The 50,201-nt window shown below is 36.3% G+C and carries 51 protein-coding genes, 2 tRNA genes and 3 rRNA genes; 55 read left to right on the top strand and 1 reads right to left on the bottom strand.

Features of this window, described 5'->3' with window-relative positions:
* From M014_RS0118785 to rsmI, 11 genes are all read left to right on the top strand, one after another.
* Nucleotides 1-133, top strand: a 23S ribosomal RNA gene (locus M014_RS0118785); the annotation flags it as partial.
* 51 nt (nt 134-184) lie between these two features.
* Nucleotides 185-300, top strand: a 5S ribosomal RNA gene (rrf, locus tag M014_RS0118790).
* Nucleotides 301-549: 249 nt separating this feature from the next.
* On the top strand, nt 550-729 hold the full coding sequence (locus tag M014_RS0118795) for a sigma factor G inhibitor Gin (RefSeq protein ID WP_026593095.1): 180 nt from the start codon (nt 550-552) through the stop codon (nt 727-729).
* Nucleotides 730-811: 82 nt separating this feature from the next.
* Nucleotides 812-2,233 (top strand): aminotransferase class I/II-fold pyridoxal phosphate-dependent enzyme, encoded by a 1,422-nt coding sequence (locus M014_RS0118800; protein ID WP_026593096.1) that lies wholly within the window; start codon nt 812-814, stop codon nt 2,231-2,233.
* Between the two features lies 1 nt (nt 2,234).
* Nucleotides 2,235-2,861 (top strand): dTMP kinase, encoded by a 627-nt coding sequence (gene tmk / locus M014_RS0118805; RefSeq protein WP_026593097.1) that lies wholly within the window; start codon nt 2,235-2,237, stop codon nt 2,859-2,861.
* Nucleotides 2,862-2,896: 35 nt separating this feature from the next.
* Nucleotides 2,897-3,880 carry a DNA polymerase III subunit delta' gene (holB, locus tag M014_RS0118810; protein ID WP_026593098.1) on the top strand — a complete coding sequence of 328 codons (984 nt, stop codon included), beginning with the start codon at nt 2,897-2,899 and terminating at the stop codon, nt 3,878-3,880.
* Nucleotides 3,881-3,885: 5 nt separating this feature from the next.
* Nucleotides 3,886-4,713 carry a PSP1 domain-containing protein gene (locus M014_RS0118815; RefSeq protein WP_003194202.1) on the top strand — a complete coding sequence of 276 codons (828 nt, stop codon included), beginning with the start codon at nt 3,886-3,888 and terminating at the stop codon, nt 4,711-4,713.
* A gap of 14 nt (nt 4,714-4,727) precedes the next feature.
* Nucleotides 4,728-5,078: a DNA replication initiation control protein YabA gene (yabA, locus tag M014_RS0118820; protein WP_000412052.1), complete on the top strand. Its 351-nt coding sequence runs from the start codon at nt 4,728-4,730 to the stop codon at nt 5,076-5,078.
* A gap of 130 nt (nt 5,079-5,208) precedes the next feature.
* Nucleotides 5,209-5,949, top strand: a complete 741-nt coding sequence (locus M014_RS0118825; RefSeq protein WP_026593099.1) for a tRNA1(Val) (adenine(37)-N6)-methyltransferase — start codon at nt 5,209-5,211, stop codon at nt 5,947-5,949.
* Nucleotides 5,936-6,226: a GIY-YIG nuclease family protein gene (locus M014_RS0118830; protein ID WP_026593100.1), complete on the top strand. Its 291-nt coding sequence runs from the start codon at nt 5,936-5,938 to the stop codon at nt 6,224-6,226. The genes M014_RS0118825 and M014_RS0118830 overlap by 14 nt, the downstream gene beginning before the upstream one ends.
* Nucleotides 6,195-7,070: a 16S rRNA (cytidine(1402)-2'-O)-methyltransferase gene (gene rsmI / locus M014_RS0118835; RefSeq protein WP_026593101.1), complete on the top strand. Its 876-nt coding sequence runs from the start codon at nt 6,195-6,197 to the stop codon at nt 7,068-7,070. The genes M014_RS0118830 and rsmI overlap by 32 nt, the downstream gene beginning before the upstream one ends.
* A gap of 20 nt (nt 7,071-7,090) precedes the next feature.
* On the opposite strand, the gene M014_RS0118840 is transcribed toward rsmI, so the two are convergent.
* On the bottom strand, nt 7,091-7,375 hold the full coding sequence (locus M014_RS0118840) for an AbrB/MazE/SpoVT family DNA-binding domain-containing protein (protein ID WP_026593102.1): 285 nt from the start codon (nt 7,373-7,375) through the stop codon (nt 7,091-7,093).
* Nucleotides 7,376-7,711: 336 nt separating this feature from the next.
* Here M014_RS0118840 and metG point away from each other — a divergent pair, with 336 nt between their 5' ends.
* The 44 genes from metG to M014_RS0119060 all read left to right on the top strand — a co-directional run.
* Nucleotides 7,712-9,721, top strand: coding sequence for a methionine--tRNA ligase (gene metG / locus M014_RS0118845; RefSeq protein WP_269321447.1), 2,010 nt, complete (start codon nt 7,712-7,714; stop codon nt 9,719-9,721).
* A gap of 179 nt (nt 9,722-9,900) precedes the next feature.
* Nucleotides 9,901-10,668 (top strand): TatD family hydrolase, encoded by a 768-nt coding sequence (locus tag M014_RS0118850; protein WP_026593104.1) that lies wholly within the window; start codon nt 9,901-9,903, stop codon nt 10,666-10,668.
* A 148-nt stretch (nt 10,669-10,816) separates the two neighbouring features.
* Entirely contained in the window at nt 10,817-12,046 is a 1,230-nt protein-coding gene (locus M014_RS0118855; RefSeq protein ID WP_051588603.1) for a G5 and 3D domain-containing protein, read from the top strand.
* A 123-nt stretch (nt 12,047-12,169) separates the two neighbouring features.
* Nucleotides 12,170-12,727: a ribonuclease M5 gene (gene rnmV / locus M014_RS0118860; protein ID WP_026593106.1), complete on the top strand. Its 558-nt coding sequence runs from the start codon at nt 12,170-12,172 to the stop codon at nt 12,725-12,727.
* The gene (gene rsmA, locus M014_RS0118865; RefSeq protein WP_026593107.1) at nt 12,724-13,599 is read left to right on the top strand and encodes a 16S rRNA (adenine(1518)-N(6)/adenine(1519)-N(6))-dimethyltransferase RsmA; all 876 of its coding nucleotides are present in this window, start codon (nt 12,724-12,726) and stop codon (nt 13,597-13,599) included. The genes rnmV and rsmA overlap by 4 nt, the downstream gene beginning before the upstream one ends.
* 111 nt (nt 13,600-13,710) lie before the next feature.
* Entirely contained in the window at nt 13,711-14,574 is an 864-nt protein-coding gene (yabG, locus tag M014_RS0118870) for a sporulation peptidase YabG (RefSeq protein WP_026593108.1), read from the top strand.
* Between the two features lie 265 nt (nt 14,575-14,839).
* Nucleotides 14,840-15,103, top strand: a complete 264-nt coding sequence (veg, locus tag M014_RS0118875; protein ID WP_026593109.1) for a biofilm formation stimulator Veg — start codon at nt 14,840-14,842, stop codon at nt 15,101-15,103.
* A gap of 92 nt (nt 15,104-15,195) precedes the next feature.
* Nucleotides 15,196-15,375, top strand: coding sequence for an acid-soluble spore protein SspF (gene sspF / locus M014_RS0118880; RefSeq protein WP_016116903.1), 180 nt, complete (start codon nt 15,196-15,198; stop codon nt 15,373-15,375).
* A 196-nt stretch (nt 15,376-15,571) separates the two neighbouring features.
* Nucleotides 15,572-16,441, top strand: a complete 870-nt coding sequence (gene ispE / locus M014_RS0118885) for a 4-(cytidine 5'-diphospho)-2-C-methyl-D-erythritol kinase (RefSeq protein ID WP_139265610.1) — start codon at nt 15,572-15,574, stop codon at nt 16,439-16,441.
* Nucleotides 16,442-16,495: 54 nt separating this feature from the next.
* On the top strand, nt 16,496-17,344 hold the full coding sequence (gene purR / locus M014_RS0118890; RefSeq protein ID WP_026593111.1) for a pur operon repressor: 849 nt from the start codon (nt 16,496-16,498) through the stop codon (nt 17,342-17,344).
* Nucleotides 17,345-17,548: 204 nt separating this feature from the next.
* On the top strand, nt 17,549-17,923 hold the full coding sequence (locus M014_RS0118895) for a RidA family protein (protein WP_026593112.1): 375 nt from the start codon (nt 17,549-17,551) through the stop codon (nt 17,921-17,923).
* A 152-nt stretch (nt 17,924-18,075) separates the two neighbouring features.
* On the top strand, nt 18,076-18,369 hold the full coding sequence (gene spoVG, locus M014_RS0118900) for a septation regulator SpoVG (RefSeq protein ID WP_000454042.1): 294 nt from the start codon (nt 18,076-18,078) through the stop codon (nt 18,367-18,369).
* Between the two features lie 313 nt (nt 18,370-18,682).
* Entirely contained in the window at nt 18,683-20,062 is a 1,380-nt protein-coding gene (gene glmU / locus M014_RS0118905; protein WP_026593113.1) for a bifunctional UDP-N-acetylglucosamine diphosphorylase/glucosamine-1-phosphate N-acetyltransferase GlmU, read from the top strand.
* A gap of 18 nt (nt 20,063-20,080) precedes the next feature.
* Nucleotides 20,081-21,034 carry a ribose-phosphate diphosphokinase gene (locus M014_RS0118910; RefSeq protein ID WP_000107420.1) on the top strand — a complete coding sequence of 318 codons (954 nt, stop codon included), beginning with the start codon at nt 20,081-20,083 and terminating at the stop codon, nt 21,032-21,034.
* A gap of 72 nt (nt 21,035-21,106) precedes the next feature.
* Nucleotides 21,107-21,667: an aminoacyl-tRNA hydrolase gene (gene pth, locus M014_RS0118915; protein WP_026593114.1), complete on the top strand. Its 561-nt coding sequence runs from the start codon at nt 21,107-21,109 to the stop codon at nt 21,665-21,667.
* Between the two features lie 70 nt (nt 21,668-21,737).
* Nucleotides 21,738-21,962, top strand: coding sequence for an anti-sigma-F factor Fin family protein (locus M014_RS0118920; RefSeq protein WP_026593115.1), 225 nt, complete (start codon nt 21,738-21,740; stop codon nt 21,960-21,962).
* Nucleotides 21,963-22,069: 107 nt separating this feature from the next.
* Nucleotides 22,070-25,600 carry a transcription-repair coupling factor gene (gene mfd / locus M014_RS0118925; RefSeq protein WP_026593116.1) on the top strand — a complete coding sequence of 1,177 codons (3,531 nt, stop codon included), beginning with the start codon at nt 22,070-22,072 and terminating at the stop codon, nt 25,598-25,600.
* A 135-nt stretch (nt 25,601-25,735) separates the two neighbouring features.
* Nucleotides 25,736-26,272 (top strand): stage V sporulation protein T, encoded by a 537-nt coding sequence (gene spoVT / locus M014_RS0118930; protein ID WP_026593117.1) that lies wholly within the window; start codon nt 25,736-25,738, stop codon nt 26,270-26,272.
* 175 nt (nt 26,273-26,447) lie between these two features.
* Nucleotides 26,448-28,049: a putative polysaccharide biosynthesis protein gene (locus M014_RS0118935; protein ID WP_026593118.1), complete on the top strand. Its 1,602-nt coding sequence runs from the start codon at nt 26,448-26,450 to the stop codon at nt 28,047-28,049.
* 12 nt (nt 28,050-28,061) lie between these two features.
* A complete protein-coding gene (mazG, locus tag M014_RS0118940; RefSeq protein ID WP_026593119.1) occupies nt 28,062-29,525 on the top strand; it encodes a nucleoside triphosphate pyrophosphohydrolase in 1,464 nt (487 codons plus the stop codon).
* A 13-nt stretch (nt 29,526-29,538) separates the two neighbouring features.
* The gene (locus M014_RS0118945; RefSeq protein ID WP_026593120.1) at nt 29,539-29,814 is read left to right on the top strand and encodes an RNA-binding S4 domain-containing protein; all 276 of its coding nucleotides are present in this window, start codon (nt 29,539-29,541) and stop codon (nt 29,812-29,814) included.
* A 59-nt stretch (nt 29,815-29,873) separates the two neighbouring features.
* Nucleotides 29,874-30,182: a sporulation protein YabP gene (gene yabP, locus M014_RS0118950; protein WP_026593121.1), complete on the top strand. Its 309-nt coding sequence runs from the start codon at nt 29,874-29,876 to the stop codon at nt 30,180-30,182.
* Nucleotides 30,179-30,832: a spore cortex biosynthesis protein YabQ gene (gene yabQ / locus M014_RS0118955; RefSeq protein WP_026593122.1), complete on the top strand. Its 654-nt coding sequence runs from the start codon at nt 30,179-30,181 to the stop codon at nt 30,830-30,832. The genes yabP and yabQ overlap by 4 nt, the downstream gene beginning before the upstream one ends.
* Nucleotides 30,829-31,188, top strand: a complete 360-nt coding sequence (gene divIC / locus M014_RS0118960; RefSeq protein WP_026593123.1) for a cell division protein DivIC — start codon at nt 30,829-30,831, stop codon at nt 31,186-31,188. Before yabQ ends, divIC begins: the two co-directional genes overlap by 4 nt.
* 87 nt (nt 31,189-31,275) lie before the next feature.
* The gene (locus tag M014_RS0118965; RefSeq protein WP_026593124.1) at nt 31,276-31,761 is read left to right on the top strand and encodes a S1 domain-containing RNA-binding protein; all 486 of its coding nucleotides are present in this window, start codon (nt 31,276-31,278) and stop codon (nt 31,759-31,761) included.
* 170 nt (nt 31,762-31,931) lie between these two features.
* Nucleotides 31,932-32,005: transfer RNA gene (locus M014_RS0118970), tRNA-Met, on the top strand.
* Between the two features lie 13 nt (nt 32,006-32,018).
* Nucleotides 32,019-32,090, top strand: a tRNA-Glu gene (locus tag M014_RS0118975).
* Between the two features lie 262 nt (nt 32,091-32,352).
* Nucleotides 32,353-34,824, top strand: coding sequence for a stage II sporulation protein E (gene spoIIE, locus M014_RS0118980; RefSeq protein WP_026593125.1), 2,472 nt, complete (start codon nt 32,353-32,355; stop codon nt 34,822-34,824).
* 222 nt (nt 34,825-35,046) lie between these two features.
* The gene (tilS, locus tag M014_RS0118985) at nt 35,047-36,477 is read left to right on the top strand and encodes a tRNA lysidine(34) synthetase TilS (RefSeq protein WP_026593126.1); all 1,431 of its coding nucleotides are present in this window, start codon (nt 35,047-35,049) and stop codon (nt 36,475-36,477) included.
* The gene (hpt, locus tag M014_RS0118990) at nt 36,474-37,016 is read left to right on the top strand and encodes a hypoxanthine phosphoribosyltransferase (protein ID WP_026593127.1); all 543 of its coding nucleotides are present in this window, start codon (nt 36,474-36,476) and stop codon (nt 37,014-37,016) included. Before tilS ends, hpt begins: the two co-directional genes overlap by 4 nt.
* Nucleotides 37,017-37,101: 85 nt before the next feature.
* A complete protein-coding gene (gene ftsH, locus M014_RS0118995; protein ID WP_026593128.1) occupies nt 37,102-39,003 on the top strand; it encodes an ATP-dependent zinc metalloprotease FtsH in 1,902 nt (633 codons plus the stop codon).
* A 226-nt stretch (nt 39,004-39,229) separates the two neighbouring features.
* Nucleotides 39,230-40,018: a type III pantothenate kinase gene (locus tag M014_RS0119000; protein WP_026593129.1), complete on the top strand. Its 789-nt coding sequence runs from the start codon at nt 39,230-39,232 to the stop codon at nt 40,016-40,018.
* Between the two features lie 6 nt (nt 40,019-40,024).
* Entirely contained in the window at nt 40,025-40,900 is an 876-nt protein-coding gene (gene hslO / locus M014_RS0119005; protein ID WP_026593130.1) for a redox-regulated molecular chaperone HslO, read from the top strand.
* A 115-nt stretch (nt 40,901-41,015) separates the two neighbouring features.
* A complete protein-coding gene (cysK, locus tag M014_RS0119010; RefSeq protein ID WP_026593131.1) occupies nt 41,016-41,939 on the top strand; it encodes a cysteine synthase A in 924 nt (307 codons plus the stop codon).
* Nucleotides 41,940-42,159: 220 nt separating this feature from the next.
* A complete protein-coding gene (gene trpE, locus M014_RS0119015; RefSeq protein ID WP_026593132.1) occupies nt 42,160-43,557 on the top strand; it encodes an anthranilate synthase component I in 1,398 nt (465 codons plus the stop codon).
* A gap of 5 nt (nt 43,558-43,562) precedes the next feature.
* Nucleotides 43,563-44,150 (top strand): aminodeoxychorismate/anthranilate synthase component II, encoded by a 588-nt coding sequence (pabA, locus tag M014_RS0119020; RefSeq protein ID WP_026593133.1) that lies wholly within the window; start codon nt 43,563-43,565, stop codon nt 44,148-44,150.
* The gene (gene pabC / locus M014_RS0119025; RefSeq protein ID WP_026593134.1) at nt 44,144-45,016 is read left to right on the top strand and encodes an aminodeoxychorismate lyase; all 873 of its coding nucleotides are present in this window, start codon (nt 44,144-44,146) and stop codon (nt 45,014-45,016) included. Before pabA ends, pabC begins: the two co-directional genes overlap by 7 nt.
* Complete coding sequence (gene folP, locus M014_RS0119030; protein WP_081811090.1) at nt 44,991-45,851, top strand: dihydropteroate synthase; 861 nt, start codon at nt 44,991-44,993, stop codon at nt 45,849-45,851. The genes pabC and folP overlap by 26 nt, the downstream gene beginning before the upstream one ends.
* Nucleotides 45,852-46,214, top strand: a complete 363-nt coding sequence (gene folB, locus M014_RS0119035) for a dihydroneopterin aldolase (RefSeq protein ID WP_026593136.1) — start codon at nt 45,852-45,854, stop codon at nt 46,212-46,214.
* Complete coding sequence (gene folK / locus M014_RS0119040; protein ID WP_026593137.1) at nt 46,211-46,726, top strand: 2-amino-4-hydroxy-6-hydroxymethyldihydropteridine diphosphokinase; 516 nt, start codon at nt 46,211-46,213, stop codon at nt 46,724-46,726. Before folB ends, folK begins: the two co-directional genes overlap by 4 nt.
* Nucleotides 46,678-46,881 carry a helix-turn-helix domain-containing protein gene (locus M014_RS0119045; RefSeq protein WP_026593138.1) on the top strand — a complete coding sequence of 68 codons (204 nt, stop codon included), beginning with the start codon at nt 46,678-46,680 and terminating at the stop codon, nt 46,879-46,881. Before folK ends, M014_RS0119045 begins: the two co-directional genes overlap by 49 nt.
* 23 nt (nt 46,882-46,904) lie before the next feature.
* Nucleotides 46,905-47,903 carry a tRNA dihydrouridine synthase DusB gene (gene dusB / locus M014_RS0119050; protein ID WP_026593139.1) on the top strand — a complete coding sequence of 333 codons (999 nt, stop codon included), beginning with the start codon at nt 46,905-46,907 and terminating at the stop codon, nt 47,901-47,903.
* A gap of 161 nt (nt 47,904-48,064) precedes the next feature.
* Nucleotides 48,065-49,564, top strand: coding sequence for a lysine--tRNA ligase (gene lysS / locus M014_RS0119055; protein ID WP_026593140.1), 1,500 nt, complete (start codon nt 48,065-48,067; stop codon nt 49,562-49,564).
* Between the two features lie 386 nt (nt 49,565-49,950).
* A 16S ribosomal RNA gene (locus M014_RS0119060) occupies nt 49,951-50,201 on the top strand; the annotation flags it as partial.

The raw sequence follows: 50,201 nt of genomic DNA on the forward strand, positions 1-50,201 counted from the left end.
CCCCCCTCAAGATGAGATTTCCCATAGCGTAAGCTAGTAAGATCCCTGAAAGATGATCAGGTTGATAGGTTCGAGGTGGAAGCATGGTGACATGTGGAGCTGACGAATACTAATAGATCGAGGACTTAACCATATAATATGAATGCAAATGTTATCTAGTTTTGAAGGAATATGCCTTCAATAGTTTGGTGATGATGGCAGAGAGGTCACACCCGTTCCCATACCGAACACGGAAGTTAAGCTCTCTAGCGCCGATGGTAGTTGGGACCTTGTCCCTGTGAGAGTAGGACGTCGCCAAGCAATTAAAGCACGAGTCAATTGACTCGTGCTTTTTTTGTACTTTAAAGTGAGATGATAATAAAAAGATTATATTATGTAAGTGACAAACACACTGCCCAAATTAGATTCATATCATATGTATATAACTAAACGATGTATATTTTTCGAAAAAGTGTCAAGGAATAGGGATAAGCATATTTAAATTCAAAATGGAGAGGGGGAAATATCCTACATCATTTTCATTTAGAAGAAAGTGATAAGGAGAAACATATGGAGACAAAAAATGAGGTTTGCATTATATGTGAAAATAGGAAAAATGATGGTATACATGTACACATGAATTTTATATGTGATGATTGTGAACGGGACATGGTGGAAACTGAAACGAATAATCCTAAATATATATACTATTTACAACAACTGCGAAAAATTCAAATATCATATTCATAAATAGGCACTATGCCTATTATTTTTTTTTGTCCAGATATCTCTGTATAATAGGTAGTGAATGAAAAGTAAGGAAGAGATGAACATGAATCAAAATCAAATACCGTTATATGAAGCATTAATTCATTTTAAAGATAAAAAACCTTTATCTTTACATGTTCCAGGACATAAAAATGGTTTGAATTTTCCGGAACAGGCACAAACAGGTTTTAATGAAGTATTGTCTATTGACGTAACAGAATTAACAGGATTAGATGATTTGCATAGTCCATTTGAATGTATAAATGAAGCACAGCAGTTATTGGCTGATGTATATAATGTAAAAAAGAGTCATTTTTTAGTTAATGGTTCTACAGTTGGAAATTTAACAATGATTTTATCATGTTGTGAGGAGAATGATATTGTTCTTGTGCAAAGAAATTGCCACAAGTCTATTATCAACGGCTTAAAGTTAGCTGGAGTGAATCCGGTATTTTTAGAGCCTTGGATTGATGAATTATATGGTGTACCAGTTGGAGTTCAGCATGAGGTTATTAAGAGGGCTGTTAAACAATATCCAGAAGCAAAGGCATTGATTTTAACACATCCTAATTATTATGGTATGGGAGTTGATTTAAAGGAAAGTATTATGTGTGCACACGCACATAAAATTCCTGTTTTAGTAGATGAGGCACATGGAGCCCATTTTTGTATAGGAGAGCCATTTCCGAAGTCGGCATTAGAATATGGTGCTGATATAGTGGTACACTCAGCGCATAAAACATTACCCGCTATGACGATGGGTTCTTATTTACATATCAATAGTGATTTAGTTCATGAAGAAAAAATTTCCTCTTATTTAAGTATGTTACAATCTAGCAGTCCGTCTTATCCGATTATGGCTTCACTAGATGTAGCTCGCTTTGCATTAGCAAATATGAAAGAGAAAGGTTGTCATAAAATTGTGGAGTTTGCGAGGCGATTTAGAAAGGAATTGCAGAGCATTCCACAAATTGCTGTTTTACAGTATCCTTTGCAGGATGAACTGAAGGTTACAGTTCAAACGCGCTGTGAGTTATCTGGATATGAATTACAATCTATATTTGAAAAAATAGGTATATATGCAGAAATGGCTGATCCATATAATGTTTTATTTATTTTACCATTGCAAGTGAATGAGCAGTATATCAAAGCGATAGAAGTAATACGATTAGCATTAGGTAACTATACGGTAACAGACAAGATACCATCTATTCGGTATACTTATAAGGGAGCCTTTTCGTCTTTACCATTTACTTATAAGCAACTAGGTAAATATAAGAAAAAAGTTGTACCTTTACAAGAAGCTACTGGGATGATTGCAGCAGATATGGTTATTCCATATCCACCAGGCATTCCATTACTTATGTATGGAGAAAAAATTACTACAGCACACATAGAACAAATTTCTTATTTAGAAGAAACCGGTGCTCGTTTTCAAGGAAATGTACAATATATGAATGTGTATGATATAGAAAGTAGGTTTTAGGATGAAGGGATTATTTGTAACAATTGAAGGGCCAGAAGGTTCGGGTAAATCAACATTAATTACAAAGTTATTGCCGTACTTTGAAAAGAAAGAACAAAAAGTAATGGCAACAAGGGAACCTGGTGGTATTGCGATTTCAGAAGAGATTCGAGCAATCTTACACAAACAAGAGTATACGATGATGGAAGCACGTACAGAGGCATTATTATATGCTGCAGCACGTAGACAGCATTTAGTAGAAAAAGTTATACCAGCTTTGGAGAGAAATTATCTTGTATTATGTGATCGTTTTATTGACAGTTCACTTGCTTATCAAGGTTATGCAAGAGGACTAGGTATTGATAAAGTATTTGAAATTAATCGGTTTGCAACAGAAGACTGTATGCCTAGCTTGACGATTTATTTAGACATTGAGCCTGAAGTGGGATTAGCACGCATTGAAAAAGATGATAATCGTGAAGTAAATCGTTTAGATATGGAAAGCATCACTTTCCATAAGCGCGTACGTGAAGGCTATTTACAGGTTATAGATCGTTTCTCAGATCGTATAGTTGTTGTGAATGCAGATCAACCAATGGAAAAGATTGTGGAAGAAGTTGTTCAGCTTATAGAAGATAAGTTGTTATAATAGAAGGAAAGTATAAAACAAGTGAGGTATGCATTATGACAAGGACGTGGGAGCAGCTTTCTGCTATACAGCCCATTGGTGTAAAAATGTTGATGAATAGTATTGCAAAAGAGCGTATATCCCACGCTTATTTGTTAGAAGGTGCAAAAGGAACCGGAAAATATGAAACGGCAATTCAAATGGCAAAAAGTTTTCTTTGTATACAAAGAGATGGTATAGAGCCGTGTCATACATGTACGAATTGCCGCCGGATTGATTCAGGTAACCATCCTAATTTACATGTCGTAAAACCAGATGGATTATCTATTAAAAAACAACAAATTCATGATTTACAGGAAGAGTTTTCAAAAACAGGTTTAGAGGCAAATAAAAAGGTGTATATTATTGAGCACGCAGATCGAATGACAGCAAATGCCGCTAATACCTTATTGAAATTTTTAGAAGAACCAAGTAGCGATACAACGGCTATTTTACTTACTGAACAAAGCCACCAAATTTTAAATACTATTTTATCGCGCTGCCAAGTTGTTACATTTAGGCCTCTTTCTACGGAATCTTTAATTGAGAGATTACAGGAGGAGGGAATTGCAATTTCTTTATCTAATCTTGCCTCGCAACTTACGAATAGTTTTGAGGAAGCATTATTACTTTGCAATGATGAATGGTTTGCACAAGCACGAGCTTTAGTGATAAAATTATGTGAAGCGCTCGAAAAAGATACAGCCTCTCTTTTTTTTGTACAAGAAAAGTGGGGGAAACACTTTGGAGAGAAGGAACAATTACAACAAGGTTTAGATATGTTACTCCTTATTTATAAGGATTTATTATATGTTCAACTAGGAGAGGAAGATCGTTTGGTCTTTCAAGATCAAAAGGAGATGTTTCATTCTTTCTCCTACGCTCAAAAGCGCATTGTATCAGCTCTTTTTAATATATTAGAAGCAAAAAATAGAATCAACGCTAATGTAAATGCGCAGCTTGTGTTCGAACAGTTAGTGTTGCGGTTGCAGGAGGGATGACCGTTTTGTATGATGTAGTAGGTGTTCGTTTTAAGAAGGCCGGAAAAGTGTATTACTTTGACCCGAATCAATTCGATATCTCGGAAAATGAATTTGTGATCGTGGAAACTGTACGGGGTATTGAATATGGGAAAGTAGTTATTACAAAGAAACAAGTCGATGAAAACGATGTTGTACTACCACTAAAGAAAGTTATTCGCATTGCAAATGAAAATGATCGGACAATTGTTGAAGAGAACAAACATGCGGCAAAAGAAGCATATCAAGTTTGTCAACAAAAGGTAGGGGAACATAAGCTTGATATGAAACTTGTAGACGTAGAGTATACGTTTGATCGCAATAAGATCATTTTTTATTTTACAGCAGATGGTCGTATTGACTTTCGTGAGCTTGTGAAAGACTTAGCTGCAATTTTCCGGACAAGAATTGAGCTAAGACAAATTGGTGTTCGCGATGAAGCAAAAATGCTTGGTGGTATTGGTCCATGTGGTCGTATGCTTTGTTGTTCTACATTTTTAGGTGATTTTGAACCTGTATCCATTAAAATGGCAAAGGATCAAAATTTATCATTAAATCCTGCGAAAATTTCTGGCTTATGTGGCCGATTAATGTGTTGCTTAAAATATGAGAATGACGAGTATGAAGCGGCAAAAGAGCAACTTCCTGATTTAGATCAACGTATACAAACACCGCATGGTCTTGGACGCGTCATCGGATTAAATATTTTAGAAAGATTAATTCAAGTGGAACTAGTAGACAAGGAACGGATAGTAGAATATACGTTAGATGAATTAATTAATGAAGGGGTCGTTTCGAGTCAAACCACAGATTGATGAGGTGGGTGCTTGTGGAGAAAAAGGATATTTTTGCAGCGGTTTCCAGTATGGAAGAGCAAATTGGACATTTATATAAACAGTTGGGAGAATTAAAGCAACATCTTGCAGAGTTACTTGAAGAAAACCAACATATTAAAATGGAAAATGAAAATTTGCGACGTCGTTTTGAAGAAGTGCAGAATAAGGAAAAACAAAAAACTCAAAAACGAAAAGAAATGAAACCAAAAACGGATATTGGTGAAGGCTATGATAATTTAGCACGCCTATATCAAGAAGGTTTCCATATTTGTAATTTACATTATGGGAGTGTACGTAAAGAAGGAGATTGTTTATTCTGTCTGTCATTTTTAAATAAAAAATGAAATTACCTTTCCAATATATTGGAAAGGTAATTTTTTATACATGAGAGTAAAGATAAGATGAAAGGGGTCTTACTTTTACATGAATAGGGGATCAAATAGGGTAGGTTAAGTATAAGAAAGGAAATTGTATATGCACTTATATGAAGATGAACGTTTAGATTATTTACTAGCAGAAGAAATGAAAATTATTCAAAGTCCATCTGTGTTTAATTTTTCTTTAGACGCAGTGTTACTTGCAAATTTTGCGTGGGTTCCGATTCAAAAGGGAAATTTGATTGATTTATGTACAGGAAATGCTGTTATTCCGCTTTTATTAAGTACAAGAACGAAAGGAAATATTACAGGAGTAGAAATTCAAGAACGCTTGTATAATATGGGAATAAGGAGCATCCAGTATAACAAGCTAGAAGAAAGAATTCAGTTAATTCATGGAGACTTAAAGGATATGCCAGAGCGGCTGGGGCGCCATCAATACGATGTGGTAACATGTAATCCGCCATATTTTCAAACGCCAAAGGCATCTGAGAAAAATATTAACGAGCATTTAGCAATAGCTCGTCATGAAATTATGTGTACATTAGAGGATGTCGTATATGCTAGTAGTCAGCTTGTAAAGCAAGGTGGTAAGGTAGCGTTTGTTCATCGCCCAGGTCGATTACTTGATATTGTAACACTAATGAGGAAGTATAAGATTGAACCGAAACGTATGCAGTTTGTATATCCAAAGGCGGGAAAAGAAGCAAATACGCTATTGATAGAAGGAATTAAAGATGGAAATGCAGATTTAAAAATTTTACCGCCTCTTTTTGTGTATGAGAAAAATAATGAGTATACAAAGGAGCTTCGTTCGATTTTATATGGAGAAGAATAAACATTATTTTTATGTAGTGGAATGTGCAGATAGAAGTTATTACGCAGGATATACAAATAATTTAGAGAAACGGATTCAAACTCATAATAGTGGGAAAGGAGCCCGTTATACTCGTGCTAGGCTTCCTGTCACTTTAAAATATGTAGAGGTTCATGAAGAGAAAAGGACAGCTATGCAAGCTGAATATCATTTTAAACAGTTAATGCGAAAAGAAAAAGAAGCATATATGCAAAAAGGAGAACGCTATGTGGCAGCAAAAAAGCTTTCAAGCAAATGAAAAGGGAGTTTTATATTTAGTTCCAACACCTATTGGGAATTTAGAAGATATGACGTTTCGCTCAATTCGGATATTGAAAGAGGCTGATATCATTGCTGCTGAAGATACGCGGCAGACGAAAAAGCTTTGTAACTATTTTGAAATTGAAACACCAGTTATGAGTTACCATGAGCATAATAAGGAAGTAAGCGGACAGAAAATTTTAGATAAGCTAGAAGATGGAAAAACAGTAGCTCTTGTAAGTGATGCAGGTATGCCATGTATTTCTGATCCAGGTTACGACATTGTTGTGGCAGCTGTAGAGGAGCAATATCATGTTATTCCACTTCCTGGGGCAAACGCTGCCCTTACAGCTTTAATTGCATCAGGATTAGAAACGAGACATTTCTACTTTTATGGATTTTTACAAAGAAATAAAAAAGAACGTAAAGCGGAATTAGAAAAACTTCGCTATGTTCCAACTACAATGATGTTTTATGAAGCGCCACATCGGTTAGATGATACGCTAATTTCTATGAAAGAAGTACTTGGAAATAGAGAGATTGTATTGTGCCGAGAGTTAACAAAGAAATTTGAAGAATTTATTCGTGGATCGGTAGAAGAAGCGATTGAGTGGACAAAACAAAATGAAGTTCGTGGTGAATTTTGTATATTAGTATCTGGGTCAAAAGAGGAAGCTGCTGTAGAGGAACAATGGTGGGAAGCTATATCAGTATACGATCATATCGAGCATTACATAAACGATCAAGGAATGCCTTCAAAGGATGCAATTAAAAAAGTTGCGAAAGATCGAGATTTGTCGAAACGAGACGTATATCAAATCTATCATGTCGATAAAAAATAAGCTTCTCATAATTGAGAAGCTTATTTTGCTGCTTGAATATATTGTTGAAGTTCGTTTAAAACTTGTTCAGCGCCTTCTTTGCTTAAAATAATTTTACCTTCAGCTAAAGAAAGGTTACCATCAGATACTTCACCAGTTACTTGGCAAGTCATGTTTGGTTTGTATTTTTTTAGGATGATTTTTTCGTCATCAACGTAAATCTCAAGAGCATCCTTTTCTGCAATACCTAATGTACGACGTAATTCAATCGGAATTACAACACGGCCTAATTCATCAACTTTACGAACGATACCAGTAGATTTCATATTCGTTATCCTCCTCATATTTTGTAAGTTCGCGAGTCTATATTTTAATTCGTCATTTTTCGACAAAATACCCTATGAACATATGATACCAATCATTTACATTTCCGTCAATTCTTAAATTCTATATTTTATGAAAGAATTATAGATTTTTATACTTCTTATATATAATAGAAAATGAAAGAATTACACAAGTATTTTACTGTATTTTTAAATTTTATCAATATTACAGATAAATAACTGTATATTTTTTGGGGATATGAGTAATAGATGATAAAGATAATCGAGCATTAATTCGTTTTTATGCGTCAGTTTTTGATATACTGTTTATAAATACATATGAGGTCATTTGGGAGGTTCAAAACAATGACAGAGGAAAATAAAACCTTTTATATTACTACTCCAATTTATTATCCAAGCGGAAAGCTTCATATTGGACATGCTTATACAACGGTAGCAGGAGATGCAATGGCACGCTACAAGCGCATGCAAGGATATGATGTTCATTATTTAACAGGTACTGATGAGCATGGACAAAAGATTCAAAAGAAAGCAGAAGAACTACAAGTAACACCACAAGCATATGTTGATAACATTGTAGAAGGAATTAAAGAGCTGTGGGGGAAAATGGACATTTCTTATGATGACTTTATTCGTACAACCGAAGATCGTCATAAAGAAGTTGTCGAAAAGATTTTTAAACAACTTGTTGATCAAGGTGATATTTATCTTGATGAATATGAAGGATGGTACTCTGTACAGGATGAAACATTCTACACAGAGCATCAACTTGTGGATCCGATTATGGAAGGCGACAAAGTAGTTGGCGGAAAAAGCCCAGATAGCGGTCATGCTGTAGAACTTGTTCGCGAAGAATCTTACTTCTTTAGAATGGGTAAATATGTAAATCGACTGTTACAATTCTATGAAGAAAACCCACAATTCATCCAACCTGAATCACGCAAAAATGAAATGATTAATAATTTCATTAAACCAGGATTAGAAGATTTAGCAGTTTCTCGTACTTCCTTTGATTGGGGAATTCGTGTACCAGGTAACCCAAAACACGTTATTTACGTATGGGTAGATGCATTATCTAACTATATTACAGCACTAGGATATGGAACAGATAATGAAGAGAAGTATAAAAAGTATTGGCCAGCGGATGTTCATTTAGTAGGAAAAGAAATTGTTCGTTTCCATACAATTTATTGGCCAATTATTTTAATGGCGCTAGATTTACCACTACCGAAAAAGGTATTTGCTCATGGTTGGATTTTAATGAAAGACGGAAAAATGAGTAAATCAAAAGGGAATGTAGTTGATCCTGTTACATTAATTGATCGCTATGGACTAGATGCGTTACGTTATTATTTACTTCGTGAAGTTCCATTTGGATCAGACGGTGTATTTACACCAGAAGGTTTTGTTGAACGAATTAATTTCGATCTTGCAAACGACTTAGGAAACTTATTAAATCGTACAGTAGCGATGATTGATAAGTATTTTAACGGAGAAATTCCTGCTTTTAAAGAAAATGTAACTGAGTTTGATGAAACGTTAGTAACATTTGCACAGGATACATTACAAAAAGTAGAAGAAGCAATGGAAAACATGGAGTTTTCAGTAGCATTAAGCTCTATTTGGCAATTGGTTAGCCGTACGAATAAATATATTGACGAAACACAACCTTGGGTATTAGCGAAAGATGAGAATGATCGTGATAAACTTGCTTCCGCAATGGCACACCTTGCAGAAATGCTCCGCCAAACGGGTATTATGCTTATGCCATTCTTGACAGCAACGCCAAGCAAAATCTTTACACAACTTGGTATTACAGATGAAGCATATCAATCTTGGAATAGTCTTTCTACGATTGGTTGTATTCCAGCTGGTACGAAAGTAGTCAAAGGACAGCCAATTTTCCCACGCTTAGAGGTAGAAGTAGAGGTTGAATATATTAAAGAACAAATGAAAGGTTCTGCTCCTAAAGTGGAAGAGAAAAAGGAAGAGGAACCAAAGGCGGAGGAAATCACAATTGATGATTTCTTTAAAGTTGAATTACGTGTGGCGGAAGTAATAGAAGCAGAGCCTGTAAAAAAAGCAGACAAACTGTTAAAGATTCAACTTGATTTAGGTACAGAAAAGCGACAAGTCGTTTCTGGAATTGCTAAATTTTACACACCAGAAGAATTAAAAGGGAAAAAAGTTATTTGTGTAACGAATTTAAAACCAGTGAAATTACGTGGCGAATTATCACAAGGTATGATTTTAGCAGGCGAAGAAAACGGTGTATTATCATTAGCAACAATTGATCAAAATTTACCAAATGGTACAAAAATCAAGTAATCTTGACAATGTAAGAGGTGTTTCACGTGTAACATTCGTGGAGCATCTTTTTTCTTGTTAGAAATCTTTCTGAAATTCCCTTTTTTGTATTAAAATTGTAATATTGTTGTCATTACGTTGTTAGGAAAGTAATTTTCCCCTATGATAGAATTTATTTCAAATAAAAGGAGTTATTTGTCATGTTGTTTGATACACATTCACATTTAAATGCAGAGCAATTTGAAGAAGATTTACAGGAAGTCATTGCAAGAATGAAAGAAACCGGAGTTACATATACAGTTGTTGTCGGGTTTGATGAAATAACAATAAAGAAGGCCATTGAACTTGCAGAAACATATGATTTTATTTATGCAGCAGTTGGCTGGCATCCTGTTGATGCAATTGATATGACGGAAGATCATTTAGTTTGGTTAGAGGAATTAGCTGCTCATCCGAAAGTGGTTGCTCTTGGTGAAATGGGATTAGATTACCATTGGGACAAGTCTCCAAAAGAAATACAGAAAGAAGTATTCCGTAAACAAATTCAGTTAGCTAAGAAAGTAAAATTACCGATCATTATACATAATCGTGACGCGACACAGGATATTATAGATATTTTAGAAGAAGAAAATGCAACTGAGGTAGGAGGTATTATGCATTGTTTTGGCGGTAGTGTAGAAGTAGCGAAGCAATGTATTGATATGAACTTCTTAATCTCATTAGGAGGACCAGTAACATTCAAAAATGCAAGGAAGCCAAAAGAAGTTGCTATGGAAATCCCAATGGAAAAATTATTGATAGAAACAGATTGTCCATACTTAACGCCACATCCATTTCGCGGTAAACGAAATGAACCAAGTTATGTCAAACTTGTAGCTGAAGAAATCGCAAACTTAAAAGGAATTTCATATGAAGAGGTTGCACAAATAACAACAGAGAATGCAAAAGCCTTATTTGGTGTTAAATAAGAGAAAAGAATGGGACTTCCCATTCTTTTCCTTTATACCTTCTCCTATCGTTATCTTCCAATGAAAAGAGCTACTAGAAATAGTGGGAGAGAAGTACAAGCTAGGTAGTGAAATTTAAATCTGGTTGAGGAAAAGGGGGCATCTTCTTGTGAGTCTTGATAAGAAAGGGATGTTAAGAGGACTAAGAATAAGTAAAAATGTTGCAATAAAGGTTATAAGTGCATTGGTTATTTCTGGGTCAATTGGAACAGCTACTTATGCAGCTACAATTGACAAGATTGTTGTAGAAGTAGATGGAAAGAAGAAAGAAGTATATACGTATGCAAGTACTGTAAAGGATTTACTATCTGATGAAGAAATTAGTGTTACGAAGGAAGATAAAGTATATCCTGCATCTTCTAATAAGATTACTGATGGAATGAAAGTTGTGATAGAAAAGGCAAAACCATTTAGTATAGTTATAGATGAAAAAGAGCAAAAAGTATATTCGACTGCTAAAACGGTAGGAGAATTATTAAAAGAGAAGAAGATAGAACTTAGGCAATATGATAAAGTGTATCCAGCTATACATAAGGCTTTAGGTAGTAAACAAAAAGTAATGATTCAAAGGGCATTTCCAGTTACATTACATGGCAGCGATCAATCACAACAACTATGGTCAACTTCGACTACTGTCGCTGACTTTTTGAAAGAACATCAAGTTTCCTTGGATGAATTTGATAGGGTGGAGCCAGCTTTACAGGAAAATGTAAAAGCAAATATGGCAATAAAAGTGATTCGAGTAGAAAAAGTCAGCGATGTAGTGGAAGAACCTATTCCTTTTTCTGAAGTGAAACAAGAGGATGCTTCCTTATCAATTGGGACAGAGAAAACGATTCAAGAAGGAATAGCAGGGAAAAAGAAGAAAACTTTTGAAGTCATAAAGGAAAATGGAAAAGAGATTTCAAGAAATCTTCAAAAAGAAGAAATTATACAAGAGGCGCAGAATCAAAAGGTTGCTGTTGGTACGAAGCAAGAAGTAATGCAAGAGAAAGTGGAAGGGCAGAAAACGGAAACGAATGAAGCGAAATCTGAGGGAGAACCTCCAGGTCGTGAATTCTATGTAGAAGCAACAGCATATTCTCCAAATTGCGGTGGTTGCCAAGGGATAAGCGCAGGTGGATATAATTATAAGGAAAATCCTAATATGAAGTTAATTGCCGTTGATCCAAGTGTAATCCCACTTGGGACAAAAGTCTGGGTAGAGGGATATGGATATGCTGTGGCTGGAGATACGGGTGGAGCGATAAAAGGGCATCGAATTGATTTGTTAATGCCGACTGAAGCACAGGTATACTCGTTTGGCAGAAAACAAGTAAAGATTAAAGTGTTACAATAAGAAGAGTAGGCAGAGGATTTTTTCTCCTCTGCTTTTTAAATTGTATCAATGGGAAAATAATAATGGAAAAGTATTCGTTTTTTTGTTTTACTAAGTAGAGACGAAATGAGTGTGGAGGCAGTCATGAAAATTAAAGAGATTATCGTTGTAGAAGGTAAAGATGATACAGTTGCAATTAAGCGTGCTGTTGATGCAGATACAATTGAAACGAACGGTTCAGCAATCGGTGATCATGTCATTGAGCAGGTAAAGTTGGCACAGCAAAAACGAGGCGTTATTATTTTGACAGATCCTGATTACCCGGGAGAACGTATTCGGAAAATTATTTCTGAAAAAGTGCCGGGTTGTAAGCATGCTTTCTTACCGAAAGAAGAGGCGCTTGCAAAAAGAAAAAAAGGAGTCGGAATTGAACATGCTTCCAATGAATCTATTCGACGTGCTTTAGAAAATATTCATGAGGAAATGGAAGCTTATATGAGCGAAATTAGTTGGAGTGACTTAGTAGATGCTGGTCTAGTGGGCGGAGAACAGGCAAAAAGTCGTAGGGAAAAGATGGGCAAGCTATTAAAGATTGGTTATACAAATGCAAAGCAGTTACATAAACGTTTACAAATGTTTCAAGTTTCAAAAGAAGCATTTGCGGAAGCATATAAACAAGTATTACAGGAGGAAAAGAAATGAAGGATATCGCAACACCGAATCGTACGAAAGACATTGTTGAAAAGTACGGGTTTTCATTCAAAAAGAGTTTAGGACAAAATTTCTTAATCGATACAAATGTATTAAATCGTATTGTGGATTATGCGGAAATTGATCCGGAGAGCGGAGCAATTGAAATTGGCCCTGGTATTGGAGCTTTAACAGAGCAGTTAGCAAAACGTGCTAAGAAGGTAGTAGCTTTTGAAATCGATCAACGACTATTACCCATTCTAGATGAAACATTAGCTCCTTATGGTAATGTAACTGTAATTAATAAAGATGTTTTAAAAGCAGATGTACATGAAGTGTTCGGGGAGCAGTTTGAAGAAGGACAAGACGTAATGGTAGTAGCAAATTTACCATACTACGTCACAACACCAATTTTGTTTAAATTATTGGAAGAAAAATTACCAGTTCGCGGATTTGTTGTTATGATGCAAAAAGAAGTAGGAGATCGTTTGGCAGCTAGACCAGGAACGAAAGACTACGGTTCTCTATCTATTGCGATTCAATATTATACAGAGGTAGAAACAGTTATGACCGTTCCACGCACTGTATTTGTACCACAACCAAATGTAGATTCCGCAGTTATTCGTCTTTTAAAACGTCCAAAGCCAATTGTTGAAGTGAAAGACGAGAAGTTTTTCTTCGAAGTAGTAAGAGCAAGCTTTGCACAACGTCGTAAAACGTTGATGAATAACTTATCAAATAATTTAAATGGTTTCCCGAAGGATAAAGAGTTATTAGATCGTATTTTAACGGAAGTAGGCATTGATCCGAAACGCAGAGGCGAGACATTATCAATTGAAGAGTTTGCAACGCTGAGTAATGCGTTAGTCTCTTATAAACAATAAAAGGACAGCTCGATTCGAGCTGTCCTTTTTGTCACCCTTTTCACTCTAAATTCATACGTTAAAAACAGAACGTGGTTAGTGAGATGGCCTAATGAGTTTGGAGGTAGGATAATGGCTGTGCATGTTGGAGACTTAGTGGAACGACAATCTTATAACCGAGACATTCTTTTTCGCATTATAGAAATAAAAGGTGAAGTTGCAATATTATTTGGAGAAGAAGTTAGGCTTGTGGCAGATGCGCCACTTGAAGATTTAATTAGCATTGATCAGAGGGAGTATAAGAAAAGAGCAAAGCGTGAAAAGGAAACGATGGAGCAAACATACCGTTTGTTTCAACAAGATTATGTCTTGATGAAACAACGTCATGAACACAATTCTACAGGTGGATATACGAGTGAAGTCAATTATTTTCAAATGCCGGGTAGGGTTTTGCATATAGATGGAGATCCATTATATTTACGGAAATGTTTAGATTTATATACAAAGATAGGTGTTCCTGTGCAAGGGATACATTGTAAAGAAACAGAAATGCATGAAAAGGTAGTTGATTTAATCGATCATTTCCGTCCAGATATTTTGGTAATTACGGGTCATGATGCATATACAAAATCTAAAGGAGTTATGGGAGATTTAGCAGCTTATCGTCATTCTAGACATTTTGTACAGGCCGTTCGAGAAGTAAGAAAAAAATATCCCTCTTTAGATCAGCTTGTTATTTTTGCTGGAGCGTGTCAATCTCATTTTGAAGCTTTAATTCGAGCTGGTGCTAATTTTGCTAGTTCGCCATCGCGCATTAATATTCATGCATTAGATCCAGTATATGTAGTGGGGAAAATTAGTTTTACTTCTTTTATGGAACGCGTAAATGTATGGGATGTTGTTCGAAATACGATTACTGGACAAAAAGGTCTTGGTGGTATTGAGACCCGGGGGCTTTTGCGAACAGGATTACCTTTTCAATATTATGAAGAGTAAGCAAGGTATATATTTACCTTGCTTTTCTTATGGAGATATAGATTTGGTTAATAAAAATATTCCTGAAACGCGAATTTGTAAGTGTTTGGATAAAAACAGATAAGAACGTACAGACTATACAATGATACTTTTACAATATAGTAATTCTTCTATCTATTCGAACGCATTAGGTTTTGGCGAAGAAATTGCCCGTTACGTATAGGCAATGATCGGGATAGATATATCATGTATTCATTCTAAATTACAGCGAGGTGTAGCGAAGTATATGTCAAAACGTTTAGATGAAATTAAAAGTGAATTAGATCATCACCTTGGAAAGCGCCTTATGTTAAAGGCGAATAGTGGAAGAAGAAAGACAGTGGAACAATCAGGTGTACTAGCAGAAACATATCGTTCTGTTTTTGTTGTCCAGTTAGATCAACAAGAGGATACACTGCAGCGTGTTTCCTATAGCTATGCAGATGTTCTAACAGAGACAGTAGAATTAACGTTTTATGATGATCCCCATAACGAGGTTATTTTAGGATAACAACCCACTATGTTACATATATTACCACAAATGAAAAAGGACGTTTTTTTGCATACTAATTATACCGTAGCAACATAAGGAGGGACCCTGCATTGAGTAGACGAAGAGGAGTCATGTCAAATCAGTTTAAAGAAGAGCTTGCAAAAGAGCTTGGATTTTATGATGTTGTTCAGAAAGAAGGATGGGGCGGAATTCGTGCGAAAGATGCTGGTAATATGGTGAAACGTGCGATTGAAATTGCACAGCAGCAATTAATGAAACAAAACCAGTAATTGTAAGATAACTTCTATGCTACGGGAGCCGAGGAGAAATTCCTCGGCTTTTTGTACGCCAAAAGGTATCATCATTTTGCATAAGTAGTTTCATTCTGAATGCTTTTCGTTATAATTAGGGAAGTGTCATCGTCTTACTATAAATTTATGGTAAAATAAACGATAAAAGATTGAGTACATAGAGTGGGTGAATAGGTTGAAACTACTAGTGAAAGCACCAGCAAAGATTAATCTGTCGTTAGATGTACTAGGGAAAAGACAAGACGGCTATCATGAAGTAAAAATGATTATGACAACAATCGATTTAGCAGATCGTTTAGAGTTAACGGAGTTATCAGAAGACCGGATTGAAATTGTATCCCATAATCGGTATGTCCCAGACGACCAGCGTAATTTAGCTTATCAAGCTGCGAAATTATTAAAAGAAAAATTTAAGGTGAAGCAAGGGGTATCTATTGCTATTGAAAAAACAATTCCAGTAGCAGCGGGGTTAGCTGGTGGAAGCAGTGATGCAGCTGCTACATTAAGAGGACTTAATAAGTTATGGAGTTTAGGTCTAACAATAGATGAATTAGCGGAACTTGGGGCAGAAATTGGATCAGATGTATCCTTTTGTGTATATGGCGGAACAGCGATTGCTACAGGAAGAGGAGAAAAGATTGAGCATATAAAGACGCCTCCTTCTTGTTGGGTTATTTTAGCGAAGCCTCATATTGGTGTATCTACCGCTGACGTGTACGGGAATTTACAATTAAATCGTGTTACACATCCAGATGTAGAGCAGATGGTTGAATGCATTAATAGTGGTGACTACAAAGGAATTTGTGGTGCTGTTGGAAATGTACTAGAAGACGTGACGTTTAAGATGCACCCTGAAGTTGCGCGTATTAAGGCACAGATGAAACGTTTTGGTGCAGATGCAGTTTTAATGAGTGGTAGTGGACCAACTGTATTTGGATTAGTACATCATGATTCACGTATGCATCGTATTTATAATGGGTTAAAAGGATTCTGTGAACAAGTATACGCAGTACGTCTATTAGGAGAGCGAGAAACGCTTGAATAAAGACGTATAATACGTTATGATTTGTTTAGAATATTCGTGATTTGGGGTGAGAGTGTGAAAATTAGACGGAGTACAAGACTAGTTGATATGACTTATTATTTATTGCAGAATCCTCGTCAGTTAGTTTCTCTCACTTTTTTTGCTGAACGGTATCAATCAGCTAAATCTTCCATTAGTGAAGATTTAGTTATTATTAAGCAAACGTTTGAGCAACAAGGAGTCGGCACATTGCAAACGATACCAGGGGCAGCAGGAGGAGTGAAATATATTCCATATATAAGTGAGGAAGAAGCAAGTCTGATTATTAATGAGCTTTGTAGCTTGTTTGAGAATCCAGATCGTATCCTTCCAGGTGGATACTTATATATGACAGATCTTTTAAGTAATCCACGTTATATTAATGGGGCAGGTCGCCTATTTGCTTCTGTATTTGCGAGACAACCGATTGATGCTGTTATGACGGTAGCAACAAAAGGAATTCCACTTGCATATGCGGTAGCAAATTATTTAGATGTACCTGTGGTAATTGCAAGAAAAGATAATAAGGTAACAGAAGGACCAACAGTTAGTATTAACTATGTATCAGGTTCATCTAAGCGCATTCAAACAATGACCTTAGCAAAACGTAGTCTTCCAGAAGGTGCTAATGTTTTAATTGTCGATGACTTTATGAAGGCTGGAGGAACAATTCAAGGCATGATTAGCATGCTAGAGGAGTTTAATGCTAATGTTGTTGGGATTGGCGTGTTAGTAGAATCAACAGATATTGAAGAAAGACTTATTAATAACTTTGTTTCTTTAATTCGTTTATCCGAAGTAGATGTTAAAGAAAAAACAATTCAGGTGGAAAAAGGAAATTATTCACTTGTACCATTTAACGAAGGGCTTGTAGAAGCTGAATAAAAAGGTAAAGCATAGGCTTTATCTTTTTTCATAAATGAAAGTGCTAGTGGACGTTAAGTCTTTTTAGGATTATGAAAGTCTTAACGCCCATTAGCACAGGTCATCCTAACTATATTTAGATGGGATGAATTGAGTTTGTGTGGGAAGAAAATTTCCGATGCGTTTTTATTCAAAGAAAATAAAATAGTAAAAGGATGAGAAAATATGAAAGTAGTTCAAACAAATCAGGCACCACAAGCAATCGGCCCATATTCACAAGGAATTATCGTGAATAATATGTTTTATAGCTCGGGACAAATTCCATTAACTGCAGGTGGAGAACTTGTAACAGGTGATGTAAAGGTACAAACAGAGCAAGTATTTCAAAATTTACAGGCTGTATTAGAAGAAGCCGGTGCATCATTTGATACAGTTGTAAAAACAACTGTATTTTTAAAAGATATGAATGATTTTAATGATGTAAATGAAGTATATGGAACGTATTTTTCTGCACATAAACCAGCTCGTTCTTGTGTGCAGGTTGCAAAATTACCGAAAGATGTTTCTGTCGAAATTGAAGTAATTGCCCTTGTAAAATAAAGCTTTGTAAGCGATAACGTCTGTTAATTCTTATATTCCACTAAATTAAAAATTTTTATCTTAAAAATTTTTAAAAAATTAAAGGGAAAATAGAAAATTTGTGGAATTTATACAAACATATCGCTTATTTAGAAAAGGGTGGTGAACACAAGATGGAAGTGACTGACGTAAGATTACGCCGCGTAAACACAGAAGGCCGTATGAGAGCGATTGCCTCTATTACCCTAGACCATGAATTTGTTGTTCATGATATTCGTGTAATTGATGGCAATAATGGATTATTTGTAGCAATGCCAAGTAAACGTACTCCAGATGGAGAGTTCCGTGATATTGCGCATCCAATTAATTCTAACACACGCTCAAAAATTCAAGATGCGGTTTTAACGGAGTATCACCGTTTAGGCGAGTTAGAAGAAGTTGAGTTTGAAGAAGCTGGAGCTTCGTAAAATTCGAATAAAAAGGGCTCTAATAAAAAGAGCTCTATAATTTTGTAACAAACTCCTGTAAACACTTACAGGAGTTTGTTTTTTATTATTTAGTTTGACATTAAAGCTTCACTATTGCCGCGTTATATGTAAACCCCTACTTTCTTTAAAGTCATTCGAAATAGTATAGCTTATTTCCTAAAAAAGATACTAAAGAGTAAAACATCTTCCAAGAAGTATGGTAAAATTTAATAGTTATGCTGTGTTTCTTGAAATATATAGTGATTTAGGATAATATCTTTAATGGATAAATAGGTTGCGATGGAGGGTCTATATGTCAAACAGATTTGCAGTGATTCTAGCTGCAGGTAAAGGCACACGTATGAAGTCCAAGCTATACAAAGTGCTTCATCCTGTATGCGGAAAACCAATGGTACAGCATGTAGTGGATCAAGTATCTCAATTAGGATTGCAGAAACTTGTAACAGTAGTTGGACATGGTGCTGAAAAAGTACAAGAACAACTAGGGAACGTAAGTGAATTTGCATTACAAGCAGAACAACTTGGTACAGCACATGCTGTTGATCAAGCTGCTGATGTACTTGCAAATGAAGAAGGAACAACTTTAGTTATTTGTGGCGATACACCGCTTATAACGGCGGAAACAATGGAAGCATTGTTAAAGCATCATGAAGAAGCAGGGGCGAAAGCAACGGTGTTAACAGCATACATAGAAGAACCTGCTGGATATGGCCGTATTGTTCGTAATGAAAATGGCCATGTTGAAAAAATCGTTGAGCATAAAGATGCAAATGAAGTAGAGCTATCTATTAAAGAAATTAATACAGGTACGTATTGTTTTGATAATAAAGCACTATTTGCTTCACTTTCTAAAGTTTCAAATGATAACGTACAAGGTGAATACTACCTTCCGGATGTTATTGAAATTTTGAAAAATGAAGGTCATATTGTATCAGCTTATCAAACAGAGCATTTCGATGAAACATTAGGTGTTAATGACAGAGTCGCTCTATCGCAAGCGGAAATGATTATGAAAAAACGTATCAACCAAAAAAATATGGTAAATGGTGTTACAATTATCGACCCAAGTAACACATATATTTCTGCGGATGCAATAATTGGCAGTGATACAGTTCTTCATCCAGGAACGATTATTGAGGGCAAAACTGTAATTGGTTCTGATTGTGAAATTGGTCCACATACAGTAATACGCGATAGTGAAATTGGAAACCAAACAACAATTCGTCAATCTACTGTACATGATAGTAAGATTGGTACGGAAGTTTCAGTTGGCCCATTTGCACATATTCGCCCAGATTCAGTTATTGGGGACGAAGTTCGCGTTGGAAACTTCGTGGAAATTAAAAAGACTGTTTTTGGTAATAGAAGTAAGGCTTCACACTTAAGCTATATTGGGGATGCACAAGTTGGAGAAGACGTGAATCTTGGGTGTGGTTCAATTACGGTGAACTACGATGGTAAGAATAAATTTAAAACGGTTATTGGAGACGGCGTATTTATTGGTTGTAATTCAAACCTTGTTGCTCCTGTAACAGTTGAAGATGGTGCTTATGTTGCGGCAGGATCTACAATTACTGAGACTGTTCCATCAAAAGCATTATCGATTGCACGTGCACGTCAAGTTAACAAAGAAGACTATGTTGATCAATTGCTGAATAAGAAAAAATCATAATGTGGAGGGTTAATCTAGATGTCGACTCAATATCTAAATTCTAATTTGAAAGTATTCTCTTTAAACTCTAATAAGGAACTTGCTGAGCAAATTGCAAAGCATATTGGAGTAGGGCTAGGAAAGTGTTCTGTTGACCGTTTTAGTGATGGAGAAGTTCAAATTAACATTGAAGAAAGTATTCGTGGTTGCGATGTATTCATTATTCAATCTACAAGCTTCCCAGTAAACGAACATATCATGGAATTACTTATTATGATTGATGCATTAAAACGTGCATCTGCAAAAACAATTAATATCGTTATTCCTTACTATGGTTATGCGCGTCAAGACCGTAAAGCGCGTTCTCGTGAACCAATTACGTCAAAACTTGTAGCAAACTTGCTTGAAACAGCAGGTGCAACTCGTGTAATCACTCTAGATTTACATGCTCCACAAATTCAAGGTTTCTTTGATATTCCAATCGACCACTTAATGGGTGTACCGATTCTTTCTGATTACTTTGAGACAAAAGGTCTTAAAGATATCGTAATCGTATCTCCTGACCACGGTGGTGTAACACGTGCAAGAAAAATGGCGGACCGCCTAAAAGCGCCAATCGCTATTATTGATAAACGCCGCCCACGTCCGAATGTATCGGAAGTTATGAATATCATTGGTAACATTGAAGGTAAGACAGCAATTTTAATTGATGACATCATTGATACAGCTGGTACAATTACATTAGCAGCAAACGCTCTTGTTGAGAACGGTGCTTCTGAAGTATATGCTTGCTGTACACACCCAGTTTTATCTGGTCCAGCAATTGAGCGTATTCAAAATTCAAATATTAAAGAGTTAGTTGTTACAAACTCTATCGTATTACCAGAAGAGAAGAAAATTGACAAAGTACACGAGCTTTCTGTTGCTCCATTAATCGGAGAAGCAATCATTCGCGTTTATGAAGAAGAATCTGTGAGTGTATTATTCAATTAATTGGATAGAATGAGACGTAACCAAATTTGGTTACGTCTTTTCGTATCGTAAAAAGAAAGTAGTGGTACAAGAATGAAATTAATAGTAGGACTTGGGAACCCAGGTAGAGAATATGAATTAACAAGGCATAATATCGGATTTATGGGAATTGATGAACTTGCGAAGCGCTGGGGTATTTCTTTAAATGAACAAAAGTTTAAAGGTATGTATGGTTCAGGGTTTGTTAATGGTGAAAAAGTAATTTTATTAAAGCCGTTGACGTATATGAACTTATCTGGAGAAAGTATCCGTCCGCTTATGGATTACTATAAAATTGATGTGGAAGATTTTGTTGTCATGTACGATGATTTGGATATTCCAGTAGGTAAATTGCGTCTTCGTATGAAAGGTAGTGCAGGCGGTCATAATGGTGTGAAATCGACAATTTCTCATTTAGGAACACAAGAGTTTCAACGTATTCGTATGGGGATTGATCGTCCGAAAAATGGCATGAAAGTAGTGGACTATGTATTAGGACGTTTTACAGCAGAAGAGCTGCCAGAGGTAAATCATTCTATTGAAAAAGCTGCGGATGCATGTGAAGAGTGGTTAAAGAAACCATTTCTTCAAATTATGAATACTTTTAACGGTTAATGTTCTAATTTGGAATATTTTGCGATGTTTTTATCCATACTAGTAGTAATTGTACACTTAGGAGGATAGTATGGAAGGACATTATTACTGTAGACATTGTGGGGGTAAAGTGGGTTCCATTACGGCAGAAAAGGTATACAGCAAAGTTTTATTTCAACTAACAGAGCAAGAACGATTGGATATGATTCATTTTCATGAAAATGGAAATATACATATAAAAACAATCTGTGAGTCGTGCCAAGAAACGCTCTCATCTTATCCGGAATATTATGAGTATGAAAAATTTTTGCAATAAAATGTTGTCGCTTTGGCATGCCCAAAGCATTTTTCTGTTTTCTTTTTCCAAAATATTTGCATAAAAATATATTAACTTGCTCTTTTATGTTGAGAGGAGTTTTGAAAATGATAGGGTTATTAGAGCAATTTTATAAAAATAAAGAAATACAATCCATTATTAATGGACTAGAAGAGGGATTGAAAGAACAGCTTGTATCAGGTATGGCAACTTCTTCTCGTTCTCTATTAATGGCTGCTTTATATAAGAAAACAAAGCAGTCACAGCTTGTTGTGACACATAATCTGTATCAAGCACAAAAAGTATATGAGGATTTAGTATCACTGCTTGGTGAAAAAGATGTTTGGCTATATCCAGTTAATGAATTAATTGCGTCAGAAATTGGGGTTGCAAGCCCTGAGCTTAAGGCGCAGCGCATTGAAGTGTTAAACCGTTTAGCTATGGGAGAGGACGGTATTATCGTCGCTCCTGTTGCCGGATTACGTAGATTTTTACCAATAAAAGAATTATGGAAGCAAAAACAAATCGAGATTAGTCTAGGGCAAGAGATTGATTTAGATGCATTGCTTCATATGTTGCATGATATAGGATATGAACGTAAGTCAATGGTAGAAGCTCCTGGAGAATTTAGTTTGCGCGGGGGAATATTGGATATTTATCCGTTAACTGAAGAATTACCGTTTCGTATAGAATTCTTTGATACGGAAGTAGATTCTATTCGCTTATTCGATGTAGAAGAACAACGCTCTCAAGACAAAAAAGAAAGCGTAAGATTCGGTCCTGCGACGGAATTTTTATTTTCAAAAGATGAATTGAAATTAGGGGTAGAGCGTCTTGAAGAAGGTTTAATGAAGACGATGCAGAGGCTCTCTGATGATAAAATTAAGACAGCGGTACTGGAAACTGTTAGTCATGAGATAGAAATATTAAAAAACGGACAGACAATAGAGCAAATGTTTAAATATTTATCTATCTTTTATAAAGAACATGCTAGTCTAATAGACTATTTACCGGAGAATGGTGTTGTTATTTTAGATGAAATTTCGCGCATTCAAGAAACGGCATCACACCTTGAGGCAGAAGAAGCAGAATGGTATACATCGCTTCTGAGTGAAGGGACAATTATTCAGGATTTGGAGTTCTCTCATCAATTTGAAGAGTTTTTACATCATAAAAAAAGAAGCTTCGTATATTTAACATTATTTTTGCGCCACATTGCGCATACGCACCCGCAAAATATTGTTAATGTAACTTGTAAAACAATGCAGGACTTTCATGGGCAAATGCAGCTGTTAAAAACAGAAATTGATCGATGGACTGAAGGGAATTTCACGACAGTTGTATTAGGAACAGATGAAGAACGCGCAAAAAAATTACAATATATTTTAAGTGATTATGATATTGAAGCAGATATTATAGAATCTACAGATATATTGCTTCCTGGTCGTCTTCAAATCGCTGTAGGTGATTTGCATGCAGGTTTTGAAATGCCGATGCAGAAGTTTGTTGTTATTACAGAAAAAGAGCTTTTCCATAAAAAAGTAAAAAAATCACAACGTAAGCAAAAACTATCCAATGCAGAGCGTATTAAAAGTTATTCTGAGTTAAAAGTTGGCGACTACGTTGTTCACGTGAATCATGGTATTGGTAAATTTTTAGGAATTGAGACCCTAGAAATTAATGGTGTTCATAAAGATTATTTGAATATTAAATATCAAGGTAATGATAAGTTATATGTGCCAATTGAACAAATTGATCAAGTACAAAAATATGTAGGGTCAGAAGGTAAGGATCCGAAAGTTTATAAACTAGGCGGAAATGATTGGAAGAAGGTCAAAACGAAGGTAGAAAAATCGGTTCAGGATATTGCGGATGACTTAATTAAGTTGTATGCAGAGCGTGAAGCTTCAAAAGGATATGCATATACGCCAGACACTGCCGAACAGCAGGAGTTCGAATCATCTTTCCCATACCAAGAGACCGAGGATCAGTTGCGTTCTATTGAAGAAATTAAGAAAGATATGGAACGTGGGCGTCCGATGGATCGACTTCTATGTGGTGATGTTGGATATGGTAAAACAGAAGTTGCGATTCGTGCGGCATTTAAAGCAATTATGGATGAAAAGCAAGTTGCGATTTTAGTACCGACAACGATTCTTGCGCAACAACACTATGAAACGATTCGAGAGCGTTTTCAAGATTACCCAATTAATATTGGATTGCTAAGCAGGTTCCGTACTAGAAAACAACAAAATGAAACGATTAAAGGTTTAAAAGATGGAACGGTTGATATTGTTATTGGAACACATCGCATTTTATCTAAAGATGTAACCTATAAAGATTTAGGTTTACTCATTATCGATGAAGAGCAGCGATTTGGTGTTACACATAAAGAAAAAATTAAACAATTGAAAGCAAATGTTGACGTATTAACATTAACAGCAACGCCAATTCCACGTACGCTCCATATGTCTATGCTAGGTGTACGAGATTTATCTGTTATTGAGACGCCACCAGAAAACCGTTTCCCGGTACAAACATATGTGGTGGAGTATAATCCAGGATTAATTCGAGAAGCGATAGAACGGGAACTTGCGAGGGGCGGCCAAATTTATTTCTTATATAATCGTGTTGAAGATATTGAAAGAAAAGCAGATGAAATCTCTATGTTAGTTCCAGAAGCACGTGTGACGTATGCACATGGAAAAATGAATGAGGGTGAATTAGAATCTGTCATGTTATCATTTTTAGATGGACAGCATGATGTTCTTGTAAGTACCACAATTATTGAAACAGGCGTTGATATTCCTAATGTAAATACATTAATTGTATTTGATGCCGATCGCATGGGATTATCACAGCTTTATCAGCTTCGTGGACGCGTTGGTCGTTCAAACCGCGTTGCTTATGCATACTTTGCTTATAAGCGTGATAAAGTGTTATCAGAGGTCGCTGAGAAGCGTTTGCAGGCAATAAAAGAATTTACAGAGCTTGGATCTGGATTTAAAATCGCAATGCGAGATTTATCTATTCGTGGTGCTGGAAACTTGTTAGGTGCTGAGCAACATGGATTCATCGATTCCGTCGGATTTGATTTATATTCCCAAATGTTAAAGGATGCAATCGAGCAGCGTAAAGGAACGCAAGGGGTTGAAAATGTAATTGATGTTGAAATTGATTTAGAAGTGGATGCATATTTACCAGATGCTTATATTTCTGATAGTAAGCAAAAAATTATGATGTACAAACAATTTAGAGGTGTCTCTACAATTGAAGATATTGAGGAATTGCAAGAAGAAATGATTGATCGTTTTGGCGATTATCCGCAAGAAGTTGGATATCTATTGCAAATTGCAAATATTAAAGTATTGGCAACGAAAGAACAGATTGAGCTAATTAAACAAACAAAATTTGAAGTGACATTTTTATTCTCAGAGCAAGCAAGTCAAAATATTGATGGTGGAAAATTATTCATGCTCGGTAATAGCTTTGGGCGCATGATTGGCCTTGGTATGGAAGGTTCTCGTTTGAAAATTGTTATGAAAACGAATGGATTAGATACATCAAAATGGTTAACAATTGCCGAAAATTTATTAAAAGGCTTGCCTGATGTGAAAAAAGAAGTAATAAATGCCTAAAACAAAATAAAAAATGTAATTCGACGTGCATAGAAGAACTAATGTGTAAAATACTATGTTTAACAGTTGGTGATTTTTACATGAACAGGTAAATTCACCACTTTCATCATCAGTAGAAAGTGAGGCAGCATTAGAATGAAAGCAACTGGAATCGTACGTCGAATTGATGATTTAGGTAGGGTAGTAATTCCGAAAGAAATTCGTAGGACTCTTCGTATCCGAGAAGGGGACCCGTTAGAAATTTTTGTTGATCGCGATGGAGAAGTAATTTTGAAAAAATATTCTCCGATTAGTGAATTAGGTGATTTTGCAAAAGAATATGCTGATGCTTTATACGATAGCTTAGGACATAACGTACTCGTATGTGATCGCGATTCCATTATCGCTGTAGCTGGGGTATCAAAAAAAGAATACTTAAATAAAAGTGTCGGTGATTTAATCGAAAAAACGATGGAAGATCGAAAGTCTGTTGTTATGACAGATGAAAGTGAAATTTCGATTATTGATGGGGTAACTGAAAAGGTTAGCTCTTATACAGTTGGCCCAATTGTCGCAAATGGGGATCCAATTGGAGCTGTTATCATTTTTTCAAAAGAAGCGATTATAAGTGAAGTAGAGCATAAGGCGGTAAATACCGCTGCAAGCTTTTTAGCAAAACAAATGGAACAGTAATTTTTCTTAATTATAATGTTTGTTATAAAAAGGAATTTTTTTCGGAAAATAGGATTGTATTTCATTAAAAGGTAGCGTCTTGCTACCTTTTTTATTGTATAAATCTAAAAAGAAGCCTGTTTTTTTCTTTGTGATATAATACGAGGGATGAGAATAGGAAAAGGAGTTTTCTCGTATGGAAGCGAAGAAGTATCAAGCTTTTTGGCGCGGGGCTATTATATTAACGATTGCAAGTTTTATTACGAAAGTATTAAGCGCTTTTTACCGTATTCCATATCAAAATATAGCGGGTGATGTGGGTTTTTATATTTATCAACAAATTTACCCGTTTTATGGATTTTGTTTAATTTTAGCTACTTATGGTTTTCCCATCATCATTTCTAAGATGGTAGCAGGGCGTTTGGAACAAGGGAAGCAAGAAGAGGCAGAGGAGATTATTTGTGTTTCTTTTTGGTTTTTATTGGGAATTGGCTGTATAGGTTTCTTTACAGTGTTTTTTGGTGCTCACACAATTGCTTCAGTTATGGGTGATGTAAATTTAGATAAACTGCTAAGAGTTATTTCGTTTTCATTCTTGTTAATGCCTTTTTTATCTGTTGCAAAAGGATACTTTCAAGGATTTAACAATATGATGCCGACAGCTATATCACAAGTGATGGAGCAAACGATTCGTGTTTCAATTATTGTGTTTTTATCGCTGTTTCTCATGGCACATCAATTTGATTTATATACAGTTGGAGCAGGGGCGATGTTTGGATCGATTGCAGGTGGATGTATCGGCATAATCGTGCTTTTATTTTATATGCGACATAATTTCCGTTCAATTTTTTTGCGAGGATGGAAAAGGATACGAAATAAGAAAGAGATAATTCGAATCCTTTTTTGGCAAGGAATAGCTATTTGTGTTAGTAATTTAGTGTTAATTTTTATCCAAATGGCAGATTCAGTTTCATTTTATACTTTGCTTATTCAGGCAGGAGAACCAGGAGAAATTGCAAAAGTATTAAAGGGCGTTTACGACAGAAGTATTCCTCTTATGCAGCTTGGTACAGTTGTGACAACTTCGTTTTCACTTTCGCTTATTCCGATTATTACAGCGGCGAAAGAGCGAGGGGATAGACTGTTTATTCAACAAAAGGTGCAGTTAGCACTGAAGATAACTTTTGTAATTGGCGTTGCAGCTTCATTAGGGCTAGCGTGTATTATTAAACCGACAAATATTATGTTGTTTGAAAATAGTGAGGGATCAAGTGTATTAGCTATTTTAGCTGTTACTATTTTATTTAGTTCCTTATCCATTACAACAGCTTCTATCCTGCAAGGGCTTGGTCAAACTGTAAAGCCAGCGTTGTTTGTTGTATTTGGTGGGTGTCTAAAATTATTGTTCAATTATATATTAATGCCACAATTGGGTGTAACTGGAGCGGCTGTAGCAACGGTAATTTCACTTATGGTTATTGCCTTATTAAATAGTGCTTTGCTTATTCGAGTTATAGAAGAGCCGCTCATTCAGAAACAAAGCATATTGGGTATAACGGTCAGTGGATTAGGAATGGCTATTATATTAATGCTATTTATGTTTATTTATGAAGGATTTGGACTAGCAAGTGATGAAGGACATAGAGGCTTGGCTGTAGTAGAAGCATTACTAGGCGTAGTGATTGGCGGCTTGGTATATCTATTTTTAATTATGAAATTTAATGTTTTTACAAAAAAAGAATTAGGAACTGTTATGAAGCAAGAAAAGGTACAAGCTTCATTGAAGAAGAGTGGATAGAGGTGAATGGTTGTGAGTAGAGTAATCACGATTTTAGGATTAGGTGCTGGTGAGTTAGACCAGCTGACAATGGGTGTGTACAGAAAGATAAAAGAAGCAGATCATATGTATATTCGTACGAAGGAACACCCAGTTATTGAAGAATTAGAAAAAGAAGGTGTAAAATATACAGCTTTTGATGATGTATATGAGGCGCATGATACATTTGAGATTGTGTACGAAACAATTGCAGATACGTTAATAGAACAAGCGCAAAGTACGGATATTGTATATGCTGTACCAGGTCATCCACTTGTTGCGGAGCGAACTGTTCAATTGCTTTTACAAAAAGGGAAAGAAAAGCAGATTAAGGTGCAAATTGAAGGTGGACAAAGCTTTTTGGATCCGATGTTTGCTAGTTTGAAGATAGACCCAATTGAAGGGTTTCAGTTGATTGATGCAACTTCATTTGAACGAGGTCAATTAGAATTACGCCAACATTTAATTTTTTGCCAAGTATATGATGCGTTTGTTGCATCTGAGGTGAAATTAACACTAATGGAGATGTTGCCAGATGAGTATGACGTGTACATTGTAACAGCTGCAGGGACGTCGTTTGAGCAAGTGAAAAAAGTTCCGCTCTATATGTTAGATCATGAAGCAGAATTGAACAATTTAACAAGCGTATATGTGCCGCCTGTTAATGAGAGAGCTTCTTTATATCAACAATTTGATGTGCTCCGAGAAATCATTGCTGAGCTTCGTGGACCAAATGGTTGTCCATGGGATAAAAAACAAACGCATCAGTCTTTAAAGAAATATTTAATTGAAGAAGCATATGAAGTGCTAGAAGCAATTGATGAGGAAGATGATGATCACTTGGTTGAAGAGCTTGGTGATGTGTTATTACAAGTTATGCTTCATGCTCAAATTGGAGAAGATGAGGGTTGGTTCTCCGTTGATGATATTATCCGAACGCTATCTGAGAAAATGGTACGTCGTCACCCGCATGTATTTGGAAATATGGATGTGGAGAATGCGGAAGAAGTTGTTTCAAATTGGGAAGAAATTAAAAAACAAGAAAAGGGACATGTAAGGGAATCTATTTTAACAGGAATTCCTAAAAGTTTGCCACAATTAATGCGTGCGTATGAAATTCAGAAAAAAGCAGGAACAGTTGGTTTTGATTGGGATGATGTACAGCCAATGATGGAGAAAGTTTTTGAAGAATTGAAAGAGTTCGAGCAAGAAGTTGCAAAGCTGGATAAGGAAAAAATGTTAAGTGAATTTGGAGATTTATTATTTGCTTTTGTTAATATTGCTCGTTACTATAAACTGAATCCAGAAGAAGCATTGCATACAACAAATGAAAAATTTATAAGCCGATTTATATACATGGAAGCGAAAGTAGCTGAAATGAATAAGGAAATGCAGGAATTAACTTTAGAGCAAATGGACGCTTTATGGGAAGAAGCAAAACAGATAGAGAATCAATAAGGGGGGAAATGAGATGCGTTTAGATAAATTTTTGAAAGTGTCACGTTTAATTAAAAGAAGAACATTGGCAAAAGAAGTAGCCGACCAGGGAAGAATTATGATTAATGGGCAAGCTGCAAAGGCAAGTTCTGATGTAAAAGTAGATGACGAGCTAACAATTCGTTTTGGGCAAAAGGTAGTAACTGTAAAGGTAAATGAGTTAAAAGAAACAACGAAAAAAGAAGATGCAGCTAACATGTATACAGTAGTTCGTGAAGAGAAAGTGAAAGCAGAAGAAGGCTTGTTCTAAATTATTTCATCTCCTCATACATTATTTACTAGATAGTATAAAGCTATGGGGGGATTGACGTGAATAAGGGCTACTCAGCTTTGTCTTCTAATCAACAGAATGTTTCTGTAGAGCATGATATTATTATGCGTGGTAGACGTGTAATAGATATTACAGGCGTAAAACAAGTAGAGAGTTTTGATAGTGAAGAGTTTTTATTAGAAACTGTAATGGGGTTTTTAACAATTCGTGGTCAAAACTTACAAATGAAAAATTTAGATGTAGAAAAAGGCATTGTATCCATTAAAGGGAAAATTCATGAGATGTTGTACATTGATGAAAATCAAGGGGAGAAAGCTAAAGGATTCTTTAGTAAGTTGTTTAAATGAGTTTAACGATTCAACTGTATACAATGCTTTCTATGATTGGAATGGGTGCTTGGATTGGGGCGGCGTTAGATACATACCAACGTTTTTTAAAGCGACCACAGCGTAAGCGTTGGCTTGTATTTATATATGATATACTGTTTTGGATTGTCCAAGCACTGTTTGCCTTTTACGTATTGCTCATTGTAAATGAAGCTGAATTACGTATATATGTTTTTGTAGCTTTGCTTTGTGGCTTTGCTGCATATCAAAGCTTATTGAAAGCAGTGTACATGCGAGTATTGAATTTTCTCATTTATGTTTTTGTGCAAACGATACAATTTTTTATTCAAATTGTACAGCTACTTATGATAAAACCTGTTATTATTATAGCGCAGCTTATTATTGCTTTTATATTATTCTTATTTCGTATACTATTTTCAATCGGGCGTGTGTTGTGGAAATGTTCTGCATGGATATTACTTTTGGTATGGAAAGTTTTTTTCTGGCCTGTTCGATTTCTTACTTTGCTTATATGGAAACATCTCCCTAATCGTGTTAAACTTTTTATAAAGAGATATGTGGGAATACTGGAACATACAAAGAAATTGAAGAAGTATATCTGTCAAATCTGGGAGCGTATAAAAAAGAAGTTAGGGGGACCTCGGAAATGAGGGAACTGAAGCAAAGAATGATCGTAGAACAGAATCCAAATTCTGTAAAAGAACATATAATACAAACGAACGAAAACAGGAAGCGATTATATCGCCGATTAGCAGTTTTTTTTGTGTTTGCTTTTACAACTATTGCGAGTATTAGCGTAACGTTTTATCAACAAAATAGTTCCATTAAAGCAAAAGAAGTAAAGATTGAAGAGATGAAAAAAGAATTGGGTTCATTAACAAAGAAAGAAAAAAAATTACAAGATGATGTTCAAAAGTTGAATGACGAAGAGTATGTTTTAAAGATTGCTAGGAGGGATTATTTCTTCTCTGGAAAAGGAGAGATAATTTTTCCTGTTTCTAAGTAGAGTGTGTCTTATTGACACTATATTTTAGGATTATATATAATAAAGTAAAATTTGACTTTTTAATCACTAAGGAGGAGCATTTTTTTTATGTCAATCGAGGTAGGCAGCAAGTTACAAGGTAAAGTAACAGGTATTACAAATTTTGGGGCTTTTGTGGAGCTGCCAGAAGGCTTAACGGGTCTTGTTCATATTAGTGAAGTTGCTGATAATTATGTGAAGGATATTAATGATCACTTAAAAGTAGGCGATGAAGTAGAAGTAAAAGTTATTAATGTTGAAAAAGATGGGAAAATCGGTCTATCTATCAAAAAAGCGAAAGAACGTGTAAGACCAGAAGGAGATCGTCCACGCGGTGAATACCAACGTGGTGGTGATCAACAACGTTCTGGACGTCCGCAACGCAATCGTTCTTTTAACAGAGATAACCGTGGTGGCCGTGATAACGGTGGGAATCAAAAAGAAACATTCGAGCAAAAGATGGCACGCTTTTTAAAAGACAGTGAAGATCGTTTAACTTCTTTAAAGCGTAATACAGAATCTAAACGTGGTGGCCGTGGCGCTCGTCGCGGATAAAACGAACGTTTTATTTTTCACATATAGAGAGGTGCCCAGGGTAATTTACTCGGGGTGCTTTTTTATGTAAATGAGTGTATTAAAAAAAAGAATAAAAAACTTTTTGAAACGTGTTGACTTTAAAACGTATTTGATATAAGATACTAATTGTCCGTTAAATAAGACGACATGGCGGTGTAGCTCAGCTGGCTAGAGCGTACGGTTCATACCCGTGAGGTCGGGGGTTCGATCCCCTCCGCCGCTATATTTATTTTAACGGCCCGTTGGTCAAGTGGTTAAGACACCGCCCTTTCACGGCGGTAACACGGGTTCGAATCCCGTACGGGTCATCTAAAAAAGATCATGCATATACGCATGATCTTTTTTTGTTAAAAAATTGTAAAGAAGTACAAAGCTTCTACAAAAACACCTTTTATTTTTTGAATTTTCACTCCTTTATAAGTGTTTGGCCTTAACAACTTGTATATATATAGGTTTATTTTGAATAAAAAGTCGAACGATTATGTAGGTGAGAACTGTTGTTTTGACAAAAACCCCAATAATTATCTTTTATAATGACAGTAATTAAACTATGCAGGTGGTGTTAAAAATATGCCAAAAGCAGGAAGGAACACTGTAAACACAAGTACACTGGCTATGAATGATGGGCAACTCAGATCAATCACATGGACAAGCAAGTTGAAAGTGAAATTAGAGCAAGTTTTCTTTAGATGGGGATTTGTTATTGCTGTAATCGGTTTTCTTTTAGGACGAGCATATATATTAACGAACATTTTGCCGTTTGCACTACCATTTTTTGCTGCTGTTTATGTAATGAAACGTGATAAGATGCCGCTCGCATTTCTTGCCCTTATGGGTGGTGCGCTTTCCGTTTCAATAGATAATTTGTTTTTTGCCTTTGCATCTATTTTTACTTTCTTCATTTATAATATCTTCTTTAGTCGGTTTACACGTAAAATTGTTGGACTTGTACCATTTCAAGTATTTATCTCCGCATTAACCGCACATCTCGCTGTTGTTTACTTCGCGCAGCAAACTGTCACGACATATGATTTACTCGTAAGTACCATTGAAGCAGGACTTAGTTTTGTTTTAACAATGATTTTTTTACAAAGTGTGCCATTGCTAACAGAAAGAAAAGGGAAACAGCAAGCATTGGAAACAGAAGAAATTGTTTGTTTAATTATATTACTTGCATCTGTATTAACAGGTACAACAGATTGGTTTATTTACGACGCCTCAGTTCAACATATTTTTACTAGATATTTAGTACTATTATTCGCTTTTGTTGCAGGTGCAGCTACTGGTTCAACAGTAGGGGTTGTTACGGGATTGATATTGAGTTTAGCAAATGTAGCTAGTTTGTCTCAACTTAGCTTATTAGCCTTTTCGGGGTTACTTGGTGGATTATTAAAAGAAGGAAAGCGTCTTGGAGTTAGCTTAGGGTTGTTAATTGGTACAAGTTTAATTACATTATACGTCGATAAACAAACGAATATTATAACAACTTTAATAGAATCTGGAGTAGCGATAGGGTTCTTTCTATTAACGCCAAAGGTAATTATTGATCGGTTTGCTAAATTTATGCCAGGAACACAAGAGCATTCTCATGATCAACAACAATATTTAAGAAGAATGCGTGATGTTACGGCGAATAAAATTAATCAGTTTGCAAATGTATTCTCTGCATTATCTAATAGTTTTTCAATATATGGATATGTGGAAGAAGAGGACAAGGAGACGGAGGCTGATTTATTTTTAAGTACAATTACAGCAAAGACATGCCAATCGTGTTTTAAAAAGGATCAATGCTGGGTAGTGAATTTCGATAAGACATATGATTATATGAAACAAATTATGGCTGAAACAGAAGAAGGAACGCTTCAACATAACCGTAAGTTGGTTCGTGAGTGGGAAAAACACTGTGTAAGAGGAAAAAAAGTAACAGATTTAATGGCAGGGGAATTAGGTCATTTCTATGAGGGTCAAAAGTTACGAAAACAAATGAAAGAGAATCGTAGAATTGTGGCAGAACAATTATTAGGTGTCTCGAAAGTAATGGAAGATTTTGCGAAAGAAATTCAGCGTGAACGAGAAAATCATCAAGTGCAGGAAGAGCGGATTTTACAAGCATTTCGTGATTTTGGTGTTGAGGTAGAACATGTTGATATTTATTGTTTAGATAGAGGAAATATTGATATTGAAATGATGATTCCTGCGGCATCTAATCAACATGGTGAATGTGAAAAATTAGTTGCTCCGATGCTTTCGGATATTTTAAAAGAAAATATTGTGGTTAAACATGAGGAGCCTTCTGCTTATCCAAATGGTCATAGTATGATATCTTTTGGGTCAGCAAAAACATTTTCTCTTGATACAGGGCTTGCTACAGCAGCAAAAGGAGGAGGATTTGTATCAGGGGATTCGTATGCGATGATGGATTTAAGTGTTGGAAAGTATGCTCTTGCTATTAGTGATGGAATGGGAAATGGACAAAGGGCACATATGGAAAGTAAAGAAACGGTCAAATTGTTACAAAAAATACTGCAATCCGGTATTGATGAAGAAATTGCCATTAAGTCTATTAATTCAATTCTTTCATTGAGAACGACAGAGGAAATGTTTACGACGCTCGACTTAGCTATGGTAGATTTACGTGACGCGAGCGCTAAGTTCTTAAAAATTGGTTCAACACCAAGCTTTGTAAAACGTGGAAATACCGTTTTTAAAATAGAAGCAAGCAATTTGCCAATGGGAATTATTGAGGATGTTGAGGTAGATGTTGTTGGTGAACAATTAAAAACAGAAGATATTCTAGTTATGATGAGCGATGGGATTTTTGAAGGAGCACAGCATGTGGAAAACCATGAATTGTGGATGAAACGTAAAATTAAAGAACTGCAAACAGATGATCCGCAAGAAATTGCTGATATTATTATGGAAGAGGTTATTCGTTCTGGTGATGGTTATATTAATGACGATATGACAATTGTCGTTGCGAAGGTAAAGAAGAATATGCCAAAGTGGGCTACGATTCCACTTGTGGGGAAACAAGCGCAATAGGGGAGTGTAAGTTTTCAAAATTTGGTTCTGAGGTCTAGGGTAATACCTAGGCCTTTTTTTATAGGAGGAATTAGTTTCATTTGTCCTGTGAAGATAGGAGATGGATGTAAGATAAAAATGTGAATTTTGTACATCTTTTTTTTGCACAAAGTTTGTAAAAGTTGTACCATTATAAGCAAGGTAAGATATTGTTTTTTTGTTTAATGAAAGGTGATTGCAAAGTTGAAAGATACATTTGTTGAAAAGGTAGATGAGTTTGCAAAACGGCATGATGTATTAAAAGAACATTCGACAATTGTTGTAGGAGTCTCTGGAGGCCCTGATTCTTTAGCTCTTTTATATTATCTATTAGAGAAACGGGAAGAGAAAGAATTGAAAATTGTAGTTGCGCATGTAGATCATATGTTTAGAGGAGATGAATCCTACAAAGACTTACAATTTGTGGAGAAACTTTGTCAGAAGATCGGGGTTATTTGCGAAACGATAAGAATTAATGTGTCGCAATATCAACAGCAATATGGAATGAATGCACAGGTGGCTGCTAGAGAATGCCGATATGCATTTTTGGAAAGAATAATGAGGAAATATGGTGCATTGTATGTAGCCCTTGGACATCATGGAGATGACCAAGTGGAGACGATTTTAATGCGCCTCGTCCGAGGGAGTACTCCAAAGGGATATGCGGGAATTGCTGTGAAGCGTCCTTTCCACAATGGGTATTTAATTAGACCGTTATTAGCGGTAACAAAGGAAGAAATCAATGCTTATTGTAATAGGCTAGGGATTACACCTCGCATGGATCCGAGTAACGAAAAGGAAGTATATACAAGGAATCGATTGCGTAAGCATGTTCTACCTTATTTAAAAGAGGAAAATTCGCATGTGCATGAGAAATTTCAAAATTTTAGTATGCTTATGCAAGAGGATGAGGCGTATTTGCAGGAATTAGCTTTTGAAAAGATGAATAAAGTAATTACAAAGAAAAGTAATAAACACATCGTCTTATCAATTCCTGCCTTTGAATCCATGCCTATGCCTTTACAAAGAAGAGGGATTCAACTAATATTAAACTATCTTTATGAATACAAGATTCCGTCTTCGCTTTCTTCTATACATATTGACAAAGTTATTGCATTTTTTAAGCGAACGCAACCTTCAGGCTCACTTGACTTTCCTAGTGACCTAAAAATTGTTCGTACATATGAAGAATGTAGTTTCCGGTTTAAACAAGAAATTGTTTTTCCTTTTTCACAAGTTTTATCAGTACCTGGTGCCGTTACATTAGCAAACGGGGATGAGCTTGTAGCAGAAGTAAATGAGGAAATACCAAGCAACATGAATGAAACGGTATTTGTTGCTAAGTATAATGATATATCATATCCTCTTCATATCCGCTCTAGAGAAAATGGAGATCGCATGTCAATACAAGGTATGAGTGGCACAAAAAAGATAAAAGCTATTTTTATCGAGGCAAAAGTACCAAAAGAAAAAAGAGAAGAGTGGCCGATTGTTTGTGATGCAAGAGGGAATATTATTTGGGTTCCATTGTTAAAACGATCTGCATTTGCCATTTCACATGGAACAACAGATAAGGATAAATATATGATTATTCACTACAAAAGCAAGGAGTCTTCCAGGAGGATAATGAAATGATGAATCAAGATATCGAAAAAGTATTAATTTCCGAAGAACAAATACAAGAAAAGGTGCACGAGCTAGGTGCAATTATTGCAGAGGATTATAAACATACAGTACCTCTTGCAATTGGTGTATTAAAGGGTGCAATGCCATTTATGGCAGACTTATTAAAAAGAACAGATACATATCTTGAAATGGATTTTATGGCTGTTTCTAGCTACGGTCATTCTACAGTTTCAACAGGTGAAGTGAAAATTTTAAAGGACCTTGATACTTCTGTAGAAGGTCGCGATATTTTAATCGTTGAAGATATTATTGATAGCGGTCTTACATTAAGCTACTTAGTGGACCTATTCAAATATCGTAAGGCGAAATCTGTAAAGATTGTTACGCTATTAGATAAGCCAACAGGTCGCAAAGTAGACCTAAAAGCAGATTACGTTGGATTTACTGTTCCTCATGAATTTGTAGTAGGATATGGCTTAGATTATAAGGAGCAATATCGTAATCTTCCTTATGTTGGAGTATTAAAACCAAGTGTTTACTCAAATTAATTAACTACAGGCGTTATCATTGGATAGGAAAGTTTTTCTATGTTACGATTTACTATAGTGTTTATGCCGTGAGAGGAGGTTAGGAATGAATCGTATCTTCCGTAATACCATCTTTTATTTACTGATATTCTTAGTAGTAATTGGAATCGTGAGCTATTTTAATGGTTCAACACAAAAAACGACATCAGTTAGCTACGATAAATTCATTACTAAACTTGAAAAGGGTGAAGTGCGTAATGTGCAACTTCAACCAAAGAATGGTGTATTTGAGGTAAAAGGACAATTTAGCAATGCTAGTAAGGAAGAGCAATTTGTTACTTATGCGCCAAATACTGAAGAATTACAAAAGAAAATTAATGACAAAGCACAAGGTGCTGAAGTAAAGTATCAACCAGCTGAAGAAACAAGTGCTTGGGTGACATTCTTTACTTCTATTATCCCGTTTGTAATTATCTTCATTTTATTCTTCTTCTTACTAAACCAAGCTCAGGGCGGTGGTAGCCGTGTTATGAACTTCGGAAAGAGTAAGGCGAAGTTATACAATGATGAAAAGAAAAAAGTACGCTTCAGAGATGTAGCTGGAGCAGACGAAGAGAAACAGGAGCTTGTTGAGGTAGTAGAATTCTTAAAAGATCCTCGTAAGTTTGCTGAGGTTGGTGCCCGTATTCCTAAGGGTGTTCTATTAGTTGGACCTCCAGGGACAGGTAAAACATTACTTGCGCGTGCTGTTGCAGGTGAGGCTGGCGTTCCTTTCTTCTCTATCAGTGGTTCTGATTTCGTAGAGATGTTCGTCGGTGTCGGTGCTTCCCGTGTACGTGATTTATTTGAAAATGCGAAGAAAAATGCTCCTTGTATCATTTTTATCGATGAAATTGATGCGGTAGGTCGTCAACGTGGAGCGGGTCTTGGCGGTGGTCACGATGAGCGTGAACAAACGTTAAACCAACTTCTTGTTGAAATGGATGGATTCGGTGCAAACGAAGGTATTATTATCATCGCTGCAACAAACCGTCCTGATATTCTTGATCCAGCATTATTACGTCCAGGACGTTTTGATCGTCAAATTACAGTTGATCGTCCAGATGTAAATGGACGTGAAGCAGTACTGAAGGTACATGCTCGTAATAAGCCGCTTGATGAGGATATCAACCTAAGAGCGATTGCAACTCGTACACCAGGATTCTCTGGTGCAGATCTTGAAAACTTATTAAATGAAGCTGCGTTAGTAGCTGCGCGTCAAGATAAAAAGAAAATTGACATGTCTGATATCGATGAGGCGACGGATCGCGTGATTGCAGGTCCTGCTAAGAAAAGTCGTGTTATTTCTGAAAAAGAACGCAACATTGTCGCATTCCATGAAGCAGGTCACACTGTAATTGGTGTTGTACTTGATGAAGCGGATATCGTTCATAAAGTAACAATTGTCCCTCGTGGTCAAGCTGGTGGATATGCAGTAATGCTTCCGAAAGAAGATCGTTACTTCATGACAAAGCCAGAATTACTTGATAAAATCACTGGTTTACTCGGTGGCCGAGTGGCTGAGGAGATTGTATTTGGTGAAGTAAGTACAGGAGCTCACAACGACTTCCAACGTGCGACTGGCATTGCGAGACGTATGGTAACGGAATTTGGTATGAGTGATAAGCTTGGACCGATGCAGTTTGGTAGCTCACAAGGTGGTCAAGTGTTCTTAGGAAGAGATTTCCATTCAGAACAAAACTACAGTGATGCAATTGCACATGAAATTGACATGGAAATGCAAAGTATTATGAAAGAATGTTACGCTCGTGCAAAACAAATTCTTACTGAAAAACGTGATAAGCTAGATATTATTGCAAAAACACTACTTGAAGTGGAAACGTTAGATGCAGAGCAAATTAATCATTTATATGATTATGGAGTTTTACCTGAGCGTAAGAAGTCATCTGAAGATGTGAAAGTAAATATCACAATGAAAAAAGATGATGAGAACGTAGAAGATAAATAAAAAATGAAGGAGTGACAATAGTCACTCCTTTTTTCTATGCTGAGGAATTTATGTAATTGTATATAAATTTGAAGCTTCTTTGCATTAAAAATTGAAATGATAAACGATCTTTTTGTAAAATGATGAAGATGGAAAAACTGATTATATGGGTATGTATGATATGATGGCATTATAAGTTTTGTACATACTGCACAAATATAGATTAAATAAGATAAGTGGTGAGAATATGATTTTTGTATTGGATGTAGGGAATACAAATGCGGTACTTGGTGTATTTGAAGATGGGGAACTTCGCCAACATTGGCGTATGGAGACGGACCGTCATAAAACGGAAGATGAATATGGTATGTTAGTGAAACAGTTACTTGAACATGAGGGCCTTTCTTTCCAAGATGTGAAAGGAATTATTGTATCTTCGGTTGTACCACCAATTATGTTCGCCTTAGAGCGTATGTGTGAGAAGTATTTCAAAATTAAACCGCTTGTAGTGGGGCCAGGAATAAAAACAGGTTTAAATATTAAATATGAAAATCCACGTGAAGTTGGAGCGGATCGTATTGTAAATGCTGTAGCTGGCATCCAGTTATATGGAAGTCCTCTGATTATTGTCGATTTTGGAACGGCTACTACATATTGTTATATTAACGAGAATAAGCATTATATGGGTGGTGTAATTACACCGGGCATTATGATTTCAGCAGAGGCTTTATACAGTCGGGCAGCAAAACTTCCTCGTATTGAAATTACAAAACCAAGTAGTGTTGTTGGGAAAAATACGATAAGTGCAATGCAATCAGGGATTCTTTATGGATATGTTGGACAAGTGGAAGGTATTGTGAAGCGTATGAAAGAAGAAGCTAAACAAGAACCGAAAGTTATTGCAACTGGTGGATTAGCAAAATTAATTGCGGAAGAATCTAATGTAATTGATATTGTAGATCCGTTTTTAACATTGAAGGGCTTGTATATGTTATATGAACGTAATGCAAATTTACAACATGAGAAGGGTGAATAAATAAGGATGAAAGATTATTTAGTAAAAGCGTTAGCGTTTGATGGAGAGGTTCGTGCATACGGTGTACGTACAACAAATACAGTAAGTGAGGCACAAAGACGTCATGATACATGGCGGACTGCTTCTGCCGCGCTTGGGCGTTCGTTAACAGCTGGTACAATGATGGGAGCTATGTTAAAAGGTGACCAGAAGCTGACGATTAAAGTAGAAGGGAATGGTCCGCTCGGTCCGATTTTAGTGGATGCTCATGCAAATGGAGATGTACGTGGGTATGTAACGAATCCACATGTTGATTTCGAATCGACGGAGCAAGGTAAGTTACGTGTATATCAAGCTGTGGGTACAGAGGGTTCTTTAACGGTTATTAAAGATATCGGTATGCGTGAACCATTTATCGGACAATCTCCAATTGTTTCAGGTGAATTAGGAGAAGACTTCACATATTATTTCGCTGTTTCTGAGCAAACGCCTTCTTCTGTTGGTGTTGGAGTTCTTGTAAATGGGGATGATAGCATCTTAGCGGCTGGCGGATTTATTTTGCAGATTATGCCAGGTGCGCAAGAGGAGACAATTTCATTTATTGAGGAACGCCTACAAAAAATTCCGCCTGTGTCAAAGTTAATTGAACAAGGTCTTTCACCAGAAGAATTATTATATGAAGTATTAGGGAAAGACAAAGTGAAAGTATTAGAAACAATGGATGTTCAATTTAATTGTACATGTTCTCGTGAGCGTATTGAGAGTGTATTGATTAGTCTGGGTAAGAAAGAATTAGAACAAGTTCGTGAAGAAGAGGATGAGACAGAGGTGCATTGTCATTTCTGTAATGAACGATATAAATTTTCTAAAGAAGATATTACAAACTTAATTGAAAGCTTGTAATAAAATTGTTCATGGGGAATCAATCCTTCGAATGGATTGACAAATAGGGAATTTTCTGACAAAATTAAAAAATAGACAAAACCAATAAAAATACTCGGTGTTAGGAGTGACAGGAATGCGAGTGGCACAATCAGTTTCAGAATTAATCGGGAAAACGCCGATCGTTAAGTTGAACCGCATCGTAGAACAAGACAGTGCAGACATTTACTTAAAATTAGAATTTATGAATCCTGGAAGTAGCGTAAAAGATCGTATTGCACTATCCATGATCGAAGTTGCTGAGAAAAAAGGTTTATTAAAAGAAGGCGATACAATCATTGAGCCGACTAGCGGTAACACAGGAATTGGTTTAGCGATGGTGGCAGCTGCAAAAGGTTATAAGGCGATTTTAGTAATGCCAGAAACAATGAGTATCGAACGTCGTAACTTATTACGCGCTTATGGAGCAGAATTAGTATTAACTCCAGGTCCAGAAGGAATGGGTGGTGCAATTCGTAAGGCAACTGAATTGGCAAAAGATCATGGTTACTTTATACCACAACAATTCCAAAACCAGGCGAATCCAGAAATTCATCGTTTGACGACAGGTCCAGAAATTGTTGAGCAGATGGGCAATCAATTAGATGCATTTATTGCTGGTATCGGTACTGGTGGTACAATTACAGGTGCTGGTGAAGTGTTAAAGGAAACATATAAAGACATTAAAATTTATGCAGTAGAACCTGCGGATTCTCCAGTGTTATCTGGCGGAAAACCAGGTCCACATAAAATTCAAGGTATTGGGGCTGGATTTGTTCCTGAAACATTGGATGTAGAAGTATATGATGAAATTATTCAAGTGAAGACAGAACAGGCATTTGAATATGCAAGAAGGGTAGCTCGTGAAGAAGGTATTTTAGTTGGTATTTCTTCAGGTGCTGTCATTTATGCTGCGACAGAAGTTGCGAAAAAACTTGGTAAAGGGAAAAAGGTTCTTGTAATTATTCCAAGTAATGGTGAGCGTTATTTAAGCACTCCACTTTATCAATTTGAATCATAATCAGTGCGGTCAGAAGAAAGCATTCCTTAACAGGGATGCTTTTTCTTTTTTCGTTTGAAAATAGGAAAAGAGTGAATGACTAGAAAACTTCATGTAAAATAAGTAGTAGTAAAGTTAAATTATTTTCACTAGCTCTCAAGGATAATTATTTCCTATTAACTATCTGTAATTTGAGATGATTCGTCTAAGGGAGTGGGATAAAAGAAGACGGGGTGTTGATATGCAACGAAGAAAATCTTTAGCGCTTTCTATTCCATATCAGTTAGATTTTTTTAAGCAGTATAAGTTTCTTTCTCAGAATAAGAACCAACATATCTTACTAGAAAGTGGTCGCGGTGGTCGTTATACTATTGCAGGGCTTGATCCTGTAGCGGTAATTCGGGGGAAGAATGAAACGTTACATATAAGTGAAAGTGGTAAGGAAACAATACAAAGAGGGAATCCATTAGATTTGATGCAACATTATATGGAACAATGGAAAACGGATCATAATCCAAAGTATCCTCCGTTTCAAGGTGGTGCAATTGGATATTTTAGTTATGATTGTATCCGTTATATTGAGAAGCTTCCACCTCTTGCTAAGGATGATGTGGATATACCTGACGTATTCTTTTTATTATTCAATGATGTGTTTGTGTATGATCAAAAGGAAAAAGTGCTATGGATTATTACACATTATATAGATGAACGTGAAGAAGCGGAAAATCGTTTAAATGAATGGAAGAATCTTTGGTTGAAGGAAGCTCCTGAAGTTAAAGTACCATTTGAATGTCCTGAAAATAGAAATGAAGCAGTAGCTTTTACAGAAGAAGGATTTATGGAAGCTGTTCAGCGTATTCAAGAGTACATTGGAGCTGGGGATGTATTTCAAGTAAATCTGTCGACAAGGCAAGAGAAAACATTGCAAACACATCCGCTCGAAATTTATACGAGTCTTCGTGAAATTAATCCATCACCATATATGGGGTATTTAGAACTTGGAGATTTTCAAATTGTTAGTGGCTCACCTGAATTATTAATTAAAAAGCAAGGGACTGAAGTGAGTACTCGTCCGATTGCTGGCACGCGTTCTCGAGGGAAGGATGAGCAAGAAGACGAGAGTTTGGCGAAAGAGTTAATTGAAAATGAAAAAGAACGAGCGGAACACGTGATGCTTGTAGATTTAGAGCGAAATGATTTAGGGCGAGTTTGTAAGTACGGGACTGTTGAAGTAGATGAATTTATGGTAATTGAAAAATATTCGCATGTTATGCATATAGTTTCTAATGTTCGTGGAGAGGTCCGGGAAGATAAGGATGCTTTTGATTTAGTAAGAGCTGTGTTTCCGGGTGGAACGATTACGGGAGCACCTAAAATACGTACAATGGAAATTATAGAAGAATTAGAACCGGTTCGCCGTGGGATTTATACAGGTTCAATTGGTTGGATTGGTTATTCAGGGGATATGGAGTTAAATATTGTGATTCGGACGCTTCTTGCAAAGGATGGACAAGCGTATGTGCAGGCCGGGGCAGGAATTGTAATTGATTCAAATCCGAAAAATGAGTATAAAGAGTCGTTAAAAAAAGCAATCGCTCTATGGCGTGCAAAAGAATGCAGCGAAGAAACGGTTAGGTGAGAGAAATGATATTGATGATTGATAATTATGATTCTTTTACATTTAATTTAGTACAGTTTCTTGGAGAACTTGGACAGGAACTGGTAGTTAAGCGTAATGATGAAGTTACAATTTCAGATATTGAACAAATGAAACCAGACTTTTTAATGATTTCTCCAGGGCCTTGTAGTCCTAATGAAGCTGGTGTAAGTATGGATGTTATTAAGCATTTTGCAGGGAGGATTGCGATTTTTGGAGTGTGTCTTGGTCATCAATCGATTGCACAGGTATTTGGAGGAGATGTTGTTCGTGCGGAACGTTTAATGCATGGGAAAACCTCTCCGATGTATCATGATGGGAAAACAATTTTTTCGGAAATTCCAAATCCATTTACGGCAACTCGTTATCATTCTCTTATTGTTAAAAAGGAAACATTGCCAGAATGTTTAGAAGTAACATCTTGGACAGAAGAGGGAGAGATTATGGGGCTTCGTCATAAAACATTGCCAATCGAAGGAGTGCAATTCCACCCGGAGTCTATTATGACTTCCCATGGGAAAGAGTTACTGCAGAACTTTATCCGCAGTTATAGTCCGAGTGTATCATCATGTTAATTTATGTAAATGGTACATATGTGGAAGCGAGTGAAGCAAAAATCTCCCCATATGATCATGGATATTTATATGGACTAGGTGTTTTTGAAACGTTTCGTATTTATGACGGGCATCCATTTTTATTAGACGATCACTATGAACGTTTAATGGATGCTCTTTCTACGCTCCAAATCAAGTGGACGATGACAAAAGAAGATGTGTGTCGCATTTTACAAGAATTACTTGTAAGAAATGGGCTAAATCATGCGTATATTCGCTTTAATGTATCGGCTGGTATAGATGAAATAGGTTTGCAAACAGAGGTTTATGAAGAGCCTTCTGTTATTGTATTTATAAAGCCTTTGGCAGCTCCAGGTGTAGTAGTGGAAAAGGAAGGCGTTATTTTGAAACAAACACGAAATACACCGGAAGGAGCGTTTCGTTTAAAGTCTCATCATTATTTAAATAACATTTTAGGAAAACGTGAAATTGGAAATGTTGTAAGTAAAGAGGGGATTTTCTTAACTGAAGCCGGTCATATAGCGGAAGGGATTGTTTCGAATCTCTTTTTTGTGAAGGGAAGTGTTTTATATACGCCTTCGCTTGAAACAGGAATTTTAAATGGGATTACTCGCGCTTTTATTATACAGATTGCTGAAATGTTGAATATACAAGTGGAGGAAGGTTTCTTTACGAAAGATGAGTTACTTTCCGCTGATGAGGTGTTTGTAACAAATTCTGTTCAAGAAATCGTGCCATTTCGCCATATTGAAGAGAGAGATTTCCCGGGTAAAGAAGGCGAGGTTACAAAGCAACTGATGCGTGTGTATGAAATGCATAGAGGAAAGCTTTGGAGCCGAAATGAATTGCGGAGAGGAGATGTGTAGTGTGAAGTGGAGTTATGATTTACACTGCGGCGAATATACGCTGAATTTAAATAAAAAGACATTAATCATGGGGATTTTAAATGTTACACCAGATTCATTCTCAGATGGTGGAAACTACGATGAGGTAAACGCAGCTGTAAGTCACGCGAGAGAAATGGTGGCCGGCGGTGCTGATATTATTGATATTGGTGGGGAATCAACTCGTCCTGGCTTCGCGAAAGTTTCAGTGGAAGAAGAGTTAAGACGCGTGATTCCGATGATTCGAGCGATTTCGAAAGAAGTGAAAGTGCCTATTTCTATTGATACGTATAAAGCTGAAGTAGCTAAGCAAGCAATTGAAGCGGGTGCCCATGTTATTAATGATATATGGGGAGCGAAGGCTGAACCGAAAATTGCGGAAGTGGCAGCACGTTATAATGTACCGATTATCTTAATGCATAATCGTGATAACACAAACTATCGTAATTTAATGGCTGATATGATTGCGGATTTATATGAGAGTGTTAAAATTGCAAAAGATGCGGGTGTACCTGATGAAAATATTATTTTAGATCCAGGTATCGGTTTTGCGAAGACGGTAGAACAAAATTTAGAAGTGATGCGTAATTTAGAAAAGCTAAATGTATTAGGGTATCCAGTTCTTCTTGCGACTTCCAGAAAATCATTTATTGGTCATGTTTTAGACTTGCCGGTAGAGGAACGTGTAGAAGGAACTGGGGCGTCGGTATGTCTTGGTATTGAAAAAGGTTGTGAAATGATTCGTGTTCATGATGTGAAAGAAATGGCGCGTATGGCGAAGATGATGGATGCGATGATTGGTAAGGGGGGAAAGTGATTGGATAAAATTTATATCCATGACATGGAGTTTTATGGCTATCATGGTATATTTCCAGAAGAGAATAAACTGGGACAAAGATTTAAAGTCGATTTAACTGTGGAGCTGGATTTAAAACAAGCGGGTGAAAGTGATAACTTAGAGCATTCGGTAAACTATGGGGAGCTCTTTGAACTTTGCAAGCAAGTAGTTGAGGATCAAACGTACAAACTTGTAGAAAGTATAGCGGAAAATATAGCGGCGAATATATTGACTCGATACGTAAGTATTTTACGGTGTACAGTAAAGGTTGTTAAACCAGACCCGCCAATCCCAGGGCATTACCGTGCTGTGGCGGTAGAAATTACGAGAGAACGATTATGAAAAATGATGTATACGTTTCGTTAGGATCAAATATTGGTGATCGCTATGCTTATTTATTGGAAGCGATTGAGTTATTAAATAAAAATCCTTATATTCAAGTGAAAGATGTTTCTTCTGTATATGAAACAGATCCAGTTGGATATACAGATCAAAATCGTTTTTTAAATCTAGTTATAAAAATTTCTACCAATTTACTACCGCAAGAGTTGTTGAAAATAACGCAAAAGGTTGAGATTGATTTAGGAAGGAAAAGGGAAATTAGATGGGGCCCAAGAACCATTGACCTTGACATTTTGCTCTATAATCAAGAAAATATTGAAGCAGAGAATCTTATTGTTCCGCATCCGCGGATGTTCGAAAGAGCTTTTGTTATCGTTCCGTTGTTAGAGATTAATCGAGATATAAAACGAGATATTTCACGTTCACAAGTAGATGAAATGAAAAGGCGAGAGGGAGTAACGGTATGGAAGCAGAAAAATGGGGAAGACGCATTCGTGCTTTTCGGAAATTAAAAGGTTATACGCAAGAAGGTTTTGCAAGGGAATTAGGGGTATCTGTATCCGTTTTAGGAGAAGTCGAGAGAGGGAATAGAACCCCTTCTCAAGATTTTGTAGTAGAAGTTGCGAAGACATTAAATATTTCAATAGATGAATTAATGCCAAAGTGAGGACAAAGGAAGGAGATAGTCGAGTGTTAAAGATTGCAAACATCGAGATGAAGAATCCAGTTGTATTAGCACCGATGGCGGGGGTATGTAACTCCGCATTCCGTCTAACTGTAAAAGAATTTGGTGCGGGTTTAGTATGTGCTGAAATGGTAAGTGATAAAGCGATTTTATTTAATAACCAAAGAACATTAGATATGTTATATATTGATGAGAGAGAGAAGCCACTAAGTTTACAAATTTTTGGTGGTGAGAAAGAAACGCTTGTTGGTGCTGCGAAATATGTAGATAAAAACACAACGGCTGATATTATCGATATCAATATGGGTTGCCCAGTTCCGAAAATTACAAAGTGTGATGCTGGTGCAAAATGGTTATTAGATCCAAATAAGGTGTATGAAATGGTAGCGGCAGTTGTAGATGCTGTTGAAAAGCCGGTTACAGTTAAAATGCGTATTGGTTGGGACGAAGACCATATTTTCGCAATTGAAAATGCTAGAGCTGTTGAACGTGCAGGTGGCCAAGCAGTGGCGGTTCACGGACGTACACGTGTTCAAATGTATGAAGGAAAAGCGGATTGGGATATTATTAAACAAGTAAAACAATCTGTAAATATTCCGGTTATCGGAAATGGTGACGTGGAAACACCTCAAGATGCAAAACGCATGCTTGATGAAGTTGGTGTCGATGGTGTTATGATAGGTCGAGCGGCCCTTGGTAATCCTTGGATGATTTATCGTACGGTAAATTATTTAGAAACAGGAAAGTTATTACCAGAACCAACGGTGCGTGAGAAGATAGATGTATGTATGCTCCACTTAGATCGTCTTATTGATTTAAAGAACGAAGATATTGCAGTAAGAGAAATGAGAAAGCACGCAGCTTGGTATTTAAAAGGTGTTCGTGGTAATGCAGGAGTGCGTAATGCAATTAATACGTGCAATACGCGTGAGGACCTTGCTTCCTTGCTAGGGGCATTTGTAGAAGAAGTAGAAGCAAAACAAGAAACAATTCACGTTGGTTAAAAAAAGGGGAGAGAACGTTTGACATTCCTGCCCTCACTACCTATAATTACGTGAAAGAAAGAAGAACTGCCAGTATACTACTGGCAGTTTTTCTAGTTGAGTAGAAAATGATATACTGTATATATTGTAAAATTTAATAGAGCTGGAGTGATATCAATACCATGGATAACATGAACCACGAAGAATTAAATGACCAATTGCTTGTTCGTCGTGAGAAGTTACATAATTTACGCGAACAAGGGATCGATCCGTTTGGTAAACGTTTTGAACGTACGAATTCAACCAAAGAATTATTAAACTTGTATGGGGAGCTCTCTAAAGAAGAATTAGAAGAGAAAGAAATCTCAGTTTCTATTGCTGGTCGTATTATGACGAAGCGCGGTAAAGGGAAAGCAGGTTTTGCACATCTTCAAGATTTACACGGACAAGTTCAAATTTATGTGCGTAAAGATGCTGTTGGAGATGAGCAATATGAATTATTTAAGACAGCTGACTTAGGTGATTTAGTAGGAATCGAAGGGAGAGTTTTCAAAACAAACGTAGGAGAACTTTCAGTAAAGGCAACAGGCTTTACGTTACTAACGAAAGCACTTCGTCCATTGCCAGATAAATACCATGGATTGAAAGATGTTGAACAACGCTATCGCCAACGTTACTTAGATTTAATTACAAGTATGGAGAGCCGCGAAACATTTGTTACTCGTAGTAAAATCATTCGTGAAATGAGAAGGTATCTAGATGATAATGGTTACCTTGAAGTAGAAACACCGATGATGCATGCGATTGCCGGTGGGGCATCTGCTCGTCCGTTCATCACACACCATAATGCATTAGATATGGAACTATATATGCGTATTGCAATTGAATTGCACTTAAAGCGTCTTATTGTAGGTGGTTTAGAGAAAGTATACGAAATCGGCCGTGTATTCCGTAATGAAGGTGTATCAACGCGTCATAATCCTGAATTTACAATGATTGAATTATATGAAGCGTACGCTGATTATAAAGATATTATGAAACTAACAGAAAATATGATTGCTCATATTGCGAAACAAGTACTAGGTACAACAACAATTCAATATGGGGAATATGAAATTAATTTAGAGCCAGAATGGACACGCCTTCATATGGTAGATGCGATTAAGCAATACTCTGGAGCGGACTTCTGGAACCCGATGAGTGTAGAAGAAGCGCGTGCACTGGCGAAAGAACACGGTGTAGAAATTAAAGACACAATGGAAGTTGGTCATATTATTAATGAATTCTTTGAACAGAAAGTAGAAGAAAAATTAATCCAACCTACATTTATCTATGGTCATCCAGTGGAAATTTCTCCTCTTGCGAAAAAGAATGATGAAGACCCACGCTTTACAGATCGTTTCGAGTTATTTATTGTTGCGCGTGAGCATGCAAATGCATTTACAGAATTAAATGATCCAATCGATCAAAAAGAGCGTTTTGAAGCACAATTAAAAGAGCGTGAGCAAGGTAATGATGAAGCACATATGATGGATGATGATTATATTGAAGCACTTGAGTACGGTATGCCTCCTACAGGTGGACTTGGAATTGGTATTGACCGTCTTGTTATGCTATTAACAAATGCACCATCTATTCGTGATGTGCTGTTATTCCCAGCGATGCGTCACAAGCAAGACTAATCTAAGCTTTGGAGATTTCTCCAAAGCTTTTCTTTATGTTATTTTCTAGTATAGTGAAGTTTAGATGGTTTATTTCCTATATAGAAGAAAGGGGTCTTTATATAGGGATTTAGTGCTAGTTTTATACTTTCTTATTCCGTTAAAAAATTTTATTAAAAAACTATTGCATTTTAATAAATGAACTGGTATATTTATATTCGTTGTCACGAAAGACAACAAAGAAAACAAACAAAAAACAACTTTTCAAATAAAAAAGTTGTTGACGAAAATATAACAAAATGTTATATTGATAAAGTCGCTTCGGCGGCAAGAGAGTTCTTTGAAAACTGAACGAAACAAACAACGTGAAACGTCAATTTTTATTTTAGATGCTAGACAAACTAACTTTATTGGAGAGTTTGATCCTGGCTCAGGATGAACGCTGGCGGCGTGCCTAATACATGCAAGTCGAGCGAACTAATTAAGAGCTTGCTCTTATGAAGTTAGCGGCGGACGGGTGAGTAACACGTGGGTAACCTGCCCATAAGACTGGGATAACTCCGGGAAACCGGGGCTAATACCGGATAACATTTTGCGCTGCATGGTGCGAAATTGAAAGGCGGCTTCGGCTGTCACTTATGGATGGACCCGCGTCGCA

Source organism: Bacillus sp. UNC437CL72CviS29, assembly GCF_000482345.1.
Classification (GTDB): domain Bacteria; phylum Bacillota; class Bacilli; order Bacillales; family Bacillaceae_G; genus Bacillus_A; species Bacillus_A arachidis.

What these genes read in the sequence shown, in the direction of transcription:
- M014_RS0118795 (WP_026593095.1), top strand. Translation starts at nt 550, where the DNA reads ATGGAGACAAAAAATGAGGTTTGCATTATATGTGAAAATAGGAAAAAT.
- M014_RS0118800 (WP_026593096.1), top strand. Translation starts at nt 812, where the DNA reads ATGAATCAAAATCAAATACCGTTATATGAAGCATTAATTCATTTTAAA.
- tmk (WP_026593097.1), top strand. Translation starts at nt 2,235, where the DNA reads ATGAAGGGATTATTTGTAACAATTGAAGGGCCAGAAGGTTCGGGTAAA.
- holB (WP_026593098.1), top strand. Translation starts at nt 2,897, where the DNA reads ATGACAAGGACGTGGGAGCAGCTTTCTGCTATACAGCCCATTGGTGTA.
- M014_RS0118825 (WP_026593099.1), top strand. Translation starts at nt 5,209, where the DNA reads ATGCACTTATATGAAGATGAACGTTTAGATTATTTACTAGCAGAAGAA.
- M014_RS0118830 (WP_026593100.1), top strand. Translation starts at nt 5,936, where the DNA reads ATGGAGAAGAATAAACATTATTTTTATGTAGTGGAATGTGCAGATAGA.
- rsmI (WP_026593101.1), top strand. Translation starts at nt 6,195, where the DNA reads ATGTGGCAGCAAAAAAGCTTTCAAGCAAATGAAAAGGGAGTTTTATAT.
- M014_RS0118840 (WP_026593102.1), bottom strand. Translation starts at nt 7,375, where the DNA reads ATGAAATCTACTGGTATCGTTCGTAAAGTTGATGAATTAGGCCGTGTT.
- metG (WP_269321447.1), top strand. Translation starts at nt 7,712, where the DNA reads ATGAGGTCATTTGGGAGGTTCAAAACAATGACAGAGGAAAATAAAACC.
- M014_RS0118850 (WP_026593104.1), top strand. Translation starts at nt 9,901, where the DNA reads ATGTTGTTTGATACACATTCACATTTAAATGCAGAGCAATTTGAAGAA.
- rnmV (WP_026593106.1), top strand. Translation starts at nt 12,170, where the DNA reads ATGAAAATTAAAGAGATTATCGTTGTAGAAGGTAAAGATGATACAGTT.
- rsmA (WP_026593107.1), top strand. Translation starts at nt 12,724, where the DNA reads ATGAAGGATATCGCAACACCGAATCGTACGAAAGACATTGTTGAAAAG.
- yabG (WP_026593108.1), top strand. Translation starts at nt 13,711, where the DNA reads ATGGCTGTGCATGTTGGAGACTTAGTGGAACGACAATCTTATAACCGA.
- veg (WP_026593109.1), top strand. Translation starts at nt 14,840, where the DNA reads ATGTCAAAACGTTTAGATGAAATTAAAAGTGAATTAGATCATCACCTT.
- M014_RS0118895 (WP_026593112.1), top strand. Translation starts at nt 17,549, where the DNA reads ATGAAAGTAGTTCAAACAAATCAGGCACCACAAGCAATCGGCCCATAT.
- spoVG (WP_000454042.1), top strand. Translation starts at nt 18,076, where the DNA reads ATGGAAGTGACTGACGTAAGATTACGCCGCGTAAACACAGAAGGCCGT.
- glmU (WP_026593113.1), top strand. Translation starts at nt 18,683, where the DNA reads ATGTCAAACAGATTTGCAGTGATTCTAGCTGCAGGTAAAGGCACACGT.
- M014_RS0118910 (WP_000107420.1), top strand. Translation starts at nt 20,081, where the DNA reads ATGTCGACTCAATATCTAAATTCTAATTTGAAAGTATTCTCTTTAAAC.
- pth (WP_026593114.1), top strand. Translation starts at nt 21,107, where the DNA reads ATGAAATTAATAGTAGGACTTGGGAACCCAGGTAGAGAATATGAATTA.
- M014_RS0118920 (WP_026593115.1), top strand. Translation starts at nt 21,738, where the DNA reads ATGGAAGGACATTATTACTGTAGACATTGTGGGGGTAAAGTGGGTTCC.
- mfd (WP_026593116.1), top strand. Translation starts at nt 22,070, where the DNA reads ATGATAGGGTTATTAGAGCAATTTTATAAAAATAAAGAAATACAATCC.
- spoVT (WP_026593117.1), top strand. Translation starts at nt 25,736, where the DNA reads ATGAAAGCAACTGGAATCGTACGTCGAATTGATGATTTAGGTAGGGTA.
- M014_RS0118935 (WP_026593118.1), top strand. Translation starts at nt 26,448, where the DNA reads ATGGAAGCGAAGAAGTATCAAGCTTTTTGGCGCGGGGCTATTATATTA.
- M014_RS0118945 (WP_026593120.1), top strand. Translation starts at nt 29,539, where the DNA reads ATGCGTTTAGATAAATTTTTGAAAGTGTCACGTTTAATTAAAAGAAGA.
- yabQ (WP_026593122.1), top strand. Translation starts at nt 30,179, where the DNA reads ATGAGTTTAACGATTCAACTGTATACAATGCTTTCTATGATTGGAATG.
- divIC (WP_026593123.1), top strand. Translation starts at nt 30,829, where the DNA reads ATGAGGGAACTGAAGCAAAGAATGATCGTAGAACAGAATCCAAATTCT.
- M014_RS0118965 (WP_026593124.1), top strand. Translation starts at nt 31,276, where the DNA reads ATGTCAATCGAGGTAGGCAGCAAGTTACAAGGTAAAGTAACAGGTATT.
- spoIIE (WP_026593125.1), top strand. Translation starts at nt 32,353, where the DNA reads ATGCCAAAAGCAGGAAGGAACACTGTAAACACAAGTACACTGGCTATG.
- hpt (WP_026593127.1), top strand. Translation starts at nt 36,474, where the DNA reads ATGATGAATCAAGATATCGAAAAAGTATTAATTTCCGAAGAACAAATA.
- ftsH (WP_026593128.1), top strand. Translation starts at nt 37,102, where the DNA reads ATGAATCGTATCTTCCGTAATACCATCTTTTATTTACTGATATTCTTA.
- M014_RS0119000 (WP_026593129.1), top strand. Translation starts at nt 39,230, where the DNA reads ATGATTTTTGTATTGGATGTAGGGAATACAAATGCGGTACTTGGTGTA.
- hslO (WP_026593130.1), top strand. Translation starts at nt 40,025, where the DNA reads ATGAAAGATTATTTAGTAAAAGCGTTAGCGTTTGATGGAGAGGTTCGT.
- cysK (WP_026593131.1), top strand. Translation starts at nt 41,016, where the DNA reads ATGCGAGTGGCACAATCAGTTTCAGAATTAATCGGGAAAACGCCGATC.
- trpE (WP_026593132.1), top strand. Translation starts at nt 42,160, where the DNA reads ATGCAACGAAGAAAATCTTTAGCGCTTTCTATTCCATATCAGTTAGAT.
- pabA (WP_026593133.1), top strand. Translation starts at nt 43,563, where the DNA reads ATGATATTGATGATTGATAATTATGATTCTTTTACATTTAATTTAGTA.
- pabC (WP_026593134.1), top strand. Translation starts at nt 44,144, where the DNA reads ATGTTAATTTATGTAAATGGTACATATGTGGAAGCGAGTGAAGCAAAA.
- folP (WP_081811090.1), top strand. Translation starts at nt 44,991, where the DNA reads ATGAATTGCGGAGAGGAGATGTGTAGTGTGAAGTGGAGTTATGATTTA.
- folK (WP_026593137.1), top strand. Translation starts at nt 46,211, where the DNA reads ATGAAAAATGATGTATACGTTTCGTTAGGATCAAATATTGGTGATCGC.
- M014_RS0119045 (WP_026593138.1), top strand. Translation starts at nt 46,678, where the DNA reads ATGGAAGCAGAAAAATGGGGAAGACGCATTCGTGCTTTTCGGAAATTA.
- lysS (WP_026593140.1), top strand. Translation starts at nt 48,065, where the DNA reads ATGGATAACATGAACCACGAAGAATTAAATGACCAATTGCTTGTTCGT.